The organism is Secundilactobacillus muriivasis (assembly GCF_054785195.1).
The window spans coordinates 1-56,109 of sequence record NZ_BAABMI010000039.1 but is presented as its reverse complement, the minus strand read 5'-3'; the positions used below and the strand labels follow the sequence as shown (position 1 = coordinate 56,109).

Genomic DNA, 56,109 nt, shown 5'->3' with positions numbered 1-56,109 from the left:
GAAAACGTAAAATTCCCATCAAGCACTTGAATCATGTGTTTGATGGGGATTTTGGAGTTTCTGGTGAATAATTCAGGTTCAATTATTTTTACATTTTTTTGACTTCTGTAATAATTTAAATATAAATATAGACACTATTCAGCCTTTTAGAACTACTATTTAGCACACGTAGAGCTATATCACAACCTCTAAAAGCCGAACAGGTGTCGCATAAAACTCCAATCGGAATTCTATACGACACCCATTCAACTTTACGTATTTATTATATTATTCTCCGTAATTCCTTATACAGGTCATAATTAAATCGCTTGTCAAAAATAATAGTTAACTTGTTATACTATCACTAAAGTTAAAGATTGAACCACGCTTAGTTTGAGCATAATCGTACTGATCAAGTGAGTAAACGGCTTGTTGAGTTGACAGTTGACGATCATAGGTCATCGCTGATGTCCAATCAAAACTACCGGTATCCGTTCCTTCAATAACCTGATATGCGAGTAGCGCATTAATTGAATCATCACTTACATCTTGACCACAAGCTGACAGTCCCGCAATTAACATTGCATCGCTCGATGAATTAACGTCTGCAGTATCATTGAATGGATCTTTAAAATTACCGTCTGACTGTAAAGCAGCATTTCCATTAAAATCATCACCTGTAATTGCATCAGTTGCTGTCTGTACTGCATTAGTAATCTGTTTGTCAGCATCATACGTCGTACTACCCATATACGTTGCCAACGCCTGCAAAGCTTGGCCCGTGGTATCAAGCGTATACCCATATTGATCAGTCCAATAGCCATTATCCGCACTCTGCATGCCTAACAGTTTAGTGATCATAATCTGAATATCAGCCGTTTGAACACCACCAACGCCGCTAGTCGATGCGGCCGTTGCGGCGAGTAGGCCATACGTTACAGCGTAAACGTCGGCATCCGATGCAATCCCCATTGTAACTGCTTCTTGAACCAAATTTTGCCCATTAACGCTGGTTGGATCCGCTGCAATCGCGATCATGCCTATTGAATCCCGTGCATAGTCCGTTGCTTGATGTGTCGCATTTGGATCCGCATAGTTCGCTTCAATATTAGTTTGAATCTGCGTCTTCTGTGCATCCGTAATACCAGTCGAACTCCGAACCAATGCTAAGGCATCCCAACCGGTCAGTTTTTCAGCCGCAACTTGTGTGTTAATCCAGTTAACCCCTTAGGTAATTGCAGTCGCATAGTCGTTAGCTTCAACAACTTGGTTGATAGATTTAACAGAAGTTGTGAATACCGCCTTATCACTATTAAGGTTAGTTACTTTCACATTTTTCGCCACCGCTGTTGTTTCGGTTGGGGCGTTATCTTTGGCCTGTGCCTGAGAATTGCCTACTACTGTGAAACCGAAGATACTCGAGAATAGCAAGAAACTATACATCATTTTGCGGGTTGAGTTGTTGGTCGTCTTTGCGTTAGTCATTGGAATTACCTCTTTCTATTGGTTGGCAGAAGTGTCAGTCAATTGAGTTACTGAGGGGGAATTCGCGACACATTAGTCGTGCCTATTCCCGAGCAGTACTTGATAAAGTACTACTCTTAATCTTTTTGATTATGTTGCTAGATGATCATTTAAAATGGTGTGTATTTTTTTGCCAGTCTCAACTTGATAAACTGACTTGCGTTATAACCTGTGACCCTCCATAGTAACCATCACCCATTCTTTATAAAATTTAATCTATTGCTTGAATCATCGACTATTATTTAGCCAAGTATAGGTATGAAAAGTTGATGGTTAACGGATAATCAATCTCTTGATAAGTTCTCCACAACTACTTAGGAATCACTCACCTAATTACCAGCGTTTTGCCATTCATTTCTTTTTCTTATCTATGAAATTAATATTACATTATAATTATGAAATGATTATGAAGAAAATAAGAATTTTTCGTACACTTGCTATTTTATGTAGAATTAAGATTCATTAATCATATTAAGTTTGATTTAATACATATCACACCTAATTGTCACTACATCTTTGTTGCTGTTTTTAGTATAGTTGCTCAATCTAACATCACATCTACGGCCAATTTTCTTAAAATTACAATGCCATCGATCAAAAAGACCGCCTAGCTCAACCCGAGCTAGACGGCCTTTTTTAACTTTAATAACTAATAATTTCTATCCCGTTACGATTCCTTAAACCCCTGCGCATCCAACTGCTCCTGCACGCCCATCAAGCCGTACTTGTACTTAAACCGCTCGATGATTCGATACCAGGAGTTGTAGAAGAAGAAGAGGAGCACCCCTGTCGTAATCCCGTGGATCAGGTCGAAGTAGAAGCTGGCCACGTAGGCGGCGATGAAGGTTTTGATGGTCAGTGGTTGAATGTAGACCAGCACGTACCAGAGGTCCATGATCCAGCCAAATAGGAAGCCATAGGCGACACCGATACCCGCTAAAATGTAGCGGTTGTGTGCCCAGTCAAAGTTTCTCAACATGCCGGCAGTCACGCCCATCATGCCCCAGGCAAACATCTGCCATGGCGTCCATGGCCCCTGTCCTAAGAACAGGTTGGAAACGATGGCAGCGGTAGAGCCCACGATGAAACCGGACTCCTTCCCCAACGTCAGCGCGGTCATGATGACGATGAAGCTGGTTGGCTTCACGTCTGGGAACGGTGCCATCGCCACCCGGCCCAGTGCGGCCATAGTAGCTAACACGGCAATGAAGACGATTTCGCGGGCTTCTGACCGGCGAGTTTCGAAGTGCCAGTAAAACGGCAGCATACTTGCCACTAGGCACATGATACTAATGATGACATAGTGCTGGTCACCGTTAAAGAAGGTGATCCACACCAGACTCAACACCATGACGGCTAGCGCAATCAGGTAGCCGCCCTTACTTTTGAGTTGCGCAATCATTGCGCCACCTCCCCGCGGTCGATCACTTCTGGCAACTGGTACCGTAACATCCTGTTGGTCGTGGTGGTGTAGAAGAAGTTCTCCGCAAAGAACGCGTGGGGTTCTTCTTGCGACACGATCTTGCCGTCAAACAACAGCGCACACTGGTTGGCAAACTTGGCGCTAAAGGCCATATCGTGGCTTACCATGATGATGGTCAAGCCCTGCTTGGTCTGCAGGTTCTTCAAGATGTTGCCCAGCTTCGTTCGCCGAATCGGATCCAGTCCCTTAGTTGGTTCGTCCAGTAACAACAGTTTCGGTTGCGACAGTAACAACATGCCCAACGCGATCAACTGCTGTTCACCACCACTCGCATCGTGCGGGTTTTGATCCGCCACGTGGGTGATGGTCATCTGTTCCAGCATATCCTTAGCCGCCGCTTCCGGATCAGCCAACCCAAGCTGCTTGCCCCGTTCCACGTACTCTTCCATGACGGAATCGTAGGCAAAATACTCGGATGGCGTTTGCGACAGGTAGCAGACCTGCTTGTAAAACTCGGTCTTATCCCAAGATTTGACCCGCTTACCCAACAGCTTCGAGGAACCCCGACGCGCTGGCAACAGGCCCATAATGACCTTCAACAGGGTCGTTTTCCCAGTCCCGTTTTTGCCGATGATGGCTAACCAGTCGTTTTCGTTCACCGAGAGGTTGAGGTCATCCAGAATGTAGTAGCCGTTCTTATCGTACTCAAACGACACGTGTGACACCTTCGCCGCCAGCTTCTTCGAGGCATTTGGCGGGGTGTTATCCAATCGCTCCTGCTTGAAGCCGATTTGGTTTTGTTGCAGCACGTCTCGGCCCTTCACCACCGTGAGCGGCAACTGTTTCAGGTCGAGTTTGGTGGTCAGTTGGTTATTTAAAAAGACGTACGGCACATCCGGCACGAACGCGCGTAGCTTAGGTTGTTCCCAGAGTTGTGACAGCACCGTGCTGACGTCACCCGTGTAGGCAATTTCGCCGTTATCCACTATCCAGAGTTTGTTGGACAACGGTAACACATCATCTAACACGTGTTCGTTCATGACGATGGCGATTCCCAGTTCATCGTGGATTCGCTTCAAGAGCGACACGAATTCCTTGGTGGCGATTGGATCCAGTTGTGCCGTTGGTTCGTCCAACAGCAACAGCTTGGGCCGTAAAATCAGGACGGCAGCTAAGTTGACCAGTTGCTTTTGACCACCAGACAGGTTCTGCACGTTGGCGTACAGGATGTCTTGCAAGCCCAGAAAGCTCACCAGTTCGGCAATCCGCTTTTGAATGTCGTTCGGCGCCATTCCCACGTTTTCCAATGAGAAGGCCAGCTCTTGCAGGACGTTATCCATCACCAGTTGATCTTCCGGACTTTGGAACACCATGCCGATATTTTGGGCACTCTCCGCCGCCGTCATTTCGGATATCGGTTTGCCTTCAAACAAGATCTCACCGGTGCGTTTACCAACGGGCCACAATTCGGGCTTCAATTGCCGTAACAGCGTTGTTTTGCCACTCCCGGAACTACCGGCAACCGTGATGAAATCGCTGCTGTCGACACTCAGATCCACGTGGTTCAGGCTCTTATGGTCCGCAAGCGCATATTCAAAGTTTAAATCTACAGTTTTAATAAGTTCCACCACAGCCACTCCCAAGCTTCTAAAATTAACGGAAAGCTTACTAGTAACACGACACCTAGTAAGACTAATAGTCCCTGTCCGTTCAAGGCCATCGTCCCTAACGATGGGTAGACGACGAGGCGTCCCACACCCTTTGATGCTTCGTAAAAGCAGATTACTGTCAGTGGCAGGTACCAGCACAGCGACAGAATGTCACGCTGGGTAAACCGGTACCGTTGGAAGCTGGTCCGCTTGGTGCTGGCATACCCCCGCGAACTCATTGAATCTGCGGTCTGTAGTGCGTTATTAAACGAACTCACCAGCAGCACTTCCATCAGCTTCATCACACCGATGCTACGTTGCCGAAAGTTCCCGTGCCCCACTTCGATGCCCCGTAACGATTGGGCTTGGGTGATGCCCCGAAACCGTCGTAGGAACAGCGGCACAAAGCGCAACGTGATCATCGTGAGCAACGTCAATTTCGGTGAAATGCGTGAGAACAGGTACATGAATTTTTGACTCGTTAAACACTTATTATAGGAAAGAAAAATCAGTAACACGATCAGTAACGACAGCGCCATCAGCACGCCGTAAACCACCGCTTCAACGGTGATTAAGATCCCGCCAAACGACCAGATCACGTGTGCGCCACGACTATTGATCAGCGGGTTCATCACCATGATGAAGGCAACCATGAAGATACTACCTTCAAGCATCATCGTCACCTGCTTTTTAGCCCCTGACAGTACGTCAACGCCAATCACAATGGCCAGTTCGACCAACAGGAAAATCGGGTGTAGGAAGATCATTGAACACGCGATCACCACAATATAATAGGTAAAGATCACCCAAGGATTCAGTTGTTCAAACACCAACTTCGGCCGGCTATCCTGCCGTGTTCGCCTCACATCTCGGTGAACATCCATATCTGCCATCTCCAGTTTATAAGATATAAACAAACAAGTGTCACCACTCGCGCGCAAAATCCACGCTACGGTCACACTTGTTCGTCAGTTACAATTAGAATTTAAAAATTGAACCCTTGTGCAACTTGTATGCCCGGTACTGTTCCAGTGCGTAGGTTGATTGTTGCGTTGCCATGTGTAAGGCGCCGGTGTTGCTGTTGAGTAACCAACGGAACTGGCCGGTCGACTTCTGGAACTTGATCAAGCGGTTAACTGCTTTCGTGCCTGGGTTAACCCCAGCGGCTGATAACCCCGCAATGGCCATGGCGTTAGAATCCGCGTTGGCCTTCTTCGTAAAGGCAGTGGATAAGACGAAGTCACCCGTACTCTTCTTGTAGGCCTTGCTTGTCAACGCGCTTTCAGCCTTCTTGATGGCCGTTTTGACACCGGTGTAACTGGTATGTTCGCTCAAGGCGATCAGTGCCATCCCGGTAATATCAACGTCACTCGCTGAACCATTCAAAGCCCAGCCACCCTGTGAGTTTTGGGCTTTCACAATTTGGGAAATCAACGTCTTCACGGTCTTATTGGCGGTACTGCCGTAGTTCTTGGTACTCAAGGCAATCGCGCCCCAAATCTTGGCGTTGATACCAGAGTTCGATTTCGGTGCCGTTTTGATGATGCCTGATACCAAGTTGACGCCTTGATACTTCGTTGGGTTGGCGCCAATTGAAACGGCGCCCATCAACGTCCGTTCGTAGTCAACGGCGGCGTAGTGTCCGCCAAGGTGCTTGAATTGTAAGGCCAGTTCCTTGGTGAAGACTTTCTTGGCCGCAGAACTCATGCCCTTAGGTGACCGCTTAACGGCGAAGGCATCCCAAGCGTCCAGTTGATCCTTAGGCGTCTTAGTCTTAATGTAGCTTGCCCCTTTGTTGATGGCCGTCGTGTAAGACGTTGCGGCCTTAGCACTCGTCTGCGTTGCAGTTGAAATGGCGAAGGCCCCACCAAGAGCTAACGCTGTAATCCCTAACACTTTTGCAACTAATTGCTTTCCCTTCATCATCACAGTACTCCTTGTATTAACTTAATTTGTGTCGCTTTATCTTTGACCAGAAACGGGGGCGTGCCGGTCTTTCCCAAGGTTAGCGGTGTAGACCCATTGAATCTTGTCGCCGTTCTTCACTTTGTACTTACCAGCTGAGTACCCTGGGAACTTGTTGTTGACTTCGTAAAGCCAACCACTACCAGAACCTTTGTCAAATTCAAATAAACCGGCGATGCCTCGGATATAAACACTGTTGCCGGTACCTTGGTAAGCAACCGCGATGTGCTTGGCCTTCGCAACTCGGGTCAAGACGGTGCTGACCTTATCGCCGCTGTGGATGGTAACGTTGCTTTGAGACATCAGCACTTTGTTACCTTCCTTGATTGGCCCCCGGACAACGATCGAACAAACTGCCCGGTGCGAAGCCGTTGCAGTTGCTGCACTGGCTGACCGGTGCGTCTTGGCGGTCGTGTTGGTTGTGGCTGACTTGCTGCCAGTCGTTTGGGTTGACCCGTTACTCTTGGTGCCGGTCGTGGTACCACTCTTACCACTGCCTAGCTTTGAAATCGATTCGTTGCTAGCAGAATCAGCCGTGGCGTTACCACTTGTAGACTTCGTGCCGGTCGACTCGCTCTGCGCCGCGGCCTTTTGCTCAGACGATGACGCTGCCGAACTGCTTGCACTCGACGAACTGCTCTTGTCCGCCTTCTTTTGCGTTGTCGTATAGGTGTTATCCGCGTTAGTCGTTGCCGATTGGTGTAACGTCTTGTACCCCGCAAACCCCAATCCAAAAATCACAACTAAACTCAATACAAGCGCAATAATGCGTTTCTTTGACATGAAATAGACTCCCCTTTACATCAAGTTTCAAGCGCTTTTTCACCACTCAGTATACCATCTTCGTTGAGATGAACCTGAGCGTCCGTTGATTCAAACAATGGTTAAATCCTGTGTTACTGACCCAATTGATTGAGCGATAATCCCCGTCAATTGGGCATTATCGTCCCCTCCCAAATTAAAGCGTTTACATAATTGTATTAAGCCTCAATTGTGAATACAATAACTTTCGGTCATCTTACACAATAGTTTCATGAAAAGTTTTGAAACGATAAAAAAGCACTGGTGAATCTGCCGCCACCTCGAAAAAGTGGCGATTTTAACCTCAGATTCCGGTTTAACACCCTAGTTGGTCTACTCAACTCACGTCAATTTAGCATTAATTCACACGAAATTAGTAATATTATATCCTGTGCCGTGTTCATGTACAACAATTTCCGTTTTTTCTTGTCTTATTTCGTGGCAAGAATGAGAGAATTGTGCGGTGCTGTTGACGTTCGTTGACAGTGTGCGGTGTTCATGGCGTTAGGCTTCATCAGTGCGTTAATCATGGATCGTATTGTGGGGACACCCGGCCGGCGAAAAAATTGGACGCTGGAACGCCATGGGCACGATGCTGAGCCGAAAGCCCACGTCTCAGCATACGGCCTTACACTAGGGTGACAAAAGACGCCACCCAAGTGTAATTTCATGACTGAGCATCCATTTTTTCGCCGGCCTCCTGTTTGTGCGTTGTCGGCAGCGATTACCGCACTCCCGAAAATCTATCATGAAGGGCTAAACTGTCGTACGCTAACAACTGCGAACATCTCAGCGAGTACTGACCGATAACGTTACTACATTGATCCAACAGTACGCTCAAACGCGTTGAATCAACATTAGTCGTTGAGATACTGCAGCAAGTGGTTCAGCTAAGCAACTGAGATGCGCTACGATAATACCAAATTGCGCCAGTGTAAGATGGAGGTGGGCGGCTAGGTTCCTGCTGTGTCGCGATGATTGGTGGTTGTTGGTGTTCTTCCAACAACCACCAATCATCGGGGACGTCATTCAAGACTCGCGCGGGCTTTGGCGAGGCTTGAATGCGAGACCTGAGACCGCCCTTTGGCTCAGGTCGGTCCCCATAGCTGGAACCTAGCCGCCCACCGGAATCGACAGTTTACGCACAAAAAAAGCACCCAGCCACAACGTGCTAGATGCTTCCATCATCATATCAATAGCGTAAAAGCGATAACCAACTCAGTCGTCAGCAACGTCATCATCCGTCACTGGTCGCGTACTCTTACGGACCATCAGCTTGGTGCCAACAACGATTTTCAGCGGCACGTCACGGCCGCTTTCCAACCGGCGCTGCATCATATTGACCGCGCTGACGCCCATTTGTTCGGTGTCGACGTGGACGGCGCTGAGTTCTGGATAGACGTATTTAGCAACCGACGTGTCGTTAAAGCTAAACAGGCTGACCCGTTCTGGGACGGCGATGTTGGCTTCACCCAGTGCTTTCAAGGCCCCAATAGCCATGGGGTCGTTGCTGACGAAGAAGGCGTGTGGCAAATCGTCGCCCAAGTCTGCAATCACCTGCTTCATGACGTCATAGCCAGATTGGTTCGTGTAGTTGCCTTGGAAGGCCAAGTGATCATCATACTTCCCGCGTTCGGTCATCACGCGCTTAAACGCTCTGAACCGTGGATCTTGAATCTTCAACTTGTGGTCGGTGGTGTACTCGGAACCGTAAATAATCCCCACTTGATCACTTTGCTTCAACAGGTAGTCCACCACTTGGCGAACGGGCGGCTTAAACTCGGTCACGACGCTGTCAAAGCCCTGTTCGATACCGCTCCAGTCAACGAAAATCAGGTTGTTGGTCAAGCTGCTCAGTTCTTGGACTTGGTCCTCACTATATTTGCCAACCGCGATAATGCCGTCGACGTCCTTGCCAATTTCTGACACCTGGTTTTGGAAAACCGGCGTGGTTTGAATCTGGAGTTCCTGACTACGCTTTTCGATCCCCATTCGAATCGCCATGTAGTACAGGTCGTCCAGTTCCTTGGTTTCGGAGTACCATTGGACCACCGCCAACCGGTACGTATCCGGTGACTTGGGCACCCGTTTGGACTTCGTGTAGTTCAATTCTTCGGCAACTTCAAAGATCCGTTGCCGGGTGTCGTCGCTGACCGATAACGTGGTGTCGTAGTTCAAGACCCGCGACACCGTTGATAGCGAAACCCCTGCCTTTTGCGCAATATCCTTTAACGTTGTTTTCATGGGACAACCCTCCCTCCCCAATTAATTTGTCTAAAAACACGTCAATCCGAACGTCGATTCACACTGCGAATCACCGTCCGGATCTTGTTGACGTGGTTGAATGCTTAACTAACCAAGTTGTGCAATAAACTTGTCGAATGCGGCTTGGCCTTCAGCGTTGCGCTTGAAGACGCCGGCATCCTGTAAGACCCGTGCGAAGACGGTCCCGATGGCTTGATTAATGATACCTTCTGCATTGGCTTCCGTAAAGGTGTTATTAGCCTTTAATTCATCCGCCCATGCTTTGTGGTAGTCGGCCATTTCGTTTGGTTGATCCAGGACGTATTTTTTAACATCCTGCATCTCAGTCAGCAACCGAGCGGGTAAAATGGCCCGGCCCATGACTTCGATTAAGCCAATGTTTTCCTTCTTGATGTGTTGCACATCCTGATGGGGATGGAAAATGCCGTCAGGATACTGTTCAGACGTTTGGTTATCCCGTAACACAACGTCCAAAACGAAGTCGTCACCCTTGCGGTAGGCAATTGGCGTGACGGTGTGATGGCGTTCACCGTTGGTGTAGGCGCGAACGTCCACGCTTTCGTCATCGTAACCCTGCCAGTTGTTGGCAATCAGGGTTGCGGCGTTGATCAATGATTCCGGTGCCTTACTGGTCAACCGGATCGTTGACATTGGCCACTTCACAATCCCAGCGGTCACGTCATCAAAACCAGCTGGCAAGCTGACTTCACGGTCGATTGGCGCCTTCATCATTGGGAACTGGTGCCGGCCGCCTTGGTAGTGGTCTTGCGCCAGCATTGACCCACCAACGATTGGTAAATCAGCGTTACTGCCGACAAAGTAGTGTGGGAAGGTCCGCACGATCTCCAGTAAGTTGCTGAAGGTGTGTTGGTTGATCACCATTGGCCGGTGTTCTTGTAGTAAGAAGATGGCGTGTTCGCTAAAGTAAGCGTATGGCGAGTACTGGAAGCCCCAAGGTTCACCACCCAGGGTCATCCGGATCACCCGGTGATTGGAACGGGCTGGGTAGCCTAAGCGACCCAAGTAGCCTTCGTTTTCAATCGCCAACTGGCTTAACGGATACGTGTTCGCCTTTTGGTTCCGAGCTGCCGCGATGGCTTTGGGATCCTTTTCGGGCTTTGATAAGTTGATGGTAATTTCCAAATCACCGAAGTCGGTTGGGGTATCAAAGCCGATGTTTTTGGCGATCGCCCGGGTTTTAATGTAGTCGTTTTTCCGGCTCAAATCATAGAAGTAGTTCGTCGCTGCTTCTGGTGAGTCGTTATATTGATTCCAAAATTGTTGGTTGACCTTGGCAGGCGTTGGCGTCATTAAATCCGTCAATTGCGCTTCCAAGATATCCTTGTCAGACTGACCGTCCTCGATCTTACCGTTCTTCACGGCCGTTTCGAGCAACGCGTCAACAACGTCCAAGAGGTCATCGCTCTTGGCGGCCACTGCTTCACCGTCGCCAACTAGGCCTAAAACTTTGTTGGTGACGTAGATGCGGTCTAATGGTTCGTAAGTGCCAGACGCGATAATCGCGTCGACGAAAGCCTTAACTGTGTCACTCATACTTAGGCTTCCCCCCGATCGTTGTAACCCTTTGGATGGGTTTGCTTCCAGTTCCAAGCCGTCTTGATGATTTCCTTGACGTCATCGTACTGTGGCTTCCAGCCTAAGACTTCACGCGCCTTATCACTAGCGGCGATCAAGGTACTTGGATCACCTGCCCGACGTGGGGCATCCTCAGCAGGGATTGGTTGGCCAGTTGCTTCACGGGCAGCTTCCAAGATTTCCTTGTTAGAGAAACCGGTTGAAGACCCCAAGTTAAAGGCGTTGGAATCGTTGCCCTTCTTCAGGTATTCAAAGGCTAAGATGTGGGCATCTGCTAAGTCAACAACGTGGACGTAATCGCGCACGTTAGTCCCATCCTTAGTTGGGTAGTCGGTCCCGAAGATCTTCAAGCCGTCGCGTTCGCCAGCGGCAACTTGTAAGATAATTGGGATCAAGTGGGTTTCTGGGTGGTGATCTTCACCAATTGACCCATCGGCCTTAGCACCGGCAACGTTGAAGTAACGTAAGGCGACAAACTTGATGCCGTAAGCGACGTCGGACCAGTGCATGATCTTTTCCATGGCCAACTTACTTTCACCATATGGGTTGGTTGGAATCTGAGGATCAGTTTCCTTAATTGGAATCTGCTTTGGTTCGCCGTAAGTTGCAGCGGTTGAACTGAAGATGATCCGCTTGATGTCGTGGTCCTTCATGGCCTTCAACAAGGTGATCATGCCACCGGTGTTGTTGTCGAAGTATTTAAGTGGATTACTCATCGATTCTGGCACGATGGAGAACGCAGCGAAGTGAATGATCCCTTCAATGTTTTCTTCCTTGCCAAATACTTCGTCTAAGAACGCGCGGTCGCGAATATCCCCTTGGTAAAAACGTGCCTTGGGATTTACTGAAGCGCGGTGACCCGTGATCAAATTATCGATCACTGCCACGTCATAACCCTTTTCAACTAACCGATCAACTGTGTGGGAACCAATGTAGCCCGCCCCGCCTAAAACAACAACTGTCATCAATCATTACCTCCTAAAAATTCTCTTCATACCAATATTAAGTTTAGTGCATTTTAAATCACTTGAATAGCCTCGCCTAAAGAAAAACGCGCCGCAAGTTAGGTTGCGTTGCGTTTTTCAAGTGGTCATTACAGTGTCTGATCATCGTTTCCCACCGCCTATTCGTGGATGGCGATCACCGACAACTGAGGTTGACTAAGCTTTCAATTCCTTAGGGCCGTCAGCAATGTTAGCCACGTAGAAGCTGGCTTCATAGCCGATTTCCTTCTTGTAGACGTCACCGACGTTCTTGATGAAGTCGTCGACGTTAGCCTTGTTGACGATGGCGATGGCACAGCCACCGAAACCGGCACCAGTCATCCGGGCACCTAAGACCCCTGGTTGCGCCCAAGCCGTTTCAGCTAAGGTATCCAGTTCCTTACCAGTAACTTCGTAGTCGAAGTGCAGTGATTCGTGAGAAGCGTTAACTAACTTGCCGAATTCTTCCAGCTTGCCTTCCGTCAACGCCTTCTTGGCCCGTAACGTCCGTTGGTTTTCAATGACCGCGTGACGAGCGCGTTTGATCAAGGTGCCATCGTTAACAAGGTAAGCAGCCTTATCGAAGTCCTCTTGGGAAAGGTCACCCAAGGTCTTCACGTCAACGCCACCCTTTTGGATGCGTGCCAAAGCTTCTTCACATTCGGCCCGACGTTCGTTGTACTTCGAATCCGTCAATTCCCGACGCTTGTTAGTGTTCATGATGACCACCACGTTGTCGCCAAGTTCAACGGGTACGTATTCATAGTTCAACGTGTTCGTATCAAGCAACACGGCGTGATCCTTCTTGCCCATGCCGATGGCGAATTGATCCATGATCCCGGTGTTCAAGCCCAAGTAGTCGTTTTCAACAGCTTGGCCGTTCTTAACCAAAGTCAATTGATCAACGCCCCAGTTAAATTCAGCGTTTAAGATGTTACCAATCAATAATTCGATTGACGCTGATGATGATAAGCCAGAAGCATCTGGTAAATCACCGTGAACGAATAAGTCAAACCCGTGATCCACGGTGTGGCCTTGTTTGGCCATTTCGTACATCACGCCACGAACGAACTTGGCCCAAGAATCGTTAGCATCGTAGTCCAAGTTGTCGATTGGGAATTCCAAGATACCCTTATCAGCCAAGTTAGCAGAGTAAGCGCGGACCTTGCCGTCTTCACGAGCGGCATACACGCCGTAAGTCCCCATACTGATGGCACATGGAAACACGTTCCCACCATTGTAATCCGTATGTTCACCGATCAAGTTGATCCGACCTGGTGAGAAGTAGACCCGGTCACCCTTGTAACCAAATGCTGCGTTGAATTCGTCCATTAAACTTTGATAGTTCATTTTTATCCGCGCCTCCGTTTTTTACTAAAACTTTTACTAAAGCTAGGATACGGCAAAATGTGGTTGCTGTCAACCATTGATTGTAATCGGTTACATTGTTGTGTTGGGTTACGTTTGTGTCCAGCGTAAGTGTGCGGAGCGAGGCGGTCAGAAGGCGGCGTGTAACGGTCTCTAAGGTAAACTACCGGGTTTTGGTAGTTTGGCTTAGAGACCGTTACACATAGCCTTTTGCCTCGCGCAGCACCATTCGGCGCGGTGGCCAGAAGGCGCGTGGTTGACAAGTTTCTACAACTTCAGGAACCCTGAAAATAACAGTTTAAGTGGCGCCGAATTTTGTAGCCTGAAAGCGCCGGTTTTCATGCGGCTTTGGCGAGCGAAGCGATGACAAACAGCCAACACCCAAATCACACTCAACACTTACGCCAGACACAAACGTAAACAAAAAGCCGACCACAATCGCAGTCGGCTTTTCGGGATTCAGTTAGTCTTGAACCCAGTCGTTCAAGGCTTGTTCGAAGTCCGTTAGCTTTTGAGTAGCAGCGGCTTCGGTGTCGGCGTTGGTGCCGATGTAGAACTTGATCTTTGGTTCGGTACCGGAAGGGCGAACGGCGATCCAGGTGCCGTCTGCCAACCAGTATTTTAAGACGTTTGATTCTGGCAGCGTCAATTTTTCGGTGGTGCCATCCGCATGGGTGGCCGTTTGAGTTTGGTAATCATCAACGGTTTCAACTTGAACTCCGGCAAAGGCCGTTGGGCGGTTGTCGCGGAGACTCTTCATGATGGCTGCCATCTTTTCAGCGCCATCAACGCCGCCAAATTCCTTGGCCGTGGTCTTTTCCTTGAAGTAGCCGTATTCCTTGTACAACTGTTGAATCCCATCATACAGGGTCAAACCTTGTTGCTTGTAATCGGCCGCAACTTCTGCCAACAGGATGGTTGATTGAATCGCATCCTTGTCGCGGACGAATGGGTTGATCAGGTAGCCAAAGCTTTCTTCAAAGCCAAACAGGAAGGTGTGGTCGTGGTTTTCTTCGGCCAGTTTGATTTGTTCGGCAATGTATTTGAACCCAGTCAACACGTTGTTCATCTGAGCGCCATAGTGTTCGGCGATTTTCGTTGCCAATTCGGTTGAGACAATCGACTTCACAACCAAGCCGTCAGCTGGTAATTGGTTGGCGTCTTGCTTGGCTTTTAAGATGTAGTTCAACAGCACTGAAGCGATTTGGTTCCCGGTCATCAGCGTATAGTCACCGTTTGGCATCCGCACGGCAGCACCCAACCGGTCAGCGTCAGGGTCGGTAGCGACTAATAAATCAGCGCCCTGTTCTTTGCCCAACTTGATGGCCATGTTAAAAGCTTCTGGGAATTCTGGGTTCGGGTGTTCAACCGTTGGAAATTCAGGGTCGGCGATGGCTTGTTCCTTCACCATGGTGAAGTTAGCGTAACCGGCATCCTTCAAAGCACGGTAGCCAATGACCCGGCCAGTCCCGTGAAGCGGCGTGTAGATCAACTTCATGTCCTTGCCGACTTCGTCAATCAACTTCGGGTTAACTGAAACAGCCTTAACGCCGGCCAAGTAGTCTTCGTCCAAGTCTTCACCAACGATGTGGAGGAGGCCTTGTTGCCGCAATTTCGGTTCAGCCACCGTGGCAACCGTAAATAAGTTGTCGATTGAGCGCACGTAACCGGTGATTTGATCTGCAGCAACGGGTGGCATTTGACCGCCGTCTGGGCCGTAGATCTTAAAGCCGTTGTACTGCTTAGGGTTATGACTAGCCGTGATCATGATGCCGGCGTAGGTGTGTAAATGCCGAACAGCGAATGACAGTTCTGGCGTTGGCCGAATATCATCGAACACGTAGCTTGGAATGTTGTGAGCACCCAAAACTTGAGCGGCGTGGTGGGCAAATTCCCGTGATTGGTAACGAGAGTCAAAGCTGATTGCTACCCCACGTTGCTTGTCGTCATCGGATAAGGTGTCCATAAAGCGGGCTAAACCTTCCGTAGCTGAACCGACAGTGTACAGGTTCATTTGACCGATCCCGGGGCCAATCAAACCGCGCATGCCGGCGGTCCCAAAGGCCATTGGTTTCGTAAAGGCGTTTTCTAAGGCGGCGTCATCGCCAGCCATTTCAGCTAATTCAGCCGCGATCTGCGGGTTTAAATCCTTATAATTTTTCCATACTTGATAGTTATCTTTCCAGGTCATTGATTGCACTCCTCTTAATTCAGTTAAAGTGTTATTCATTCAGTATGATTCCGTTTTCAGTATAACGCAAGTTCAAATTAAATGGTAAAATTTTTACTAAATGTTTCATCGAAAATTCTGTGAAATCAGATGGACTCGGGCGATAACACACTTCATTTATTGCTTGCAGGACTTATCTACCGCCCGTTTTCAACTCGCGAAGCACCTTGTGAATCGTTGCCCCGTTTCCGCCCCTAGCGAACGCCCTTCAAAAACGGTACACTGAGGGTAATCAATTATCATAAGGAGTCTTTAACATGTCGGTTAAACCCTTTGATCTGAGTCAGCTGGTTGTGACTCAATCGCTAAAAAAGCAAAAGAAAATGGGCAAGCAGCTTCGTGACGCCTTCTCCTTTGACGACCTTGGCACGTTTACGCCAATCGACCGGGATCCTAATTACTTGATGGATCAGGTGCGCTCGATTCTAATTCCGGAACTGCTGCCTGAACGCACCCAACGGATGAGCCAATCCATCTTCTCCTTCTTCCGAGGCACCGCCGAATTAATGGAGTATGACCTCATTCGGCAGCCTAATTCACCGATCCACGCGGTCATCTGTGGTGACGCCCACATTGGTAACTTCGGCTTCTTCGGCTCGCCCGAACGCCACCTGTTATTTGACCTGAACGATTTCGATGAAACGGGCATCAACCCGTTTGAATGGGACGTGAAACGGCTGACGGTCAGCACCTTATTAGCCGGTCAGGAGTCCCAATTCGACCCAGAAAAACTAACCGCCCTCTTACCAGAACTGGGGGCTACCTATCGCGAAAGTTTACGTGCTATGTTTGAACGAACCACGTTAAACCGCTTCTACCCCGTGAACAACGTCGAAACCGTGCTGGCCACGATTCCAGCCCAGAGTCTGCACTCTGAAAAACTTCAAAAGTTACTGAACAAGGCTGGCAAGCGTGATTCCGAACAGGTGGTTCGCAAGTTTACCGAAACGGATGACGACGGTAACTGTCGTTTTAAGGAAAATGCGCCCAGAACCCGTCACGTGAACGATAACGTCACCAAGCATTTACAACGCTACCTTTCCAAGTACCGCCAGACCTTGCAGCCTGACGTTAATCTGTTGCTATCGCAGTTTGAAATCACCGACATCGTTCGACATAGTGTTGGCGTTGGCAGCTTTGGCTCGCTTTGCTACTTAGTGTTGCTCACCAGTTTCGACGGTAGCCATCTCGTGCTTCAAATCAAGGAAGCCCTGCCCACCCGACAACTCGCTGAGCAACTCCCCGAAGAAGATGCCCAGTTCGAACAAAACGAAGGTAAGCGGATCGTTAACTGCCAAAAAATTCTGCAATCGGCTTCTGATCCGTTCCTTGGGTACTTTGCAACGCCTACGAAGAGTTTCTACGTTCGCCAATTCCGGGATATGAAGGCCTCCGTTGACCTTGCTGAACTTGATTGGGACCAGTTTGAAGCCTACGCTAAAACTTGTGCGTGGGTCTTAGGCATCGGGCATGCCCAAAGTCCAACGGCGGGGTTGATCCTCGGTTACGTTGGCCACTCTGACCGATTTGACCAAGCCGTTGCCAAATGGTCGCAGTCGTACGTTACGCAAGTTGCGGCTGATTATCAGTCATTTCAGGAATATCGGTTATAGTTGTCAAAAAAAGGTTGCCGTCATATCATCTACGCGATGATGTGACGACAACCTTTATTATTTATTAGTCAGTTAACGTGCCAACAACTGGCAATTTTGCTAAAACGCTCTTTTGATGCGGGGCCTTCTTGATCACTTCAGAAAGGTCGTTCCCTGCCATTTGGCCGTGGTGTTTGCCACCCTGCCAAGCTGGAACATCCGTTAAATCATAAACCGTTCCATCGATAGCCACGTAAGCTTTACGCCCGTCTTGTCCATCGTATTGTTTCAATTCTTCTTTAGTAAATGTCTTTGCCATATCAACCGCATCCTTTCAAGTTATTAATTCAGTTTACCATTTATTAACTGATAAATGAAATAATAAACCCTGACTTTACCGGAATTTAAGCAAATAAAAAACGGAGGTCATTTCCCCCGCTTTTTGTTTGATTAGCGTGTCCCAGCCGTCATCTGTTTAACAGAATCGCCTTGCTTCAAGGTTACTTGATGTTGACCATTGCGTGATCCATAGTAAGCTGCGTTCTTTTCAGTCATCGGTTGGTTGGCTGTGTCGTGCCACTGGTAAGCAGCCGCCGTCTTCGGTTGGAGAATGCCCAAGCCGATAATCACTGCGGCGCCAGCAATGACGAGTCCTAATTGTTGTGCCTTCAATGTTGTTGCCCCCTCTAATGGTAATGTCAGGTGGCGCTTAACCACGTTGACTGCTATAGCGTACCTGAGATGAAGGGGATTTGCACTGAATATGCATTTATTTTTTTGGAGAGAGTGCGGAAGGAGGCGGTTAGAGAGCAGTGTGCAAGTCAACTAACGTGAAAGCGCCCGGGTCTGGCGGTTTTACGTTAGTTGACTTGCATGCAGCTCTCTGCCTCCTGGAGCACGTTTAGGCTACGTAATAGTAGTGAGCATGCCCGGAATTGGCAGTCTTACGTTAACGTTAGCTAACTTACACGCAAGTCCCTGCCTCTCGGAACACGTTTAGGCTAGGTAAAAGTAACGAGCAGAACAGGCCCAATCCTAAGGAAAGCAGCGTTCTCTCGAAACACGTTTAGGCTACGCAATAGTCGTGAACGAACACGTTTAGACTAAATAACCGTCTCCAACTACCCCACCAACCACTTCGCCAACTTCGGCTGCCGCTCCTGCAACCACTTCGCTAACCGCGTATTACTCAACCAGTGATGGAATGATGGCGACAGCTTCTTCAAACTATAAATCGCCAAGATCAAAAACGGAATTCCTGGAATAACTGGCAAAATAGCGCCAACGATGGCCCCCACAAACCCAGTAACGGTCAGGAACGACCAGATAATTTTCATCAATAATGCTTGCACGGGCAACCACCCTTTTCGTTTGATTTTGGACTAGTATAGTTGGTTTGGGGATTCGGGGCAAGGTATTTGAGTGATGTTTAGATTCTCTTAATGTATCGGTTATGTGGTATAAGAAACAAAAGAAATGGACAAGTTGGCATTGAGTCAACTTGTCCATTTCTTAGTTTTAGCGTGGGTGCAGCGTTTCTGCCATAAAGCGCAAAAACCAAAGTGCTTTTTTACATCAGAGTGGTACTGGCGACGCTCATTGCTGTTACTTTGTTTTCGGCGCCATTTAAGCTTTAGTTTGCGCTAATCGTTAATCCGGCGAAGCCTGCTGACGTTACCACATTTATTAGCCTGCGCCGAAATGAGCTCCACAAAACTGAGAGTTGCATATAAGGGCGTCCCCGATAGACTGGCCAAAAACCAGCCAGTCTATCGGGAACGCCCTTATACTCCACTCTCAAAGCGTTTTGTTCCGCTCTCTATGAATTCATCAACACATCCAACAACTCTTGTGCTGACTCATTCAAACTGTCCTTCGACTTGTCCGTACCCAAGTGGGTGTAGACTTCGCCGACATAGACGCCTTGGTCGAATAAACGATCGAAGACCTTGTCGATGATTGGACGCGTTTTTTCTTCTTCTTGCACTGGCCCGAATGGGTTAGCGAAGAAGGTGGTGCTCATGCCGACTTCATCAGTCGTGCCCAAAGCAAACCGCTTGCCTTCAATGAAGGTTGCCTTTGCTTCGTCTTTGTTATCAAATTGGTGGATCCCAATTTCTTTATCGTAGTTGTTTGCGTAAACCCACATGTCGATGCCGTGGTGCGCAATCACGCGACGGTAAGAATCGGCTGGGATGATAACCCGGGCGTTCTTACGGTCAGGGTTCAAGTAAACCCCACGGTCCATGTTGTTGAAGGCCACGGCAGAACTTAAGTCATCCAACCGCACGAAGGCCCCAATTTCAGTCCCTTGCGCATAGAGATCGTCATCCGTTAAGGTGAAGCTCCCCATATCATCAAAGATGGTTTCAAGACTCAAAATCTTATCGTCCGCAATTTCTTGCAAGGCTTCCAAAGATTCAGACTTCCCGGCACCTGAATCACCGAAGAAGACCACGTTCTTGTTCTTGCCGTTTGAGAACTTGATCCGAACCATTGAACCATGGATTGGTAAGCGGTTCTCGTAGATCATGTGTAAGTTGTGTAACGTCAAGCACATCTTCTTCATGTAACCGAAGTATGTGGTCTTGTCGTTGTATGGCACTTCACCGACCCAGATATCGTTTTCGGTATCGTGGTAGTAGTGGCTCACGCCGCCTTCAGTTTCTTGAAGCCCGAAGAGCAAGATCAAGTCTGGCTTGTGGCCAGCAACGTCCTTAGCATCGGCAACTTCAAACAAGTTGGCAAGTGAGATCCCACTAACGAAGTAATCGCGGTGGAAGTAGATGTATGCTAAACTTTCACCGATCTTAGCTGGGAAACAGTACCATTCGCTTTGAGCGCCATGGAACTTGTTGATTGGGTTATCAGGAACCGCCGTAAAGGTCCCTTCCCGCTTGTTACTTGGGGTCGTCATCATCATTGGTGGCCGTAGCATCAACGTATCTAAGAAGCGGATTGGCTTCAATGCTTCGTAACCACTTGGAATTGGCCAATCGTGTGATTGAGTCAAGACGCAAGCAGATGTCCCAGCACTCACTTGACGATAGGTTTTGTTGCGAGAGCCTTGGAGTTTCTCTTCAATCGTCCGGTAAGTTTTGATCACCAATTCATTAAATTGGTTATCCATCTGCATAAAGGTGTTGGTCGTGGCGTCGCTACCATGAACGTTCAACACACCGATTCGAAGGTATGAACGGTAGTAAGAGTAAAGTTCTTCGATACTGTCGAGGATTTCTTCACGGTTGTATTTATCAAATGCATCGTCGCGGTTTAACAATACCGCACGGATGGTATCCAAATAGGTTTTAGGGTCGGTATCCTCGAAGTAATTCTTGGTACTTTCCTCATCATGTCTTCTATGCTCTAAAAATAAACGAACAACTTCGGCGAGTTCTTTACTGTTAATTAAAGTAAAGATGTCGGAGATGTACTTGTTGCTGTAGTTTAAAACTGCAACATCTCTGGCTGGATTCATATATAACGCAGCCGTTTCAACTTTGCTTGACTCAGTCATAAGGTCGTAATTCTCCTTCCAAGGTCTTTTCAAATTGCCTTATTCCTATTGTAGCCTATTTAAACCCGAACGAAAACTAAAAATGAGATTATAATAAAATATTCCTGATACCAATGGTGACTTGTTTTCATAAAAAATCCAAATTAAAGCAAGCTATACATCGCGGTTTCATCGTATTTATAGCGGTTACATCTTTTAAAATCCCCAGTAAAGATTCCTTTATGAGAGAACTATCATTTTTCTTGCATAACAAAATAATCTTTCGCACCCCCAAACTAACTGGCGTATAATTTTAGAAAAAGAGGGGATGTGGTTGCGTTGCTTGGACTAAGACGGAAAACTAACCGATACATTGACATGGTAGAACGTTTAAGTGGCCAGTCACACGTTATCGTCATTCGGGTTCTGAGCCAAGTGACGATTGATTACGTGCACTGGCAGATCAATAATGTGACGTTCGCCAACGCCAACCAATTCGTCGTTGCCATGGTGATCATGGTGCAAAAAAATACTAAGGACCGCCACTGGCAGCCGACCACTGCGGTGCTTGAAGAGATTCGGGCGGGTCTGACGCGCTAGGCTTCAGTCAGCCATCTATATATCGTTAGAGCTATTATGATGAGCTTACATAAAAAGACAACCGTTCCTGCTAAACGCAGATTGGTTGTCTTTTTCGTTGTTCAAAAATTAAGTGATCAAGCCGCCATCGCCACTCGGTGTTCCTTCAAACTCAGCGCTAACCCTAACCCAATCAGCTCCAATATGAAGAACACGATAAATACCAAGTGGAACCCCGCCAAACTAGCGGTCCCACCATGCAGCGATAACAGTAGCGTGGCCACGGCAACGCCGGTTGACCCCAACAGTTGCCGCATCGTGGTGATCACCGCTGTCCCATGAGACAACTGTTGCTTCGGTAAGGCATCCGCGCCCAGCGTCACCGCCGGCATCATCACGAAGGCGTTGCCCCCTTCGATCAACATCGCAATCGGCATCATGCCCCAGAGTGCCACGGTTCCAGGAATCAGTACCAAGATTCCCCAGCCGACTAGGATCATCGTCATGCCAATCAACAGCACGCGCTTAAAGCCGAGTCGATCCGCTAACTTCCCGGTCAAGGGATTTAGTACACTCAAGAACACCGCGCCTGGGACCAGCGCCATCCCCGAGATAAACGGACTAACACCTAACACGAGTTGGTAATAGAGTGGGAAGACAATCGTCACCACGATCAAGGCGATGTACGACAGACCAGTCAACCAAACGGCGGCGTTGAATTGCGGCACCGCAAATACCCGCAGGTCCAGCAATGGTTCTGACAAATGCAGTTGCCGATACCCAAACCAAATCAGCGCTAAGATACTGATCACACTGATCGTCCCAACGACTGACCAGTTCACGCCCGCTTTGCCGATCTCGTTAATGCCATACAGCACGCCAACGAACCCGACCAGCAAAATCACTGAGAGCCCGTCCAGCTTGGATGGCGTACTTGGCAACACGTTGATGATCGTCCGTAACGCCAGTAAAACAACCAGCGTGATGACGATCATGAACACGATAAACAGGCCTTGCCAGCTAGTAAAGCGCAAGACAATGCCAGAGATGATCGGGCCAACTGCTAACGCCGAGCCCATCACCAAACCGGCTAAGCCCATCACGCTACCCCGATTTTCCTCAGGCGTGATTGCCAACAGCACCGTTTGATACGATGGGAATAACACCCCGACACCGATAGCTTCCAGCGCCCGCCCTAACAGGACTAACGGAAAATTCGGCGCCAAAATAATCAGCAAGGTCCCCACATCAAACATCACTAACACACTCAAGAAGAGTGGTTTAAAACCGAGATTGCCCAACAACCACGGACTGACCGGCATCATCACGCACATGATCAGCATGAACCCAGTCGTTAACCACTGAACCGTTGACGCTGAGATATTAAAGTACCGCATCAGCGTGGGATAGGCCGTCGATAGCGCTGATTGGCTGATTGACATCGTAAAAGTGCCCATTAACAGGGTCGCGACAAACCAAGTTCGTGCCCGACCACTTAACTGCTTCGTTTCCATTCTTTCTCTCGCCCCTTCCAAATTCGTTATAGCACTTTGGCAGGCGCCGGGCAATTTTCAGACTCCGAGTGAACTGAATTCCTAACACTTCGGTTAATTACCACCGATTTCCGTGCACCCACCGGTATTATTTGCTATAATGTTGGTCAACATTAGTCAAACCAATTTTAGAAACGGAGCGATGCGAATGACCTCACCAATTTTTGCGTTATTTGACCCCACGTACTTCCTCGTCATCATCGGCCTGCTACTCTCGATGGCCGCGTCAGCGTATGTGAATAGTACGTTTGCCAAATACGACCGGGTGCGCGCCCAAAGTGGTGCCACCGGGACCAGCGCAGCCCAATACATCCTGCAACAGTCACTGATCAACGACGTGGGTGTGCGGGAAATTGATGGTAACTTAACTGATAACTACAACGGCCAGACTAAGATTTTAAGTTTGTCACAGGCCACGGCCAATTCAACCTCCGTAGCCGCCATCGGCGTAGCTGCTCACGAATGCGGTCACGCGGTCCAAGACGCCAACAACTACGGCCCCATGCGGTTGAGATCAGCCATCGTGCCCCTCGCCAACATTGGCTCCACCGCCTCCTTCCCACTCATTTTGATTGGGGTGTTTATGGGGATGAACCAGACGTTGATCCACTTGGGCATTTTGTTGTTCTCGTTTGCGTTACTGTTCCAATTGGTGACCTTACCCGTTGAATTTAACGCCTCTCGTCGAGCACTGTCGATTCTAAGTGACGGCGGCTTACTGACGCCACAAGAAGTGCCAATGGTGCGCAAAGTGTTGACCGCTGCAGCTTTGACCTATGTCGCCGCAGCGCTCTCAACCTTCCTCCAATTGTTACGGCTTTTGATCCTCTTTGGCGGCAATCGTGACGACAATTAAACCGAATTGCCTTATAATGGGAACTAAAGCATAAAAAGCAGGTGGAGAAGATGGACCTTGTATCATATTTAAAAGACCAAATCGACTTTTTAACTGAACAATTTAACCAAGCCGAATCTGATAAGGATATTACGATGAAGTACATTGTGGAATCCCGGTTAGATGAGGCGAAGAAGATCCAAAAAGCCATTGATGATGGTGAGATTACGAGCCTGAATTAGAGTGTGGAACAAAACGGGTTGAAAGCGGAGCCTAAGTTACTCCCGACAGAAAGGCGTGGTTTTCGGCTTTGTGTTGGGAGTAGCTTAGGTGCAGCTTTCAGTTTTGTGGAACACGTTTCGGCTTGAGGACAGGAAAGTGCAGAGTGTGGAACAGGGCGGTTAGAGACTGGAGCCTAAGGTACTCCGACCAGAAACCCCGGGCTTTGGGGTTTGTGGTTGGAGTGCCTTAGGTGCAAGTCTCTGCCCTGCGGAACACGTTTCGGCTCGAGGACAGGAAAGCACCGTTCAGAATATACCATCAATAAAGCGCAGTACTCAGGATTGGGTGCTGCGCTTTATTTGTATGATGCAGTCAAGGCCTCAAGATTGCACTTGCTAAGCCCATGTTTTATAGTAGCGTTGGTAATGTGCGTTGCTATTATCTAGTGGAAACGCGCTCAGCAAGGCAGAGTGCTGCAGGTAAGGCGACATTGGCAAAACCGCCAGACCCGGGCACTTTCGCCAATGTCGCCTTACCCTCCGCACTCTAACCGCCTTGCTTCACGCTCTCTCTAGCAGAACCCATCAAAAAGGTGTACATTAGTAGAGAAGCCAAATTAAAAGGAGTCAGAAATTTGATTACATTAAAATCAGCACGTGAAATTGATATGATGCGCAAGTCTGGCGCAATTCTTGCCGGCGTCCACAAGGGCCTACGCGACATCATCAAGCCTGGGATTTCATCTTGGGACATCGAAAAATTCGCAAACAAGTATATTGAAGAACACGGCGCTAAAGCCGAAGAAAAGGGTTTTGAAGGCTACAAATACGCGACCTGTGTCAGCGTTAACGATGAAGTGGCTCACGCTACTCCTCGTAAGGACTTGCTCCTTAAAAACGGCGATATCGTAGCCGTTGACTTAGTCGTTAACTTGGACGGCTTTATGAGTGATTCTTGCTGGACCTACGCGGTTGGCGAAATCTCTGCTGAAAAGCAACACCTGATGGACGTGACCTTAAAGGCCCTCTATCTCGGGATCGACCAAGCCGTTGTCGGCAACCGGATCGGTGACATTGGCGCTGCTATCCAACACTACGTTGAAGACGAAAACCACATGGGTGACGTTCGCGAACTCATTGGCCACGGCATTCAACCAACCATGCACGAAGAACCAAACGTCCCTCACTACGGCGAAGCTGGTAAGGGCTTGCGTCTTCGCGAGGGCATGACCATCACCATCGAACCCATGGTCAACTTGGGCACTTGGCAGATCGTTTCCAAGCCAATTCCTGGCGACTCATGGCAGTACTATGCCTCAGCTGATGGCTCACCATCGGCTCAGTACGAACACACCTTGGTCATCACTAAGGACGGTCCTAAGATTTTGACCTCTCAAGATGATGAAATGGATGCCAAATACCTTTAATTTTTGAATCTAAAAACGGTTCTGATACCCCTACTTTTGTGGGCGTTATCAGAACCGTTTTTATTTTCACTTCTATTCATTCGGTGCACAAACGCCTGGTACCACTACCGTTTTCGAATTGCCAATCAAAATTGACAGATAACGGTGCGCTTCGGCTAAAGTCGTCGGTTCATCCTGCAAAAAGATCCACTCAATCAGATTAAGCAACGTCGCACTGCACTGCGTCACCAAAAGCTCTGACGGAATGTTAAGTTGCAGATCGCCAAATACCTGCCGAAAAATCGTCCGGACGGTCTGCTTGAGGTAGTTGGTAAAACTAGCAATCAACGTTTCATCAACCTCGTTATGCTGCAAAATTGCGGTCATTTGGCGGTGATGATGAGCGAAGAACCGATACAATCGGTCAAAATAGGTCACCAAAATCTCGTCTGGCGATAACTTGGGCGCTTCCCCCACCCGAATTTCAGTGGCTAACAAGTACCAGCAATAGTTCACGAGGTCGTACTTATCATCAAAGTAGTTATAAAACGTGGCCCGCGGATAGTCACTGCGTTGGCAGAGTTCATTGACACTGATCGCCTCAAACGACTTCAGTTCCAGCAGCTCAAACATCGCACTTGAAAACGCTCGAAGCGTGCGTTGTGCCCCCTTCGTTGGCCGCTTACTCAAATCATACTTCACCATGTTCACCTCATTTTTGCAATTTAGCTGATCTGTCTAAACTTTGGCAGGTCGGCGTTTTTGTGAATTGTATTTCACTTGCCCCGAGTTTATCATGCACTTATTAGTTAGACAAGTGTCTAAATTTAATCACTTGCCAATGAGAGGGGAAGTTACATGCAAGTCTTCATCAAGAAACACGGCCTCGCAGCCCTAGTGTGGTTAGCACTGATCATCGCTGCGTTGGTCGCCATGCCAAACGTTAGCCGACTCGTTCGCGATAAGGGTCAGGTGACCCTGCCTTCATCCGTTCAAAGCGAAGTCGCGCAAACGATCGACCGCAAATCCGTCAATAATCGTGGCGTTCGGTCACTGATCGTCGTTTTCAACAAGCAATATGGTCAGCTCACGTCCAAGGACCAACAACGCATCACGCACAGCATCCGTCAAATTAAAAAGGACGCTAACCTAGATATTCTAAGTATGACCAGCGCCAGCGATAACGCGGCCGCTAAAAAACAGCTAAGTGCCAAGGATGGCACCACTCAACTGGCGATGATCAGTTTGTCCGATAGTGCTAAAGTGCATCGGCAAGCGCAACAGCTTCGCCAGCATTTGCACATCAGCGGGCTTCGGACCTACGTTACGGGGAGTGCGTTGTTAAATGACGACTTTTCCACCACGACGCAAGCCGGGCTAAAGAAAACGGAAATCATCGCGGCCGTCTTCATCTTCATCGTCTTGATACTCGTATTCCGTTCGTTACTAGTCCCCATCATTTCCCTACTGACGGTCGCCATCGCCTACCTCGTGTCATCGAGTCTGGTGATGAATCTCGCTCAACAGTTTGATTTTCCAATCTCTAACTTTACCCAGATTTTCATGGTCGTTGTCCTCTTCGGAATTGGGACCGACTACAATATCTTGCTGTATAACCGGTTCAAAGAGGAACTCGCTAACGGCCTTAGCGCGGATAACGCCACCAAAGTCGCCCGCAAGCACGCGGGCCGCACCATTGGTTACAGCGGCATCTCCGTGTTCATCGGCTTTGCGGTCCTCGCCCTCGCCAAATTCTCGTTCTACCAGTCCGCAGTGGGCGTTGCGGTGGGCGTCATCGTCTTGCTAGCCGTTCTATTAACCTTAAACCCGTTCTTCATGGCGCTCCTCGGTCAAACCATGTTTTGGCCCAGCCGAAACCTCGACACTCATGGCACTAACCCTATCTGGCGCTGGCTATCTCACTCAGCCATGACCCACACGATAACCACGGTGATCCTGATGCTCTTCGCCATCACCCCACTATTACTGTTCAGCCAGCAAAAGCTCAACTTTAATAGTGCGGACGAGTTGCCAAATACCGTTGAATCAAAAGCCGGCTACAACCTGATTCAAAAACACTATCCAGCCGGGATGTCTGGTCCTTCGACCCTCTACATTGAGGCTGACAAGTCACTGAACAACCAACGTGACCTGGGCACCATCGATGACTTAACGAACTATCTAAAAGCTGAACCGGGCGTCAAACAAGTTAGTTCAGTCACCCAACCCGGTGGAAGTCGCATCAGTCAACTGTATTTAAACCACCAATTGGGCCAATTGGTGACCGGATTAACTCAGGCTAATAAAGGACTGACGCAAGTTGAAAGTGGGTTGAGTAAAGCCAACACGCAACTAGCCAGTGCAACTAGTGGCAATCAAACCACTCAACTGTCGCAATTAACTACCGGCACTAGTCAACTCCAAAGCGGTGCCCAGCAACTGAGTCAAGGCGTCGCTGCTTACACGGCTGGCGTCTCAAAACTGACGAGCGGTTCTAGTCAACTCGCTAGTGGTACCAGCACGCTTAGTCAAAGTGTGGGCAAGTTAACTGCCGGTAGTCAGCAATTAACAAGTGGACTCAATCAACTGCAAACGCAAACTAGCCAAATTTCCGCTCTCGCATCCGGGACCAGCCAGCTTGCTGGTAGTTCGGCTCAACTCACTAACGGCTTAGGGCAGTTAAACCAAGCCGTCTCACCATTTAACAGTGGTTTAGCAACTTTAAACAGTGGCGCACAACAGTTATCATCTCAAAGCGCCACGTTGGTTAACGGCGCTCAATCAGTCGCTAGCGGCAGTACGCAGGTCAACGCTGGTGTCAAACAGCTCCAAACTAAATTAACCGCCATGCAAGCACAGACGAAGCAACTTCAAAGTGGCTTGACCAGTGCTAACCAAGCGCTGGCTAAAATCGGTGGTGGTACGACCAGCGTCAAACGGTATTTAGCCGAATTGCAGTCCTCTTATATCGGTGACCAATTCTATATTCCCAAAGCCACGCTTGCTGGTGCTAGTTTTAAACCCGCTCTGAACGCCTTCATGGCCGATAACGATCACATCACGACGCTGACGATCGTCTTAAACAGCGATCCTAGCACGACTCAATCGGCGCATCGCATCCAAACCATCACCAACGACGTGCACGCCAAGTTAAAGCATTCCTCACTGGCTAACGCGACCGTCGCAATTGGTGGGCAGACTTCTCAGACTGCTGATTTGGAATCATTGTCTAACAGTGACTTTATCCGGACCGCCATCATCATGCTGGTCGGCATCGGCATCGCGCTGATTTTCGTGACCCGTTCACTGATTCAACCGTTAACCATTATCGGCACGTTAATGGCGACCTACGTCAGTGCCCTTACGCTGACCCGATTACTGTCAAATGTGATTTTAGGTCAAGCATTGCTAACCTGGAACACACCGTTCTTCAGCTTTATTATGTTGGTTGCACTGGGTGTGGACTACAGCATCTTCTTAATGATGCGCTACCGAGATGACGCTACTAAAATACCGGATGTGCGCAAACGAATCATCAACGCTAGTGCCATCATTGGGACAGTCGTCATTTCAGCCGCAATCATCCTCGGTGGCACCTTTGCCGCACTGATGCCATCTGGCGTCCTGACGCTCATTCAAGTCGCCATGACCGTGATTATCGGCCTGATCATTCTCGTCATCCTACTACCGCTTACGATGTCGATCATGGTCAAATGGACGTATCCGTACGTGCACGATAAACTTTACGAGCAGGAACAAGCAACTCACGATAACTAGATTTGAATCATAAAAGGCGCGTCACTCACCACAATTCTTGGTGAATGACGCGCCTTTTTATGTTCTAGTTTAGCCAGCCATTGGTTGTCAGATCCATATCTCGCTTCCGCATCCCCGAAACGTACGGATTGCCAGCCACGTAGAATCGGTACGGTGCTTCCGTCCAATCGCCGCGCTTGCTGACGCCGACTCGGGCCGAAGTGACGATTTCTTTGGGCTGACGACCATGTTCAAGGTCAATTGAAAGTGGTCCAGCGTTGACCATGGTCAGGTTCAAATCTTTGCTTTGAATCCCCAACGCCTGCATCAACTTCCCCGGACCATTGCTGATGTCGCTGCCCGTTTTGCCATGCCGGTTTTCGGTCATCAGGTCGATGCCATCAACCGGTTCCAAGCCCCTAACCAGGATACCTTGCGGATTGTCCTTTTCCTGCACCGCAACATCAAACATGTACTGCCCGCGAAGTGTATAAATGTAAATCGTTCCCGGCTCGCCGTACAACGCTTCATTAGCCGGCGTTCGGCGACCATTAAAGGCGTGGGCGGTTGAATCTTCCTGACCTAAATACGCTTCGACCTCCACGATAATGCCACTCAGTAACCCCTGTGGTGATTGGTAACTTAGCCGTTTACCCAAAATTGCTTTGGTGATATCAGCCGTCGGACGACCACTAAAAAATGTCTTCAATTCATCCGTTTTCACGGTTATCAGTTCCTTTCTAGTCTCACTATGTGTTATCTTATCATTTGAGAAGGTGAATGAACATGACGTTAAAAATTGAACGCATTTACACCAAACCGGCTGATATGGACGGTTTTCGAATTTTAGTGGACCGGGTTTGGCCCCGAGGCATTTCAAAAGAAAAGGCCGCGCTTGATGAGTGGTTTAAAACGATTGCGCCGACCAAGGAACTGCGGCAGTGGTTTGGTCACGAACCAGCGAAGTATCCGGAATTTAAAACCCGTTATGAAGCGGAATTGGACGCTAATCCTGATTTAAACAAGTTCATTGACTTGGTCACGACGCAGGCAAAGAACGGTAACGTGATTTTACTGTACGGCGCTAAGGATGAAACGCATAATCAAGCAGTTGTGCTTAAAGACTATCTGGAACGCCACTAATTCAAAAATGGTAGCCCTCATGGGACTACCATTTTTAATGCGACTATCTCACCACAATAACCGAAACTGGCGCCTTCTTAGCCAATCTTAGGCTAACCGCGCCCGCCACCCGGTGCGCCGAAAATTCAGTATCGGCACCGCAAACCACGAGGTCGGGATCAAAGTCGGGCAACAGCTCATCTAAGATAACGTCGTCCACGTCGCCACCCTCGTTGACGTAACCGCTCACGTGTTGTGCGCCAGCTTCCCGTGCCGTGGCCACGTACCGGTCAACAACCGCCTGAACGGCATCGCGCTTCTCCTGCAACTTCGCTGGAATCAGCGAATCGTAAATGTTAATATCGTGATTTTCAACCACCGAGCAGATGCCCAGTTGAATCTGATAATCTAGCGCCAACGTTAACGCATACCGAAACGCGCGTTGCGTCGATGTGCTATCATCAGCATCAACGGTTAATAACACCCGGCGAAAAATCAAAGGTCGAAAAGCCGGTGTCTCTGACATGTTTAGTTCCTCCCAATTGTAACAGCACTTATTTTTAACAAATCTAACAGATTTCAAACTGTATTTCAAATAACTCGCAACCGGTTTCGTTAAATCGTCATCCGGCTCACGAAAGGATCGATTCCATTGTACCAACCAAGCGGCAAGCCTACCATTCTCGGGGACTGCCTTCTACTGACCGTTTCAATTCTCATCAACGCTTTCGGTAACGCCCTCACCGTCTCCCTCAACCTGGGGAGCGCGCTGTGGACAGCTTCGGCGGTGAATCTGGCGCACCTGTTTGCCATGAATCTGGGTAACATGCTGCTAATTGAAGGGGTGGCGGTGATTTTAGCTAACGCGCTATTACTACGGCAATTTGACTGGCACCGAATGTTAGGCAACTTCTTGTTTATGGTGCCGTTTAGCTACCTCGTTAGCGGCATTACCCAACTCTTGCTTCATCTGGGTATCACCCAGTTACCCATCGCAGCAGCCGTCATTGTCGATATTATCGGCGTGATGTTGATCAGCTGTGGCATCTCAATCTACCAGCGGGTCAACCTTATCTTGCATCCAAATGACGACTTAATGCAAATCATTCGGTTCCGTTTTTACACGGTAACGCCATCGTGGCCTCGTTAGTCGCCTACCTGACGCCACTGACAATTATCTGCATCACCTTTGCGATTCAGCATCAAGTTTGGGCAGTCAACGTGGGGACGTTTGTGGCGTTGATTTTCCAAGGGAGTTTTATTGCGCTGAGTGACCGGTTCGTGTTTGGCCGTTTGCGGCATCAACGGTTATAACCTTTAACACAATGTGGCCTCACAACTGCCCACAAAAAGCGCCACGGATTCGATGTTCAAGAATCCGTGGCGCTTTTACATTGAGTAAAATTCAGTCTCGGTTAAAATTCAAACTGATCCACCACCGTGAACGACACGTTCGCATTGGCCTTGATCAACTTCGCTACCGGACAGTAGTCCTTAGCTTCGTTCACCAGTTGCTCTGCCAATTCACGTTCGACACCGGTCATGAGAATCTGCACCCGAACGACAAATTGATACCCTTTGTCATCCTTCAATTGATCCACACCGGTATGCACCACGCTCTTATGTGGCAGATTATGCGCCCGTTCCACTAATTCAATGGTGGCGTTAAAACAGGTGCTGATGGCAAGCCCCGTTAACTGTTCCGGGTTTACTCCCGGTGATTTCACTAACGAGCTGCTGACCCCCAACGCCAGCGCCTCGTTCCCCCGTACGAAACTAATCCCACTCAAACCTTTTTCATTAACGACTTCAGTATGATATAACGATCCAGCAATTGCCATGATGGATCCCCCCTTCGTTTAAGTGACCACAGTTTAGCATGCCGTTTCCAAGTTTCAAAACAACTTAACTCGCGGCTTTTCGGCTCGATTGACCGGCGAAAAATAGGCGCTTAAAAGAAGGGTTTCATTATCGCAATGATGGGCAATAACTACTAGGACAACTTAGGTGAATTGACCGGCCACTCAGGCGTTTTTCCTGAGAGAACTTCGTCAATCATCCGAGCGGCCCCCATTGCCATGTTCCGACCAGCCTCAACGGTATTCGATCCCGTATGTGGTGTTAAAAAGACGTTGTCGAGTTGGAAAAATTCACTATCTCGTGGTAACGGTTCAACGTCAAAGACATCCAAGGCAGCACCAGCGATCTCGTGGTTCTTCAGCGCCGAAATCAAAGCCGCCTCATCAACGATCGACCCCCGCGCAAGGTTGACCAAGTAGGCCGATGGCTTCATGAGTTTCAATTCAGCTTCGCCAATCAAATGCTCGGTTGCTGGTACCGCAGCGATATTGATGCTGACGTAATCGGACTCAGTCAGCAGAGTTTCTAAATCAACGTATTTGCCGTACTCAGTCTCTCGATGCGTCCGGTTATACAACAGCACGTTCACGCCAAAGCCACTCAACATCTTAGCTAACGCCTGACCAATGTTACCATAACCAATGATGCCGACCGTTGCGCCGTTCAGTTCGTGACCCATAATGGTCTTCGCACCGGTCGTGTCGTTGGCCTGCATCTTAGCCGCAATCGTTACCGACTGTTTGGCTAACAATAAGATATCAGTAATCGCTGATTCAGCAACGCTGACGGCATTCGCCCCGGGCGTGTTCGTTACCCAAACGCCCTGTGAGGCAGCGTACTCCGCATCAATGCTGTCATAGCCAACACCGTAACGGGCCAACACTTTTAAGTTAGGGAGCTTAGCGTACAAGCTGTTGGGGAAAGGCGCCACAAACATCATAATGCCAGCAACGTCCGGTGCCGTCGCCAAGATGCTGGCTTCGGTGGGATTCTTAACGGTTAACACCTCGTACCCTTTCTTGGTTAAATAGTGATCCGTTTGCGCATCCGCAATTTCAGGGATAATTACCTTTGTCATCTCAGCTACTTCCTTTCAGTTCTCATGCCTAAGCGTTTATTTTTAAGTTTAGTCTAGCACGTTCAACTCGATAATTCAGCGAATTTGTTAAGTTAAAGCATTCCGTTGGTGGTGTCTGATTGTTATTGTCGTTTGTGTCAAGCGTAAGTGTTGGGTGCGATTTGGGTGTCGGCTGTTTGTCATCGCTTCGCTCGCCAAAGCCGCATGAAAAACGGCGCTCTCAGGCTACAAAATTCGGCGCCACTTAAACTGTTATTTCCAGGGTTCCTGAAGTTGTAAGAACTTGTCAACCACGCGCTTTCTGTCCACCACGCCGAATGGTGCTGCGCGAGACTGAGAGCTGCATGCAAGGCGACATCGGTAAACCCGCCAGGCCCGGGCGCCTTCACCGATGTCGCCTTGCACACTGCTCTCAACCCGTCTCGCTCCGCACACTTACGCTGGACACAAGCGACAACAAAAAAACGAACCCCATCGCACTCACGATGACATTCGTTTCAGTCCCTTATTCAATTACCACGAACCGTTACCGTATTCCGACCCGCATTTTTCGAATGGTATAATCGTTGATCAGCCCGCTTATAGATGTCCATGTAGTTCTGATCATAGTCTTGAATCAGCGCCTCGCCAACGGAGACGGTAATGCTAAACTGCTCGCCCTGTCGCGTGCTGAATTGAAGCTCACTCAATTCCTCGCGCAGGTGGTTGGCCACTTGTTCGGCGTGCTCGGATTCCGGATTAACATCAAACAAGATGCAGCAGAACTCTTCGCCACCCGTCCGGTAGGTTTTCGACGTCCCGTTAATCTCGCGCATCAACCCATTAAACCGAACCGCGACCCGCTCTAGTACGGTGTTGCCCATTGGGTGGCCGTACTGGTCGTTGATTCGTTTGAAGTGGTCAATGTCAAAGGTGTATAACGCGTACATTGATTCCGTTTGGTGAAAATGCTCGTACGCCGTTCCCAGGTCCTCGTTGAAGACCCGAAAGTTATTGAGTTTCGTTAACGTATCCGTGCTGGCTTCCCGCAGTAGTAACGCTTGTCGAATCCGTTGTTGCAACATTCGGTACTGAATCTGCCAGAGGATCATGAAGATGATGATGGTCGTTACAATTTCCCACGGCCAACCAACGTCGATGCCCTCTAACGATTCAAAATTAGCCCAGTAAAACGGAATCGTGAAGATTGCACAGGCCGAATAGTACAGGTACCATCGTTTGATCAACACGTCACCGAGTTGCTGTAAGCCATACATCAACAGCAAACTGGCAACATACGGTGGTAGCCAATTTGGAACCCCTGGCAACCACCAGTACCAAATCAATAACGTCACCGCCAACGTCCAAAAGAGCCGCTTGGATTTGGAAAAATACAGCGCGTAAATCAGCACGCCAACCTGAAAACTAATGTAGGTCCAGCCAAAGCCGTGAGGGCTATGTTCCTGCAGGATTCGCAACTCAGAGGCAAAGTGAAACAGTGCCAAAAAGACGACTGTCAGACTAATCTGATATACGCCACGCCAGCGCCGATTCCGCTCAGACGTAAACTTGGCGTCCCGGGTCCAAGTGTAAAGTAGTGCATAACCGGTAATCAGTAGGCAGTTGATAATAAAGGTGACCATTTGGTTTTCCCAATAGAGCATTGAACGCCCTCCTTACCTTTAAACTGGTCACGTGACTCACATGACCGTTTCAACTTTCAGTTCCGCCCATAGAACTGACCCCGTTCCAAAGTGAAAAGCTTGTTTTCACCGTGTTCCCCGTTAACTTGAAAATAACTGAAATATGTACGTTAATTCTGTGACACTATGCTTACTATAACATATATTACATTCTTTTTTTCGGCACATTCGCCGTCTTATGGCCAAAATATTTAGTAACACCCACCGGTAACCGGCAATTATTCATAATTGGTACTCGTGCCATTCTAATTCCATCAACGCATAAGTCTGAAAACGTGCTATCCTGTTACAAAAGGGAGTTGATACACGAATGACAACAGAACGTGAGAAAATGACCGCTGGCGAACCTTACCAACAATTTGATAAGGAACTGATCGACCGCCGCGTCTACATTCGGCAACAATTAGAAGAGATCAACCATATTACAGATAACAAGAACCGTAACAACCGTTTCAAGGACTTACTAGCCGATACTGGCGACGACTTCTTCGTGGAAAGCGACTTTAAGTTTGATTACGGCTTCAACATTCATATCGGTGACCACTTCTATGGCAACTACGATATGACCTTCCTAGACACCTGCCCCATCACGATTGGCAGTCACTGCTACTTTGGCCCCAACATCGGTCTCTACACCCCGGTTCACCCGCTTGATCCTAAGCAACGCAACGCTGACGTTGAACTTGGCAAACCCATTACCATCGGCGATAGTGCTTGGTTGGGCGGCCGTGTGACCATCCTGCCTGGAGTGACACTAGGCGACAACGTTGTGGTGGGTGCCGGCTCCGTTGTGACCAAATCATTCGGCGATAACGTTGTGATTGCCGGGAATCCGGCTCGAATCATCAAAGAGGTACCTGTTTCCGACTAACAACCTCACTTATAGTTAGCCTCATTTTCAGCTAAATTATAATTGTTCTAAATTAATTAGGGGCCATTTGGATTTTTTCCAGATGGCCCCTAAAGCTTATTATCATACCGGTTTAGACCACCCTTCTCAGAATACGAAATCGCTTATATGTCATCGAAATTTTACTTATTAATTTTAAGCGGTATAATAAAACTTGTAAATTCAATCGGGCTTTTTTGGAAGCGACAATTTGTTACAGAAAGCACTGTTGCAGGCAGTCTAGGACGATCTCAGCAGTTTTTTTGCGTACAATATTGCAACTTGATTGAAAATACGCTGGATTTTATGAAACACACCTAATAAAATTTCAGTAAGAGAGATTATAATAGGAGGATTATTATTTTAAGAAGCAAGTTAATCAACAAGTGGGTCTTCGTACCGACTGTCGGCTTGTTTTTGCTGGCAACGTTGGTCTTAATGGTTGGGGGTAGCGCCTTACAAGCACCACTCTCCCAAGTATTAAGTTGGATGAACCTCAAGTTAGGATGGCTGTACCTTGGCATTTACATCGTCAACTTCGTCTTCTTGATTGGATTGGCATTTAGCCGCTACGGTAAAATTAAAATTGGAAAACCGGATGACAAGCCAATTTACAGTGGTTTCAAGTGGGGCGCAATGGTCTTCGCAACTGCGATCGATGCCAGCATTATGATGCTGTCGATCACCGATCCGTTGCAGGTCATTCAAAACCCACCTTTCCACTTCAAGGCCTATTCACATGCCGCTTACCTATCTGCAACCATGATGGGCCAGTTCAACTGGGGCCCCATGGCCTGGATGATGTTTGCGCCCGCTGCCGTTTTGATTGGGTACCTGATGTACCGCAAAGGGCAACCGGTTCAAAAGTTAAGCGACGGGATCGCCATGTTAGACGGTGACAAGCACCAAAGCATCAAGAAGTTCTTTGGTGGTTTGATCAACGTCTTGGTCGTTATCGGGATCATCGGTGGCGTTGGCTCTTCCATTGGGTTGGAAGTCCCAATCACCGCCAAGGCATTTTCAAGTGCAACCGGGGTCAAATACGGGTTGCCACTCGAAATCGGTCTGTTTATCATCTTGTTTATCCTGTTCGCAGTGACGGTCTTTAAAGGCCTGAACGGTGGGATCGACAAGCTCAGCATGGCCCACATCTGGCTAGCCATCGGTTTTCTGGTCTTAATTCTATTCTTTGGACCCACCCGCTACATCATTGGTAACGAAGCGCAAAGTTTGGGCATGTTAGTTCAAAAATTCGTGCCAATTGCGACCAACGTCACCCCTAGCGCCACTCAGCAGGATACCATCTTCTACTGGGGCTGGTGGTTGTCCTACATGCCTGTTATGGGCTTGTTCATCGCTAAAATCTCCCGTGGGAAAACCATTCGTCAGATGTTGATGGGCATGTTGCTCTACGGGTTCACGGGTTGCGCACTGTTTTACGCCGTCATGGGTGGTTACGCCCTTTGGTTGCAACAAAACGGGGTCATCAACCTGGTTCATATTTTAAACACTCAGGGTCAAGCCGCCGTTATCGCAACGGTTATCGGCACCCTACCAATGAAGCAGATCATGACGTTGCTCTACTGTGTCTCTTGCTTCATCTTCTTGGCCACCACCATTTCTGGTTCGGCCTACATTCTATCATCGTTTACCAGCACGCCGCTCAAACAGCGTGAACCAACCCGCTTTAACCGGATGTCTTGGGTGATCGTCTTCATGATTTTCGCCTTCTCACTGGTTCTTGTCGGTGGGTTCCAAGTGCTTCAAACGATTTCCGTTTTAGCTGGTTTCCCACTGATTGGTGTCTGTGTCGTCATTCTCATGTCGATCCACCGCTTAGTCAAGCACGACCACGAACTGGTCTTCACGCCAACCCCCGCGTCCGTCACCGAACGCCCGGCAACCGTGGAACGCAAATCAGCTATTCATGGTAAACTGATCCTTTCCCCAACGCATTCAGCATCTTAATATGTGCGTTGCGTATACACTTAAACCGTCATCAGCGATTTTGCTGGTGACGGTTTTTTTATTGTCGTTTGTGTCCAGCGTAAGTGTTTTTCTGTTTAGTTTGTGAAATTCAGTGATTCTGGTTTTGTATAGTGGAAGGATGCCGCGGGAGGCTCCGGCGCTATGCGGGGACTGGAACGCAGTGGCGGGCCTACGAGCTAGGAACGGAAGAAGACCACTTCCGTGCCGGATCTCTCCGGACCCGCGTATGACTAAGGCACTCGCACCCCGAACCCCACGGGGCACGACTGCCCAAGTCATACCGACACTGCTGAGCCCCGCGCGCCTCCGCCTCCCGCTACGTAGTGCGCTGTCGATAATCAAAACTGCCAGATGTCACATTCTGAAGTTGACGAAACTGCGTGACGAAAAATTTAGATGGTACCTCAACAACTGCGGAAACGATTGTGGTCAATGTACAGTAACCGCAATAAGTCAACGATTGTACTCATACTATTGCGTGTCACGTTTGGCGAAACAAATCGTTGTAATTTCGTAGTCAAACATGCAGTTAAACACTTGAGATGCTCTGCAATAGCGCCGAATTGCGCAATGTGAGATGCAGGTAGTCAACTAGGTGGATGCTGTGTCGCGATAATTGGTGGTTGTTGACGAACTTCCAACAACCGCCAATTATCGGGGACGAATTGAAGACTCGCACGATTTTTGGCGAGGTTTCAATTCGAGGGCTGAGACCGCCTTTTGGCTCAGGCCGGCCCCACAGCAGGAACCTAGTTGACTACCGGAATCGACAGTTCAAGCAAATCACCGCACTTCACAAACTAAACAGAAGAATGCTTACACTGGACACAAGCGACAGCTATGCAATAATGCACCGACTTCAGATATTCGAAGCCAGAATGCTTTCATCGGGTTTTCAAACTGACTACACTGGAAGGTGTTAGACAACTTTCAGAAAGAGGCGATTGCATTTTGAAACTAGCACTGACAATTTTTGTGCTGAATGCGGTGTATATTACGTTGAATACGTTTCGAACGATGTTGGTGGTCCGGCGTCAGCGATTGTGGGCGCCGTTGCTGGCCGTTCTTGAGGAATTAGTCTACGTGATCGCGTTGGCGATTGCGTTGAAGAATATTGATTCACCCGTTAACGTGGCGGCCTACACGATTGGCTTTGGGATCGGCATTTACCTTGGCATCCTGATTGAAGATCACGTGGCGATGGGCTACGTTAACTTTCAGGTGACGTTAAACATTGATAATGATGATCCAAAATACGAACACAATAAACAGCTGCCCGAGATGATTCGCAATCACGGTTACGGGGTCACTGAAACTTGGGGCTACGGGCGCAATGGTTCGCGCTTGATTCTCAACATTTTAGCACCCAGAAAGGCTGATCACCGATTAATGTCGCTGATTAAGGAACTCTCTCCCGACGCCTTTATTATGGTCAACGAACCCACCCAGATGTCCGGTGGCTTCTGGAGTAAGGAAGTTGATTCACGGTTTAAGAAGCATCATGGGTAATCAAAACGCGGTTCCAGAAACTCTCTGATTGAGGATTTCTGGAACCGCGTTTTTAATTCACTTATTTTGAAAAATGTTCAACCACTTTTTCTCGTGGATGAGCGGTTAACCACTGACCAACTTTTTCAGATAGTTCAGCAACTAACGGCCCCATAGCACGCATCTGTTCAGGTTTAATATAATTGACATGAACCCCGCTCACGATGATGGCGTTACTTTGCAAAATCGGCTTCAACTGCTTGGCCATCCGTTCGGTCAACACACCCTCTTGATGGTGGTGACCCGGTCGACTGGGTAAGGCAATCGTCTGCGGCTCAGTGGTTGGACTGACCGTGGTAACAACGCCGTAGTGCGCAACATCGCCACCGATCAGTTGAATCAACACATCTTGATTCTGACGTTCAACAACGGCCTGCAAGTGAACGCCAGCCTGACTGGCTTCAAACGTTTCGCTCATCCGCGATCACGATCCTTCAAGGCCGCCTTAGCTTGGTTCAATCCCTGCCAGCGACCACCAAAGTCGTTGGCGATGTGCAAATGATCCAGTAACTTCATCGTGTTGTGGTTGATGAGATCATCGATTGTTTCCGGATTATTATAGAAGGCTGGAATCGGCGGAATGATCTCCACGCCCATTTTGGACAGCTTCAACATATTTTCCAGATGAATCTGGTTAAACGGCGATTCCCGTGGCACCAGCAACAGTGGCCGGCGTTCCTTCAAAGTCACATCAGCAGCCCGACCAATCAACGTATCGCCGAGGCCGGTGGCAATCGACGCTACCGTTTTCATACTGGCTGGCACGATCACCATGCCATCATGCATAAACGAACCGCTGGCAATCGTCGCGCCCATATCACGCTCATCGTAAACCACGTCGGCAAGTTGGTTGACCTGCTTCAAGGTGTATCCGGTATGTTCAACGGCCAAGTTTTCCTTGGCCCACTTACTCATCACTAAGTGCGTTTCCACATCCGGCGTTGCTTTAAGCGCCTCCAACAAGCGTAACCCGTAGATGGTGCCTGACGCACCCGTGATGCCAACAACGATTCGTTTCACACAATGACTTCCCTTCTTATTTCAAATAGTCTTGCCAGTTTGGCATTTCTTTAAATGGTGCCCGTTCAAACTTATCCTTCATATCAAATGGCACGGTACCGTCAAGCACAAGTTTGGAACTCATCCCCCGAATCCGAATCCGCGCTGGATCGTATTCTGGTAATTCGGATGGATCCAGTGGGTGGTTACGCATCCCTTCGAGTACCATGATGTCGCGACTTGCTTGGAACCGGGTGTTGATGGTCCACATCACGTCGTTCCAATCAAAGATATCCACATCATCATCCACTAAGATCACCGTCTTGAGTTCCTTAAAGGCTGAAAAGGCGAGGATCGCAACTTGACGTTGAATCCCTTCATCCGCTTCATCTTCCTTGTGGATCTGCATGATGGTCATTAACTTACCACCGCCAGCAGGAGCGTTGTAGACGTTCAGCACCTTGCCCGGAATAGCGCGGTCAACCAAGCTCAAAATTGAGGCTTCGGTTGGAATCCCAGCCATCGACACGTGTTCTTCCGATGGGCCAATGGTCGTTTGGACGATTGGGTTATCCTTCCGATGGGTCACTGCCTTGATTTTGACCACGTTAACGGCTGGATTAGCGGGACCATCGTAACCAGGAAATTCTGGCATGGCGTAGCCGGTGTTCGTGTTAATGTCCTCTTGCATGTGGGTATTTGGTAAAATCTCGGCTTCAATGATCCATTCAGAACGCGCGATACCCAGTTGGTTGACCGTTGTTCCTTGAACGAGTTGAACCGGTTCGTTCCGCAGCGCGCCGGCTACTTGCAATTCGTTGTAGCCAAGTGGTGTGGTCGGTGGCTCGAAGGTAGCGCCAATCGCAATGGCGGGATCTAACCCGATATTGATGGTAATTGGCATCGGCTTGTCCAGAGCTTCATACTGTTTCAAGAAGGCGCCTAAATGCCGACCACCGGGCATGATGTACATGCCGATCGTATCGCGGTCTTCCAGCACCATCCGGTGAATCGTCACGTCGCTTTGCTTGTTGTCAGGACTTGATCCGTAAACCACACCCATGGTGATGTATGGTCCAGCATCTTGTTCCGTGTTGGTTGGCGCGGCTAGAATTTTGCGAATATCAAAGTCCGGGTCACTAGCCTTCAAGACAACTTCTTGGGCTGGTGCTTCCTCGTGACTCACCGTAACGGGTTGCACGGGATGGTTCACGGCGTCGTTTAATAAGTGACCCAGTGTCTTGTAGTCGTGATGTAAAATCATCCCGACCCGCTTACGTGACGCCATGGCACCAATCAACACCCGACTTCCGGGGAACCCCTTGACGTTGTTAAACATCATGGCAGGTCCCTCTTGGGTTGGCCGCATCACCGTACCGCCAGCGACGATATAGCGATAAACCCCTGCTAAATCAGCGTTAGGATCAATTTCCTTATCCGTTTCATGATACTGGCCGGGTTCATTTTTCAACTCTGCCAACACTTTTCGTAAATCATATGGTTGTTCTGTTGTCATGTCGTCATCCTCCGTTCGTTTCGATAAGTCTATTATGCGAGTTTTATACCCAAGAAACAATTCGCTTATTCAGTTTAATTATTCCAAGATGGAATAGATCACTGTTCCTGATGAACGACAAAGTCCCAGAATAAATCACTGGCCGGTGTCCGGTGGGTTTTTAATCGTAAGAACGCCAGATGGCTGAGGCGTTCCGGCGTTAACGGTACCGTGGTCACTGCTGGATAATCGCTCAGGTCAAGCGACCGGGCCATCATAATCGATACGCCCATGCCCTGGTTGATCATCCCCAAGATGAGGTCGATCCGTTGCCCACGATAGAGTTCCTTTGGGGTGACGCCAGCGGTATTTAATAGCGCCATCACGGGGCGATACAAGTTAGTGACTTCATTTAAGAAGAGAAACGACTGGTCCTTTAACTGGGTCACCGTTAACGTTGGTTCGTTCGCTAACGGGTTGGCTTTCGGTAACACCACCACGAACCGGTCCGTTTCACCAATCAAGGTGTCGTAGGCGGTTTGCTCGATTTCGAATAGCCGGGTGAACACAATGTCGCTCGTGCCATCCGCCAACGATGGCAGTAACGTATCCGTTTCCGCTTCCGAAAAATGCAGGTCCACTTCCGGGTGCTGTTGTGCAAATGCCGACATGAGGTTAAACGCCCGGTACCGCGAAATGGACGGAATACTACGAATCGTCAGCGTCATGCTGCGGGTCTGCATTTCTCGCCTCAGCGCTGCTGTCAGTTGCGCTTGCGTCGCCACCATTTTTTGCGCATACGGTAGGACTAGCTTTCCCGCCCACGTCAGTTCGATTTGGCGGTGGGAGCGATCCACTAGCGTTGTATCGAGTTCTTTTTCTAGGGCTAAAATTTGCTTAGATACCGTCGCCTGCGTTGTAAACAGTCGGGCTGCCGTTTGGGTATAGTTCAACGTTTCCGCAAGGTCGACAAAGGTGTTTAACTTCGTCACGTCCATTTTTCGGATTCTCCTAACCTATTCCGTTTTTGCATAGTTTAACACAAAAAAACGCCACCCGTTCGTAAATACTCCGACTCTGGGTGACGCTGATTACTAAGCTAATCTTCTAATTTCAATTCTAACGCTTCCGCCAACGTCCGACTAAAATTGATCCCGCGCTTCTTGGCAAGCTCCGCGAGATCCATCGGCACCGTCACGTTTTTGCGAACGGTTCGGTTATCCGCTCGTCGCCGTGCTCGTTTCATATCAACGCCAACTAAACTCACAACGGCGTCAGGATGTTCAACCTGAACAACCTTGGGATCCGTTGCCTGAGGATAGCGCCGTCGATCAAGCAGAGCAATCGCTAACGCATCCGGTGCGTTTTTGAACGCCGCCGTCAACGTTTCACCCTGAGTGAACGTATCCGGAACATCGGGGAACGTGACCGTGTAGTTACCATCGTGATGCTGATCATCAAAAATTGCGGGATAAACAACGTAATCTGGTAGTGCCATGGCATTCAGCCGGTGTGCGGTTTAATGTTGGGGTAATGCGTGGGTGACACCGACTGCCTCCTCTCTTAATACCGGTCATCATACCGGAAAAGCGATTGGCGTGCTGGTGTCACGACTTCGTTTAAGCCATTTCGGACTTCATCATTACTTTGTCCCGTAACCGAAGTTCAGCTCGGCGTTGTTCGATTGCAAGTTCAATTTGATCACATTGTTCAATAAAATCCCGTTTAGAATCAGGATTTTGAGTAAGCTGATAGGCTAAAAAATCATCAAATTTCGTGATTGACATGGTGAACCCTCTCAAAATAATTAATTGTGTGCAAGTTATTATGCCATAAACTACCGGCAATATGCAATCAAAAAATGAAAGGAAATCAAATCATTTTTCAGATTAATTTTCTAATTTGAAATCAGTTGAAAGTTTCGACTCATACGCCTCAGTTCAATGCCAGTCAAAAGCGCTTTTCCCGCACAGTTATCGCAACTCAATCCTTAAACAAGTCCAACTGTTCCAGTGCTTTTTGAATATCCGCTACCGAATGATCGATATTGGTGTGGCGGGTATCCGGCTTTGACACTGGTCGCGCTGTCGTTTTTGAGCGAGTTGGTTGGGCTGGTTTAGCTGGCGTTGTTGCTTTAGCTGGCGCCACGGGCTTGTTAGCACGCTTCACCTTTGGCTTAGTCGTAACCCGTGGCTTTCGCGCTACGACGGGGTGATCTGCAACCATCCGATCCATCGTCTTATTCAACAGTTCATCAACAAACACGTTGCCGACATTGGTTGCGTGCCCCTTGGTCCAAGCAAATTCAAGCTGGGTAAACTTCGGTAACAGCTGATCAACCTTCTGCCACAACTCAGCATTGGCTAACTCACCAGCTGCGCGTTTCCATCCCCGCTTCTTCCAGCCCTTCAGCCAACCTTTGGTAACGGCGTTCAAGACGTACTGAGAATCTAAAACCAATTGAATTTTAGCGTGTTGCTGGCGACGTTTGATCAACATTTCCAGTGCCCGCATAAAGGCCATGATTTCCATCCGGTTATTCGTTGCGCCCCACTCACCATCAGAATCACTGATAATCTCGTTGGGTAACTCTAACCGGTAAGCCCAGGCTGCCTTATCCGAATCACGAACGTGGCCCCCGTTGACGTTGCCGGTGTTACGAGAGCCACCATCCGTATAACCGATAATCTCTGGCTTCCCGGAAAAAGTCTGGTGTCCTTCCGTTCGAGTCGTCGTTTGTGATGCTGTTTTGGTTTTACTCGACCGACTCGTTGACTTCGCGCTACCACTCATAAACGCCTCAGCTTCACTACGCGTTTTGAACCCTTTATAGATGGCCCCCGGAAAGCCGTTGACCTGTGCTTTAGTCGTTTCCCAATCGGTATAAATGCCTGGTTGTGATCCCTTTCGTACTGCGTAAAATTTGCCCAAATCGATCCCTCCGCTGGATTCAATATTTATTTTGTTATATTTTAGAAAAAACTTATTACGTTAACAATAAATTCGATACACATCAATTCTAATTTAGGTGAGAATATGCTAAAGTTAAAGGTATGAGTAAACAGTCTAAATAAACCCGCATCCTACCAGATTCGACGTCCAAAGAGGAGGAATTTGATGTCTGAAATCCGCGCCCAACTGATCACAATCGACCAAGCCCGTTCCCTATTAAAGGAACAACACAACCAAGCAAATGAACTTTTTCCTGAATTAACGTTAACCGGTCAATTTATCCTACCAGATTACCGCCTAACTCGTAAACGGGAAGCGTTCAAGATTCGCAAACATATTTTCTTGAAGAAGCACTACAAGTCCTACGTTGCGTTTGACTCCGAAAACGGCCAAACCCTCTGGATGCACAACTTCTCAAGCCTGAGCCAAGCCTTGTTCTGGCTAGAAACCGGCTTAAAGCCTGGCGATTCCGATACTTCAATGTCGTTCAAAGATTGGCAAACCCAACACGCCGATGCGATTGACAGCTTAAAGGACCAACTTCGCGAGATTCACAAGCAACGACTGGCGAAGAAGAAGGCTTCGGAAGCACATCATCCAAAGAAAAAGAGCGCAGAGTGTGGAGAAAAACGGGTTGAAAGCGGAGCGTAAGCCCTAACCGACAGAAAGTCGGGGGTTTCGACTTTGTGTTGGTTAGGGCTTACGTGCAGCTTTCAGTTTTTCGGAACACGTTTCGGCGTGGTTGCCTAAAAGTGGTTAGACAGCCAACCTCCACCATATCCAAATTCCCCATAGTCCCCAAGCCAACACCGAGCCGAAACAAACGCGGCCTCAATGCACGTCGCCCACACCACTCGCTAACATTTCTGTACTTTGATGGGTCTTACTTGGAAGTCCTTATACATATAAGCAAAAGCACTCGCCGCTTCCAAACCCAGGAAACCACGAGTGCTTTTATCTTCTAAAAACTAACTAAATTTGATTCCGTTTTTAATTAGCTCCACCGCTGATGCTGTGGTTTATCCAGATACAACTGCACTTCCTGCGGCTGCGTCTTCACAATCACCCGACCGTGGTGAATCGAGTACAACACTTCTGCCCGTTCGTTCAAGGCATCGTAGAAGTTACTCCGGTTCAACAGGATACAGTTGGCTTCCTTGCCTTCTTCAATTCCGTAGTGATCCATCACGTGCATCGCTTTGGCGCCATTGTAAGTCACAAAGCGATAAGCGTTCATAATCTGATCGTAGCCCATGGTTTGCGCCACGTGAATCCCCAAGTGCAACGGATCTAGCATGTTACCGTCACCCATTGGGTACCAAGGATCCTTGATGTCATCTTCACCAAAGGCAATGTTGATCTCGGCTTCGTTGAGTTCCTTTACCCGGGTCATGCCCCGACGCTTCGGATAGGTGTCAAACCGGCCGCCTAAGAAGGTGTTGACCAGTGGGTTGGCGATCATGTTGATCTCAGACATCTTCAACAGCCGGAATAATTTGTAGGCGTAAGCATCGTTGTAAGAGCCTAGCGCCGTGGTATGGCTGGCTGTCACCTGATCGTGCATCCCAGTCTCGTAAGCCAACGTTGCCAGTGTTTCAAGTCCCCGAGCCGCTGGGTCATCGATTTCATCACAGTGAACGTCGATCAACCGACCGTATTTTTCGGCTAAATCACTGACAAAATGCAGTGATTCCACCCCGTACTCGCGGTTAAATTCAAAGTGGGGAATCCCACCAATCGCGTCAACGCCCATTTCGGCCGCTTGGGTCATCAATTCCTTACCGTGCGGGAACGACAGAATGCCTTCTTGTGGAAAGGCCACCAACTGCAGTTCCATGAAGTCCTTCACTTCTTCACGGACTTCTAGTAGTGCTTTCAACGCGGTCAAACTAGGATCCGTCACGTCAACGTGCGAGCGAACGAACTGGGTCCCGTGGCTAGCTTGCTTCTTCAGCGCCTTAATTGCCCGATGTTTGACATCTTCAATGGACAACTTTTGCTTGCGAGCCGACCAGATGCGAATGCCATCAAACAGTGTTCCCGACTGATTCCACTCTGGATCACCAGCGGTCAACGTTGAATCCAAGTGAACGTGAGGGTCCACAAATGGCGGTAGCAAGAGCTTTCCCCGACCATCGATGATGCCTTCGTTTTCCCGAGCGGTTAAGTGATCTTCAATCGCCACAAATTTGCCAGCTTCAATTCGAACGTCTTTAAGCGTCGCCTCATTTTCAATTGATACCTGTTGTATGAGCATGTGCGGCCTCCATAGGTTTAAGTTTAAATATTATGAACTTATTATAACACAGCTAACCCGCATGGTTTCAACGTTCTTAGGCTAGTTTTTCGCTGACTTGTCAACGACTGATTCTCCGTACAGAAACCGTTATCTTTGCTATAATTAACCTAACGTCAGGCAACCAATCAAGTCGATTGGCTATTGCCGGCAAGGAGGTCGCAACTTGATTCAATTTCATCGTCACCCGCTATCCCTACCCAAAACCTTAACGTTGGGCTTTTTAATGATTATTCTGATTGGCACCGTGTTGCTGAGTTTGCCGGTCGCCACCCGCGGCGCTCACGCAACGTCGGTGTTGGATGCGTTATTCACCGCAACTAGTGCGACTTGTGTGACTGGCTTGACGCTGGTCAACACCGCGCTGCACTGGTCGGCATTTGGCCAAACCGTGATCCTCTTCTTAATGGAGATCGGCGGTTTGGGCTTCATGACCTTTACCGTCATGTTGTTCTTGTTCATGCGGCGCCGAATGCGGTTATCCACCCGACTTTTAGCCCAAGAATCCTTAAATCTCGAGAACCTCTCCCAACTTAACGTCATCAAATTAATTTTACTGCTCTCATTGATCATTCAAGTCGCTGGTGCTGGACTCCTATTTATCGATTTCTACCCCCGGTTTGGCTTGGCAAAGGGGCTCTGGTTTAGCGTCTTTCACGCCGTTTCCGCGTTTTGTAACGCTGGCTTTGACCTATTTGGCAACAGTCTTGAAGGGTTTGCCAATGACACCTACCTGCTAAGCATCATGGCCATCCTGATCATCGCCGGGTCATTCGGCTTTCTGGTCTGGCAAGATTTATTACTGTATCCTTGGCGTCACCGGTTGTCACTGCATACCAAACTGGCACTCACAACTGGTACCGTGCTAATGGGTATCTCGGTGCTCGTCTACCTGTTAACGGAAGAAAACCTCGCTCAACTCGCCCCCAAACTTTCTGTCGGGCAACGCTTCATGAACACCCTGTTTATGGCCATCACGCCGCGAACCGCCGGGCTGATCACCCTGCCGTATAACCAGCTTTCCATTGCGGGGATCGCCTTCACCATGTTTTTGATGTTCGTTGGTGGGACGCCTGGTTCGACGGCCGGCGGGATCAAGACCACCACGGTTGGTTTACTGACGATTCAAAGTATCGCGACGTTGCGTGGTCGCCGGGACGCCACCTTTGGCCACCGGCGCTTTACGCAGGACAACGTCTTTCGCGCATTGACCCTGATTTTTGTGGCGTTGATTATTCTGGCAGGTGCCACTTTGATTCTGTGTGCCACTCAACCGCTGCCTAAAAGTAGTAGTCTCGAAACCGTCACGTTCGAGGTCCTGGCAGCATTTGGGACTACCGGTATCTCGTTAGGGTTGACCCCGCACCTGACCTTTCTTGGCAAAATCATCATTATGTTCCTAATGTTTATCGGCCGGGTCGGTCTTTACACCGTCATGTTTTCAATTTTAAATGCGGACCGGAAACAACGCGGTTACCGCTATCCAGAGGAGAGTGTGCTCATTGGCTAAAGGACGTCAAAAGGAAAACTACGCCGTCATCGGACTGGGCCAGTTCGGCGCGGCCATCTGTCAGTCACTCGTTGAAGCGAACCAGGAAGTGCTGGCAATCGATATCAACGAAGAAACGGTGAACGATTTCACCAACCTGGTCACCCGAGCGGTCATCGCAGACGCCTCGGACGAAGAAACTTTGAAGGACCTCGCCATCGGCAGTTTTGACCACGTCTTCATCTCCATCGGTCAAAACATTCAAGCCAGCATCATGGCAACGTTGCTGGCTAAGGAGCTTGGCGCCAAAGACGTTATCTGCAAGGCTGAAAACGAAAGCCATGCCCGCGTCTTGGAAAAAATCGGTGCCGACCAAATCGTGCGCCCCGAACGCGACATGGCCCGCCGGATCGTCTTTCATCAATTACAACCCAACATCGTTAACTACCTGATTTTAAACGATAACGTCACTCTGGCCGAAGTCAAAGTGGACAACCCTGAATTTGTGGGCAAGACCCTGATCGAACTTGAAGTCCGCAATCGTTACCACGTTAACGTGATTGCGATTACTTCGGACGGGCACGTTAACATTTCACCGCAGGCTAGCGATGTGATCGAGCTCAATGATTTGATTTCTGTTGTTGGCGATACGAATGATGTTGATCGATTTAACAGAGACGCAAACATGGGCTAGTGCTGTCGTTTGTGTCTAGCGTAAGTGTTGGGTGCGCTTTGGGTGTTGGCTGTTTGTCGTCGCTTCGCTCGCCAAAGCCGCATGAAAACCGGCGCTCTCAGGCTACAAAATTCGGCGTCACTTTGGCTGTTATTTCCAGGGTTCCTGAAGTTGTAGGAATTTGTCAACCACGCGCTTTCTAGCCACCACGCCGAATGGTGCTGCACGAGACTGAGAGCTGCATGCAAGGCAACATCGGTAAACCCGCCAGGACCGGGCGCCTTCACCGATGTTACCTTGCACACTGCTCTCAACCCGTCTCGCTCCGCAAACTATCGCTGGACACAAACGACAGCAAAAAAGACTCGCAAAAAAACTGCGAGTCTTTTTATTTACCTAATGTTCTCTCAGCGCCTCAACCAAATCAGCATCCGGCGTTACCGTGATCGTCTGAAACTTCCCGTGAACGTTCACTAAGCCAGCTTTAGCGCCTTTCGGTTTGCTCAGTTGCCGAACGCGCAGCACGTCAACCGGCACCCGGTCTAGCTTGCGACCCTTACTATAGTAGGCCGTCAAAACAGCCGCTTCCTGCAAGTCCTGATCACTAGGATGATCACTGTGAATCACCACGTGGGAACCTGGCAATTCCGATACGTGCATCCAGTAGAAGTTGGGATTAGCCGTTAAACTCAGGTGGTCATTTTGCTGATCACTCTTGCCAACTTCAACCAGCACACCGTCAGTAGTGTAGAACCGCCGTGGGTGTGCAGGCTCTGGTTTCTTAGATGAGTGCAGGACCTTGGTTTTAATGGCCCCTTCGTCAATCAGTTGTTGTTTGACCTGTTCCACCTGCTGGACATCCGCCATATCGAGGGTTTCTTGCCGCTCAACTTGTTGTGCAAGTGCCTGTTTAGCCGCCGTCAGATTCTCCTGAACCGTTGCCAGACCCCGCTTAGCCCGCCGGTACTCGTGAAAGTAGTCCTCAGCATTCGCCATCAACGATTTTGACCGATCAATGTAAATGCCAATTTCAAAGCCCTCATGTCGGTAATCCGGTAGCTTAACGTAGCCAAGGTCAGCTGGAATCTGGCTGGCATAAGTTTTAAGTAGCGTTCCCTTCACTTGTAATGCTTCGTAATCGCCGACCTTTTGAACAGCCTTCTCAAGTGCTTCAATTTGTTTGCGTGTGTGGTGGAGTTGCCGCTCGATCGCCCGTTGGACGGTGGCGGCCTCTTCAGTTACGTTTTCCGTTAACATCTTAATTATTCAGTCCTTCTTAATGCGTGTTTCCATTGTACCGCATTTCCCCGTTTCTAGGCTTTAAGTTCCCTAATCTGTTTGGTGATGGCCTGATATTCGGCTTCCAGCTCTGGTGTGCTATTCGTCGCCAAGCGGTTGATCAACGCGGTTTGCTTGAGTTCCAACTGTAAGAGTTCCGCTGGATCTCGTTTAGTCGGTTGTTTCACCTGAACGGCTGGGTTGCGTAACGACTTATCCACAATTTGGAGTGACTTGTCCACAACCTGGCGCACAAACCAGCGGTCATGGGAAACGAGAATCAACGTGCCTTCGTAATCGCGTAACATTTGACTCAACGCGTTAATCGATTCGATATCCAAGAAGTTGGTGGGTTCGTCAAGAATCAGGCCATTGACATCGCTCAACATCAGCTTCGCCAATGATACCCGCACCCGTTCACCGCCGCTTAACACGTTCACTGGTTTCTGCCAAGTGTTGGCCGCAAACCCTAGCCGTGCCAAAATCAATCGCACCGTTTCGTCACTTTGGACGCTGGTGGCCGTAACGTTCGCTAAAATCGACGCCTCACCAGTCAGGTTGGCCAAGTTTTGTTGGAAATACCCCAGTTTCGCCAACGGTGACCACTTCACAGCAGGATCTTCAGTATCCAGTAAGTGGGTCAGCAAACTGGTCTTGCCGGCCATATTCGGTCCCGTGATAGCCAGATGGTCGCCCGCCTTAACCTTCAGCGAAACATCCGATAGCAACGTTCGCTCACCGCGAGTCAGCGTCAGGTGGCTGACTGATAACACCGTGTTGCCCTTCAACTGGGTAGCATTTGGAATCGCCATCTTGATAGGTTTCTCAAACTTTGGTCGGCTTACCACATCCATCTGATCTAAGCGACTCTCCGTTGATTTGGCAACCTGATGCAGTTTCTTACTCATCTTTTCAAAGTACGGCGTCATGGCATGAATCTCGGAAGTACCCTTCTTACTCTTTGGCACCCGGGTTGCCCGTTCGGCACGCTGGCGCTGTTTTTCAATCGTTTGTTTTAAGCGTTTTTCTTCCGCAACGTACTGGCGATATTGATCAGCCTGTTGCTGGGTTTGTTGTGCCTTTTGCGTTTCGTAATCGTGGTAATTCCCCGAATAAACGTGGATCGTTTCATCGCTTAACTCCCAGATGGTCGTGGTCATGTGATCCAAAAAGTCCCGGTCATGGGAGATCACGATCAACGCCCCCCGGTACCGTTTGAGCCGTTTTTCCAACCATTCGATACTGGCAACGTCTAAGTTCGCCGTTGGTTCGTCCAACAGTAAGATATCCGGATTTTGCGCGAAGGCTTGGTTCAAATACTGCCGAACCTGCTCACCACCACTCAATTCTGCAGTGGGTTTTAATTGCGGCACCAGCCAAAGCCGAGCTGCTGGTTGAATCGCATCCTCCGTTAAAAGCTGGTTAAATAGCGTGGTCTTCCCCGCGCCGTTGTGGCCCACTAACCCGATTCGGTCGTGTGGCGCCACCGTTAATTTAGAAATCTGATACAGGGTCCGAGCCCCGATTGTTTTAGTCAATGAAGTTAGTTGATAATTGGACATTACAGTCACTCCTTTAAAGGTTTTTGAGTTGGCGTAAACCTTTAATAGCGCATAAAAAAGCCCCCTATTCGCAAATAGGCGGCAGACTGGTCCAATTTACGGAACCGGGCGTGTCTTAGTCACCTATTCGAAACCCGCTTAAACGATAGACTCCACCCCTGAGGTTGAGTTCGTTTAAGCTGTACGTTCGACGTTAGGCGACTGTCTTCATTGGACACATACCGATTCCTCTCCTGATTAATTATTGGTACTATAACGAATTTTGATTAGGTTGTCAACAACGGACCAAAACTTCTTTGCGTTAGCGAAACTTCTCGTCCATCTGAAATTCTTCTTCGATCTGCAGTGCTTCGTACTCGGTTTCTTCCTCCGATTCACCAGAGCGGTTCAACGCGACTACCCCAAGAACTAATAGTGCTAGCCCTGCAATTTGGCCAATCGACAGCGTTTCGTGAAACACCATCACACCAAGTAAGGCGGTCAAAACGGTGCCGGCACCGGTCCAGACGCCATAGGCCACGCTCAACGGCACCACCCGAATCGTGTAGGACAGGCAGTAGAGCATAATCAAATACAAGCCGATGCTCGCCAGCGTCCACCAAAGTTGCGTAAATCCTGCAGATAACTTCAACGATAACGTCCCTAAAATTTCACTGACGATGGCCACCGCCAGCGCAACGTAATACTTTGCCATCAGCTTCACCTCACAGTAGATTCAACATGACCGTGCCCAACATAATGCACACCACGCCGACCACTTTGGTTCGGCTAAAGCGCTCCTTGAAAAACAGGATCCCAATGATCGTGGTAAATAACGTGCCAATTGCGCCCCATAACGCATACGCCACGCCTAAATCTAACCACTTCAGCGATTTTGAAAACAAGAAGAGGGTGATGGTGTACCCCACAACTAACAGACACGTGGGCCACATTCGGTGAAACCCATCCGCCTCCTTCAAAAGCGAACTACTTACAATTTCAAACACGATTGCCGCAGCTAAAAACGCATACCCCAACATCTCTGCTCACCACCAATAAATTAGTTTTCAGTTCCATTCTAACGCACTTTATTTTCGCCGAATATTGCAATTTCGGGTCATTTCACCACTGACTTGGGTTCCACATTCGACCATCGAGTTCGCCCGATGCTAAGTCGATTCGGCGTTGTTGCTCTTTGGCCAATGCCGCTAAGGCCGTCAATAACGCGCGGTCTTGAAAATGCGGTTCTTGGGTCGCCAGTTTTTGAAGCTCGTTTGCCGTCCAATTATCCGCCATGGTTAAAAGTCCTCCGTATCCTGCATCATTTTCACCGTTGCTTGAAGCTCCGCTAGTTGATCCCGGTTAGCGGTCAGTTGATCTAACAGTAATGATGCTTGGGTTTGCTGTTCCGCCGGTAAAGTCGTGAGGTAGGTTTCAAAACGGGATAATAGCCATGCTTCTTCGTCCTTAAAATGACCAAGTGATTCTTGCGTCAAATACCGTTGGTACCGCACCAACAACTGCATTTTCTCCGTTTCGGACTGGTAACCAAACTGATCCACAACTAACGTGGGTAAGAAGGTCATTCCTAACTTGTGTGCCAACGCTTGAAACGGAATGGTTAGCTGAGAGATTGAGACATTTTCTGGTTGACCTGCCGCATAGTGGCGTTCGGGCGTCCCTAACGAAATCACTAACCCAAGTTCTTTTCCTACCAGCGCACCATCGACTGCTTGATCCGCAAAATGGCGAGTTAGTACTGCATCTTCCCAAATTTTTAAATTAGCCGGCGCACTATACCAGTACAATGGAAACTGGAAAATGATCCGGTCTGCTTGCCGTAAGCTGGTTTGCTCCGCCGTAATATCTAGCTCATTAGTTTTTGGTACCGGATGCCACATAACTTTTTCTAATGGTTTCGCCGCCTGCCGTAAAAACTGCTGGGTACTTGAATCCTCAAGTTGCGGGTGGGCAACGATTACAAGGGTTTCCATGGGGCCAATCTCCTTCCATCGATGTATTTTTGACCATTCTAGCACAGTTTGATTTTAATCGGTGATAGTTAAACTCACCCACTCGATGAAATCTATCAATAATTATTATTGAAAATATAATCATAATAATTAGTTTAAGTAAATGTAACTAAATTGAAAATACGACTGAATTGTGCAATAAATAACTTACTTAATGTCAGTATAGTCGCTTGATTAAGCGCTTTCAAGGCCGTATACTGGAGTTATTCTTGTTGTTGGAAAGGGAGTTTATTTTCATGAAAGCACGGCACTTAGGTTGGGTTAAATTATTTGGTTTGGTATTAGTATTTGGTCTTATTTTAACGGGGTGTGGCTCGAAATCGTCTTCATCAGCCACTAAAAAGCCCCTCGTCGTTGCGACATCTGGGACACTATACCCGACATCGTATCACGATGAGAAGACGAATAAGTTAACTGGTTTTGATATCCAAATCGTCAAAGCCGTTGGTAAGAAACTAGGCCGCAAAGTAACCTTTAAGGAAATGAACGTTGATGGTCAATTAACGGCGGTTAAGACTGGTAAGGCTGACATGGCCGCCAATGATTTCGGTATTTCGCCCGCTCGTAAGAAGGAATTCACCCTCTCCACGCCTTACAAGCACTCCTTTAACAGTATCATGGTTCGGTCAAAGGATGACTCTGGCATTCACTCATGGGCTGACATCAAAGGCAAGCGGTCTGCCGGTGAAGCTGGGACAAGTTACCAAGCGCTTGCTAAGCAACTCGGCGCCAAGTTAGTCAACTACGATAACGTGTCAAATGACGTTTACCTTAAGGACGTTAAGAACGGCAAAACTGATATGATTATGAATGACTACTACCTGCAAAAATTAGCCTTAGCTGCTACGCCACACAGTGGGTTGAAGTTGTTGAGCAACATGTACTTCACCACTAACGAAGATGGCTCTGGTGTCGGGATCCTCATGAAGCACGGTAACACCAAGTTGGAGAAACAAGTTAACAAGGCCCTTGCCGAACTTAAGAAGGACGGCACTTTAAAGAAGATCTCTGAAAAGTTCTATGGCGCCGATGTTTCCAAACAACCAAATGTCAAAATTTCGAAAAACTTCACCGTTAAACGGTAGATCAGGCGATTAGATGTCGATTTTAAAATTTCTATCGATTCCCAATTTTTTTAACGCGCCACTGGCGTTCTCGTCGATTCCTCAGATTTTGACTGGGTTCCCCATGTCACTGGGGTTAACGGCGATCAGTTTTATCTTAGCCATGATTTTGGGGCTGTTCTTGACCCTCGCCCAGTTGAGTCACTTTCGCCCGCTCCACTGGGCGGCTCGGGCGTTTATCTCGGCGATGCGGGGCATTCCGATGCTGGTTATTTTATTTATTATCTACTTTGGCTTTAATACCGAGGCCCTGCCAGCAGCCACGATTGCATTCACCATCAACTGTAGCGCCTTCATCTCCGAAGTATTTCGGTCATCGTTTCTCGCCGTTGACCGTGGTCAGTGGGAAGCCGCCTACTCTGTTGGGATGAGTTATTCGCAGGTCGTGCGGGCCATCGTGTTTCCACAAGCGTTTCGAATTGCGATTCCAGCGCTGGGGAACATCTTACTGGACCTGTTTAAGAGCACGTCGCTGGCTGCCATGATCACGGTTAGCGAAATGTTCATGCAGGCCAAAATCGTTGCTGGTGCGCATCAGGATTACATGTCGATCTACATCATGATTGCAGCCATCTACTGGTTCTTCTGTTGGTTACTGACAATTGGCCAGACTGCGTTGGAAAATTACTTAACGCCGGCTGAATCGTAATGGTTTGTGAAAGTGACTGAATCTCAAAAAGATTCGGTCACTTTTTTACTGTCGCTTGTGTCCAGCGACAGTGTGCGGAGCTTGTGAAATTTGACTTCGTTGGCGCGTTAATTCTGGATGATATTGTGGGCACAACCGGTCGGTCAGAAAATTTGGGCTGGAACGCCGTGGGCACGATTCTGAGCCGGAAA

At 48.6% G+C, this 56,109-nt stretch carries 54 protein-coding genes; 17 read left to right on the top strand and 37 right to left on the bottom strand.

The features are described 5' to 3' along the window. Positions 1–324: 324 nt before the first annotated feature. From ACYVR3_RS10595 to ACYVR3_RS10540, 12 genes are all read right to left on the bottom strand, one after another. Positions 325–1,143: a hypothetical protein gene (locus tag ACYVR3_RS10595; RefSeq protein WP_461244228.1), complete on the bottom strand. Its 819-nt coding sequence runs from the start codon at positions 1,141–1,143 to the stop codon at positions 325–327. Positions 1,144–1,206: 63 nt separating this feature from the next. Beyond that, on the bottom strand, positions 1,207–1,464 hold the full coding sequence (locus ACYVR3_RS10590; protein ID WP_461244227.1) for a hypothetical protein: 258 nt from the start codon (positions 1,462–1,464) through the stop codon (positions 1,207–1,209). Positions 1,465–2,170: 706 nt separating this feature from the next. Continuing rightward, positions 2,171–2,905, bottom strand: a complete 735-nt coding sequence (locus ACYVR3_RS10585; protein WP_057152135.1) for an ECF transporter S component — start codon at positions 2,903–2,905, stop codon at positions 2,171–2,173. Beyond that, on the bottom strand, positions 2,902–4,554 hold the full coding sequence (locus tag ACYVR3_RS10580; protein ID WP_461244226.1) for an ABC transporter ATP-binding protein: 1,653 nt from the start codon (positions 4,552–4,554) through the stop codon (positions 2,902–2,904). The genes ACYVR3_RS10585 and ACYVR3_RS10580 overlap by 4 nt, the downstream gene beginning before the upstream one ends. Beyond that, on the bottom strand, positions 4,533–5,459 hold the full coding sequence (locus tag ACYVR3_RS10575) for an energy-coupling factor transporter transmembrane component T (RefSeq protein ID WP_461244225.1): 927 nt from the start codon (positions 5,457–5,459) through the stop codon (positions 4,533–4,535). Before ACYVR3_RS10575 ends, ACYVR3_RS10580 begins: the two co-directional genes overlap by 22 nt. 94 nt (positions 5,460–5,553) lie before the next feature. After that, the gene (locus ACYVR3_RS10570) at positions 5,554–6,501 is read right to left on the bottom strand and encodes a prenyltransferase/squalene oxidase repeat-containing protein (RefSeq protein ID WP_461244224.1); all 948 of its coding nucleotides are present in this window, start codon (positions 6,499–6,501) and stop codon (positions 5,554–5,556) included. A gap of 36 nt (positions 6,502–6,537) precedes the next feature. Next, positions 6,538–7,323: a DUF4430 domain-containing protein gene (locus ACYVR3_RS10565; RefSeq protein ID WP_461244223.1), complete on the bottom strand. Its 786-nt coding sequence runs from the start codon at positions 7,321–7,323 to the stop codon at positions 6,538–6,540. Between the two features lie 1,236 nt (positions 7,324–8,559). Continuing rightward, positions 8,560–9,585 (bottom strand): LacI family DNA-binding transcriptional regulator, encoded by a 1,026-nt coding sequence (locus ACYVR3_RS10560; protein WP_057152137.1) that lies wholly within the window; start codon positions 9,583–9,585, stop codon positions 8,560–8,562. A gap of 108 nt (positions 9,586–9,693) precedes the next feature. Then, positions 9,694–11,160: a UDP-glucose--hexose-1-phosphate uridylyltransferase gene (locus tag ACYVR3_RS10555; protein ID WP_461244222.1), complete on the bottom strand. Its 1,467-nt coding sequence runs from the start codon at positions 11,158–11,160 to the stop codon at positions 9,694–9,696. Between the two features lie 2 nt (positions 11,161–11,162). Next, complete coding sequence (gene galE / locus ACYVR3_RS10550; protein ID WP_054737114.1) at positions 11,163–12,167, bottom strand: UDP-glucose 4-epimerase GalE; 1,005 nt, start codon at positions 12,165–12,167, stop codon at positions 11,163–11,165. A 195-nt stretch (positions 12,168–12,362) separates the two neighbouring features. Next, the gene (locus tag ACYVR3_RS10545) at positions 12,363–13,535 is read right to left on the bottom strand and encodes a galactokinase (RefSeq protein WP_461244221.1); all 1,173 of its coding nucleotides are present in this window, start codon (positions 13,533–13,535) and stop codon (positions 12,363–12,365) included. Positions 13,536–14,016: 481 nt separating this feature from the next. Beyond that, positions 14,017–15,744: a phospho-sugar mutase gene (locus tag ACYVR3_RS10540; RefSeq protein WP_461244220.1), complete on the bottom strand. Its 1,728-nt coding sequence runs from the start codon at positions 15,742–15,744 to the stop codon at positions 14,017–14,019. A gap of 296 nt (positions 15,745–16,040) precedes the next feature. Here ACYVR3_RS10540 and ACYVR3_RS10535 point away from each other — a divergent pair, with 296 nt between their 5' ends. Then, entirely contained in the window at positions 16,041–17,396 is a 1,356-nt protein-coding gene (locus tag ACYVR3_RS10535; RefSeq protein WP_461244219.1) for a DUF2252 domain-containing protein, read from the top strand. Between the two features lie 64 nt (positions 17,397–17,460). Here the strand turns inward: ACYVR3_RS10535 and ACYVR3_RS10530 are convergent, their stop codons facing one another. The 4 genes from ACYVR3_RS10530 to ACYVR3_RS10515 form a co-directional block, all read right to left on the bottom strand. Beyond that, positions 17,461–17,694 carry a cytochrome b5 domain-containing protein gene (locus ACYVR3_RS10530; RefSeq protein WP_461244218.1) on the bottom strand — a complete coding sequence of 78 codons (234 nt, stop codon included), beginning with the start codon at positions 17,692–17,694 and terminating at the stop codon, positions 17,461–17,463. 131 nt (positions 17,695–17,825) lie between these two features. After that, positions 17,826–18,047, bottom strand: a complete 222-nt coding sequence (locus ACYVR3_RS10525; protein WP_461244217.1) for a hypothetical protein — start codon at positions 18,045–18,047, stop codon at positions 17,826–17,828. Between the two features lie 449 nt (positions 18,048–18,496). Continuing rightward, positions 18,497–18,727: a DUF454 family protein gene (locus ACYVR3_RS10520; protein ID WP_461244216.1), complete on the bottom strand. Its 231-nt coding sequence runs from the start codon at positions 18,725–18,727 to the stop codon at positions 18,497–18,499. A 467-nt stretch (positions 18,728–19,194) separates the two neighbouring features. Then, entirely contained in the window at positions 19,195–20,892 is a 1,698-nt protein-coding gene (locus tag ACYVR3_RS10515; protein WP_461244215.1) for a phosphoenolpyruvate carboxykinase, read from the bottom strand. Positions 20,893–21,210: 318 nt separating this feature from the next. Between ACYVR3_RS10515 and ACYVR3_RS10510 the strand changes: the two genes are divergently transcribed. Then, positions 21,211–21,471, top strand: a complete 261-nt coding sequence (locus ACYVR3_RS10510; RefSeq protein ID WP_461244214.1) for a hypothetical protein — start codon at positions 21,211–21,213, stop codon at positions 21,469–21,471. A gap of 116 nt (positions 21,472–21,587) precedes the next feature. Here ACYVR3_RS10510 and ACYVR3_RS10505 read toward each other — a convergent pair whose 3' ends face one another. Beyond that, positions 21,588–22,964 (bottom strand): MFS transporter, encoded by a 1,377-nt coding sequence (locus tag ACYVR3_RS10505; RefSeq protein WP_461244213.1) that lies wholly within the window; start codon positions 22,962–22,964, stop codon positions 21,588–21,590. A gap of 187 nt (positions 22,965–23,151) precedes the next feature. Between ACYVR3_RS10505 and ACYVR3_RS10500 the strand changes: the two genes are divergently transcribed. The 3 genes from ACYVR3_RS10500 to map all read left to right on the top strand — a co-directional run bounded on the left by ACYVR3_RS10500 (position 23,152) and on the right by map (position 25,486). After that, positions 23,152–23,859, top strand: a complete 708-nt coding sequence (locus ACYVR3_RS10500) for a zinc metallopeptidase (protein ID WP_054737120.1) — start codon at positions 23,152–23,154, stop codon at positions 23,857–23,859. 50 nt (positions 23,860–23,909) lie between these two features. Beyond that, the gene (locus ACYVR3_RS10495; protein ID WP_162838528.1) at positions 23,910–24,080 is read left to right on the top strand and encodes a hypothetical protein; all 171 of its coding nucleotides are present in this window, start codon (positions 23,910–23,912) and stop codon (positions 24,078–24,080) included. Between the two features lie 614 nt (positions 24,081–24,694). After that, positions 24,695–25,486 carry a type I methionyl aminopeptidase gene (gene map, locus ACYVR3_RS10490; RefSeq protein ID WP_057152142.1) on the top strand — a complete coding sequence of 264 codons (792 nt, stop codon included), beginning with the start codon at positions 24,695–24,697 and terminating at the stop codon, positions 25,484–25,486. Positions 25,487–25,558: 72 nt separating this feature from the next. Here the strand turns inward: map and ACYVR3_RS10485 are convergent, their stop codons facing one another. Continuing rightward, positions 25,559–26,170: a TetR/AcrR family transcriptional regulator gene (locus tag ACYVR3_RS10485; protein ID WP_461244212.1), complete on the bottom strand. Its 612-nt coding sequence runs from the start codon at positions 26,168–26,170 to the stop codon at positions 25,559–25,561. A 153-nt stretch (positions 26,171–26,323) separates the two neighbouring features. On the opposite strand from ACYVR3_RS10485, the gene ACYVR3_RS10480 reads away from it, so the two are divergent. Continuing rightward, on the top strand, positions 26,324–29,242 hold the full coding sequence (locus tag ACYVR3_RS10480) for an MMPL family transporter (RefSeq protein ID WP_461244211.1): 2,919 nt from the start codon (positions 26,324–26,326) through the stop codon (positions 29,240–29,242). A gap of 64 nt (positions 29,243–29,306) precedes the next feature. On the opposite strand, the gene ACYVR3_RS10475 is transcribed toward ACYVR3_RS10480, so the two are convergent. Then, the gene (locus ACYVR3_RS10475) at positions 29,307–29,945 is read right to left on the bottom strand and encodes a DNA-3-methyladenine glycosylase (RefSeq protein WP_461244210.1); all 639 of its coding nucleotides are present in this window, start codon (positions 29,943–29,945) and stop codon (positions 29,307–29,309) included. A 62-nt stretch (positions 29,946–30,007) separates the two neighbouring features. Between ACYVR3_RS10475 and ACYVR3_RS10470 the strand changes: the two genes are divergently transcribed. After that, positions 30,008–30,364 (top strand): DUF488 domain-containing protein, encoded by a 357-nt coding sequence (locus tag ACYVR3_RS10470; RefSeq protein WP_054737411.1) that lies wholly within the window; start codon positions 30,008–30,010, stop codon positions 30,362–30,364. A gap of 43 nt (positions 30,365–30,407) precedes the next feature. Here ACYVR3_RS10470 and ACYVR3_RS10465 read toward each other — a convergent pair whose 3' ends face one another. Beyond that, positions 30,408–30,869 (bottom strand): universal stress protein, encoded by a 462-nt coding sequence (locus ACYVR3_RS10465; RefSeq protein ID WP_054737412.1) that lies wholly within the window; start codon positions 30,867–30,869, stop codon positions 30,408–30,410. A 126-nt stretch (positions 30,870–30,995) separates the two neighbouring features. Between ACYVR3_RS10465 and ACYVR3_RS10460 the strand changes: the two genes are divergently transcribed. Together ACYVR3_RS10460 and ACYVR3_RS10455 are read left to right on the top strand one after the other, a co-directional pair. Next, entirely contained in the window at positions 30,996–31,493 is a 498-nt protein-coding gene (locus tag ACYVR3_RS10460) for a hypothetical protein (protein ID WP_461244209.1), read from the top strand. Then, positions 31,481–31,657 carry a hypothetical protein gene (locus ACYVR3_RS10455; RefSeq protein WP_461244208.1) on the top strand — a complete coding sequence of 59 codons (177 nt, stop codon included), beginning with the start codon at positions 31,481–31,483 and terminating at the stop codon, positions 31,655–31,657. The genes ACYVR3_RS10460 and ACYVR3_RS10455 overlap by 13 nt, the downstream gene beginning before the upstream one ends. 101 nt (positions 31,658–31,758) lie before the next feature. On the opposite strand, the gene ACYVR3_RS10450 is transcribed toward ACYVR3_RS10455, so the two are convergent. The 3 genes from ACYVR3_RS10450 to ACYVR3_RS10440 form a co-directional block, all read right to left on the bottom strand. Beyond that, the gene (locus ACYVR3_RS10450; protein ID WP_461244207.1) at positions 31,759–32,184 is read right to left on the bottom strand and encodes an OsmC family protein; all 426 of its coding nucleotides are present in this window, start codon (positions 32,182–32,184) and stop codon (positions 31,759–31,761) included. A 152-nt stretch (positions 32,185–32,336) separates the two neighbouring features. Beyond that, on the bottom strand, positions 32,337–33,281 hold the full coding sequence (locus ACYVR3_RS10445; protein WP_461244206.1) for a phosphoglycerate dehydrogenase: 945 nt from the start codon (positions 33,279–33,281) through the stop codon (positions 32,337–32,339). Positions 33,282–33,790: 509 nt separating this feature from the next. Next, positions 33,791–34,924: a GGDEF domain-containing protein gene (locus ACYVR3_RS10440; RefSeq protein WP_461244205.1), complete on the bottom strand. Its 1,134-nt coding sequence runs from the start codon at positions 34,922–34,924 to the stop codon at positions 33,791–33,793. A 349-nt stretch (positions 34,925–35,273) separates the two neighbouring features. Here ACYVR3_RS10440 and ACYVR3_RS10435 point away from each other — a divergent pair, with 349 nt between their 5' ends. The 3 genes from ACYVR3_RS10435 (at position 35,274) to ACYVR3_RS10425 (ending at position 39,350) form a co-directional block, all read left to right on the top strand. Beyond that, positions 35,274–35,834 (top strand): sugar O-acetyltransferase, encoded by a 561-nt coding sequence (locus ACYVR3_RS10435; RefSeq protein WP_461244204.1) that lies wholly within the window; start codon positions 35,274–35,276, stop codon positions 35,832–35,834. Positions 35,835–36,206: 372 nt separating this feature from the next. After that, entirely contained in the window at positions 36,207–37,820 is a 1,614-nt protein-coding gene (locus tag ACYVR3_RS10430) for a BCCT family transporter (RefSeq protein ID WP_344705189.1), read from the top strand. 972 nt (positions 37,821–38,792) lie between these two features. Continuing rightward, positions 38,793–39,350 carry a DUF2179 domain-containing protein gene (locus ACYVR3_RS10425; protein ID WP_461244203.1) on the top strand — a complete coding sequence of 186 codons (558 nt, stop codon included), beginning with the start codon at positions 38,793–38,795 and terminating at the stop codon, positions 39,348–39,350. 61 nt (positions 39,351–39,411) lie between these two features. Here ACYVR3_RS10425 and lpdD read toward each other — a convergent pair whose 3' ends face one another. The 7 genes from lpdD to ACYVR3_RS10390 form a co-directional block, all read right to left on the bottom strand. Next, positions 39,412–39,807 carry a prenylated flavin chaperone LpdD gene (gene lpdD / locus ACYVR3_RS10420; RefSeq protein ID WP_461244202.1) on the bottom strand — a complete coding sequence of 132 codons (396 nt, stop codon included), beginning with the start codon at positions 39,805–39,807 and terminating at the stop codon, positions 39,412–39,414. Then, positions 39,804–40,409 carry a UbiX family flavin prenyltransferase gene (locus ACYVR3_RS10415; protein ID WP_054736465.1) on the bottom strand — a complete coding sequence of 202 codons (606 nt, stop codon included), beginning with the start codon at positions 40,407–40,409 and terminating at the stop codon, positions 39,804–39,806. Before ACYVR3_RS10415 ends, lpdD begins: the two co-directional genes overlap by 4 nt. A 16-nt stretch (positions 40,410–40,425) precedes the next feature. After that, positions 40,426–41,904, bottom strand: a complete 1,479-nt coding sequence (locus tag ACYVR3_RS10410) for a UbiD family decarboxylase (RefSeq protein WP_461244201.1) — start codon at positions 41,902–41,904, stop codon at positions 40,426–40,428. Between the two features lie 98 nt (positions 41,905–42,002). Next, a complete protein-coding gene (locus ACYVR3_RS10405) occupies positions 42,003–42,881 on the bottom strand; it encodes a LysR family transcriptional regulator (RefSeq protein ID WP_461244200.1) in 879 nt (292 codons plus the stop codon). Positions 42,882–42,982: 101 nt separating this feature from the next. Next, complete coding sequence (locus ACYVR3_RS10400) at positions 42,983–43,381, bottom strand: type II toxin-antitoxin system HicB family antitoxin (RefSeq protein WP_461244199.1); 399 nt, start codon at positions 43,379–43,381, stop codon at positions 42,983–42,985. 121 nt (positions 43,382–43,502) lie between these two features. Beyond that, entirely contained in the window at positions 43,503–43,670 is a 168-nt protein-coding gene (locus tag ACYVR3_RS10395) for a hypothetical protein (protein WP_461244198.1), read from the bottom strand. Between the two features lie 196 nt (positions 43,671–43,866). Continuing rightward, entirely contained in the window at positions 43,867–44,814 is a 948-nt protein-coding gene (locus tag ACYVR3_RS10390) for a ribonuclease H family protein (protein WP_461244197.1), read from the bottom strand. A 186-nt stretch (positions 44,815–45,000) separates the two neighbouring features. Between ACYVR3_RS10390 and ACYVR3_RS10385 the strand changes: the two genes are divergently transcribed. After that, positions 45,001–45,486: a hypothetical protein gene (locus ACYVR3_RS10385; protein ID WP_461244196.1), complete on the top strand. Its 486-nt coding sequence runs from the start codon at positions 45,001–45,003 to the stop codon at positions 45,484–45,486. Between the two features lie 343 nt (positions 45,487–45,829). Here the strand turns inward: ACYVR3_RS10385 and codA are convergent, their stop codons facing one another. Next, positions 45,830–47,092 carry a cytosine deaminase gene (gene codA, locus ACYVR3_RS10380; protein WP_461244195.1) on the bottom strand — a complete coding sequence of 421 codons (1,263 nt, stop codon included), beginning with the start codon at positions 47,090–47,092 and terminating at the stop codon, positions 45,830–45,832. A gap of 265 nt (positions 47,093–47,357) precedes the next feature. Here codA and ACYVR3_RS10375 point away from each other — a divergent pair, with 265 nt between their 5' ends. Together ACYVR3_RS10375 and ACYVR3_RS10370 are read left to right on the top strand one after the other, a co-directional pair. Continuing rightward, complete coding sequence (locus tag ACYVR3_RS10375) at positions 47,358–48,641, top strand: TrkH family potassium uptake protein (RefSeq protein WP_461244229.1); 1,284 nt, start codon at positions 47,358–47,360, stop codon at positions 48,639–48,641. Further along, positions 48,634–49,314: a potassium channel family protein gene (locus ACYVR3_RS10370; RefSeq protein WP_054736482.1), complete on the top strand. Its 681-nt coding sequence runs from the start codon at positions 48,634–48,636 to the stop codon at positions 49,312–49,314. The genes ACYVR3_RS10375 and ACYVR3_RS10370 overlap by 8 nt, the downstream gene beginning before the upstream one ends. Positions 49,315–49,689: 375 nt before the next feature. Here ACYVR3_RS10370 and ACYVR3_RS10365 read toward each other — a convergent pair whose 3' ends face one another. The 6 genes from ACYVR3_RS10365 to ACYVR3_RS10340 form a co-directional block, all read right to left on the bottom strand. After that, complete coding sequence (locus tag ACYVR3_RS10365; protein ID WP_461244194.1) at positions 49,690–50,550, bottom strand: NFACT RNA binding domain-containing protein; 861 nt, start codon at positions 50,548–50,550, stop codon at positions 49,690–49,692. Positions 50,551–50,606: 56 nt separating this feature from the next. After that, positions 50,607–52,133 (bottom strand): ribosomal protection-like ABC-F family protein, encoded by a 1,527-nt coding sequence (abc-f, locus tag ACYVR3_RS10360; RefSeq protein WP_461244193.1) that lies wholly within the window; start codon positions 52,131–52,133, stop codon positions 50,607–50,609. A 301-nt stretch (positions 52,134–52,434) separates the two neighbouring features. Further along, positions 52,435–52,827 carry a DMT family transporter gene (locus tag ACYVR3_RS10355; protein WP_461244192.1) on the bottom strand — a complete coding sequence of 131 codons (393 nt, stop codon included), beginning with the start codon at positions 52,825–52,827 and terminating at the stop codon, positions 52,435–52,437. 10 nt (positions 52,828–52,837) lie between these two features. Beyond that, positions 52,838–53,152, bottom strand: coding sequence for a DMT family transporter (locus ACYVR3_RS10350; protein ID WP_461244191.1), 315 nt, complete (start codon positions 53,150–53,152; stop codon positions 52,838–52,840). Positions 53,153–53,234: 82 nt separating this feature from the next. Further along, positions 53,235–53,408: a hypothetical protein gene (locus ACYVR3_RS10345; protein ID WP_461244190.1), complete on the bottom strand. Its 174-nt coding sequence runs from the start codon at positions 53,406–53,408 to the stop codon at positions 53,235–53,237. Between the two features lie 2 nt (positions 53,409–53,410). After that, positions 53,411–54,106 (bottom strand): NAD(P)H-dependent oxidoreductase, encoded by a 696-nt coding sequence (locus ACYVR3_RS10340; RefSeq protein ID WP_461244189.1) that lies wholly within the window; start codon positions 54,104–54,106, stop codon positions 53,411–53,413. 275 nt (positions 54,107–54,381) lie between these two features. Here ACYVR3_RS10340 and ACYVR3_RS10335 point away from each other — a divergent pair, with 275 nt between their 5' ends. Together ACYVR3_RS10335 and ACYVR3_RS10330 are read left to right on the top strand one after the other, a co-directional pair. After that, positions 54,382–55,230 carry a transporter substrate-binding domain-containing protein gene (locus ACYVR3_RS10335; protein WP_461244188.1) on the top strand — a complete coding sequence of 283 codons (849 nt, stop codon included), beginning with the start codon at positions 54,382–54,384 and terminating at the stop codon, positions 55,228–55,230. A gap of 13 nt (positions 55,231–55,243) precedes the next feature. After that, on the top strand, positions 55,244–55,918 hold the full coding sequence (locus tag ACYVR3_RS10330; RefSeq protein ID WP_054736488.1) for an amino acid ABC transporter permease: 675 nt from the start codon (positions 55,244–55,246) through the stop codon (positions 55,916–55,918). The last annotated feature ends 191 nt before the right edge of the window (positions 55,919–56,109 follow it).

What these genes read in the sequence shown, in the direction of transcription:
- ACYVR3_RS10590 (WP_461244227.1), bottom strand. Translation starts at nt 1,464, where the DNA reads ATGACTAACGCAAAGACGACCAACAACTCAACCCGCAAAATGATGTAT.
- ACYVR3_RS10585 (WP_057152135.1), bottom strand. Translation starts at nt 2,905, where the DNA reads ATGATTGCGCAACTCAAAAGTAAGGGCGGCTACCTGATTGCGCTAGCC.
- ACYVR3_RS10575 (WP_461244225.1), bottom strand. Translation starts at nt 5,459, where the DNA reads ATGGATGTTCACCGAGATGTGAGGCGAACACGGCAGGATAGCCGGCCG.
- ACYVR3_RS10570 (WP_461244224.1), bottom strand. Translation starts at nt 6,501, where the DNA reads ATGATGAAGGGAAAGCAATTAGTTGCAAAAGTGTTAGGGATTACAGCG.
- ACYVR3_RS10565 (WP_461244223.1), bottom strand. Translation starts at nt 7,323, where the DNA reads ATGTCAAAGAAACGCATTATTGCGCTTGTATTGAGTTTAGTTGTGATT.
- ACYVR3_RS10560 (WP_057152137.1), bottom strand. Translation starts at nt 9,585, where the DNA reads ATGAAAACAACGTTAAAGGATATTGCGCAAAAGGCAGGGGTTTCGCTA.
- ACYVR3_RS10555 (WP_461244222.1), bottom strand. Translation starts at nt 11,160, where the DNA reads ATGAGTGACACAGTTAAGGCTTTCGTCGACGCGATTATCGCGTCTGGC.
- galE (WP_054737114.1), bottom strand. Translation starts at nt 12,167, where the DNA reads ATGACAGTTGTTGTTTTAGGCGGGGCGGGCTACATTGGTTCCCACACA.
- ACYVR3_RS10545 (WP_461244221.1), bottom strand. Translation starts at nt 13,535, where the DNA reads ATGAACTATCAAAGTTTAATGGACGAATTCAACGCAGCATTTGGTTAC.
- ACYVR3_RS10540 (WP_461244220.1), bottom strand. Translation starts at nt 15,744, where the DNA reads ATGACCTGGAAAGATAACTATCAAGTATGGAAAAATTATAAGGATTTA.
- ACYVR3_RS10535 (WP_461244219.1), top strand. Translation starts at nt 16,041, where the DNA reads ATGTCGGTTAAACCCTTTGATCTGAGTCAGCTGGTTGTGACTCAATCG.
- ACYVR3_RS10530 (WP_461244218.1), bottom strand. Translation starts at nt 17,694, where the DNA reads ATGGCAAAGACATTTACTAAAGAAGAATTGAAACAATACGATGGACAA.
- ACYVR3_RS10515 (WP_461244215.1), bottom strand. Translation starts at nt 20,892, where the DNA reads ATGACTGAGTCAAGCAAAGTTGAAACGGCTGCGTTATATATGAATCCA.
- ACYVR3_RS10505 (WP_461244213.1), bottom strand. Translation starts at nt 22,964, where the DNA reads ATGGAAACGAAGCAGTTAAGTGGTCGGGCACGAACTTGGTTTGTCGCG.
- ACYVR3_RS10500 (WP_054737120.1), top strand. Translation starts at nt 23,152, where the DNA reads ATGACCTCACCAATTTTTGCGTTATTTGACCCCACGTACTTCCTCGTC.
- ACYVR3_RS10495 (WP_162838528.1), top strand. Translation starts at nt 23,910, where the DNA reads ATGGACCTTGTATCATATTTAAAAGACCAAATCGACTTTTTAACTGAA.
- ACYVR3_RS10485 (WP_461244212.1), bottom strand. Translation starts at nt 26,170, where the DNA reads ATGGTGAAGTATGATTTGAGTAAGCGGCCAACGAAGGGGGCACAACGC.
- ACYVR3_RS10480 (WP_461244211.1), top strand. Translation starts at nt 26,324, where the DNA reads ATGCAAGTCTTCATCAAGAAACACGGCCTCGCAGCCCTAGTGTGGTTA.
- ACYVR3_RS10470 (WP_054737411.1), top strand. Translation starts at nt 30,008, where the DNA reads ATGACGTTAAAAATTGAACGCATTTACACCAAACCGGCTGATATGGAC.
- ACYVR3_RS10465 (WP_054737412.1), bottom strand. Translation starts at nt 30,869, where the DNA reads ATGTCAGAGACACCGGCTTTTCGACCTTTGATTTTTCGCCGGGTGTTA.
- ACYVR3_RS10450 (WP_461244207.1), bottom strand. Translation starts at nt 32,184, where the DNA reads ATGGCAATTGCTGGATCGTTATATCATACTGAAGTCGTTAATGAAAAA.
- ACYVR3_RS10445 (WP_461244206.1), bottom strand. Translation starts at nt 33,281, where the DNA reads ATGACAAAGGTAATTATCCCTGAAATTGCGGATGCGCAAACGGATCAC.
- ACYVR3_RS10440 (WP_461244205.1), bottom strand. Translation starts at nt 34,924, where the DNA reads ATGCTCTATTGGGAAAACCAAATGGTCACCTTTATTATCAACTGCCTA.
- ACYVR3_RS10435 (WP_461244204.1), top strand. Translation starts at nt 35,274, where the DNA reads ATGACAACAGAACGTGAGAAAATGACCGCTGGCGAACCTTACCAACAA.
- lpdD (WP_461244202.1), bottom strand. Translation starts at nt 39,807, where the DNA reads ATGAGCGAAACGTTTGAAGCCAGTCAGGCTGGCGTTCACTTGCAGGCC.
- ACYVR3_RS10410 (WP_461244201.1), bottom strand. Translation starts at nt 41,904, where the DNA reads ATGACAACAGAACAACCATATGATTTACGAAAAGTGTTGGCAGAGTTG.
- ACYVR3_RS10405 (WP_461244200.1), bottom strand. Translation starts at nt 42,881, where the DNA reads ATGGACGTGACGAAGTTAAACACCTTTGTCGACCTTGCGGAAACGTTG.
- ACYVR3_RS10400 (WP_461244199.1), bottom strand. Translation starts at nt 43,381, where the DNA reads ATGGCACTACCAGATTACGTTGTTTATCCCGCAATTTTTGATGATCAG.
- ACYVR3_RS10395 (WP_461244198.1), bottom strand. Translation starts at nt 43,670, where the DNA reads ATGTCAATCACGAAATTTGATGATTTTTTAGCCTATCAGCTTACTCAA.
- ACYVR3_RS10385 (WP_461244196.1), top strand. Translation starts at nt 45,001, where the DNA reads ATGTCTGAAATCCGCGCCCAACTGATCACAATCGACCAAGCCCGTTCC.
- codA (WP_461244195.1), bottom strand. Translation starts at nt 47,092, where the DNA reads ATGCTCATACAACAGGTATCAATTGAAAATGAGGCGACGCTTAAAGAC.
- ACYVR3_RS10375 (WP_461244229.1), top strand. Translation starts at nt 47,358, where the DNA reads ATGATTATTCTGATTGGCACCGTGTTGCTGAGTTTGCCGGTCGCCACC.
- ACYVR3_RS10365 (WP_461244194.1), bottom strand. Translation starts at nt 50,550, where the DNA reads ATGTTAACGGAAAACGTAACTGAAGAGGCCGCCACCGTCCAACGGGCG.
- abc-f (WP_461244193.1), bottom strand. Translation starts at nt 52,133, where the DNA reads ATGTCCAATTATCAACTAACTTCATTGACTAAAACAATCGGGGCTCGG.
- ACYVR3_RS10355 (WP_461244192.1), bottom strand. Translation starts at nt 52,827, where the DNA reads ATGGCAAAGTATTACGTTGCGCTGGCGGTGGCCATCGTCAGTGAAATT.
- ACYVR3_RS10350 (WP_461244191.1), bottom strand. Translation starts at nt 53,152, where the DNA reads ATGTTGGGGTATGCGTTTTTAGCTGCGGCAATCGTGTTTGAAATTGTA.
- ACYVR3_RS10345 (WP_461244190.1), bottom strand. Translation starts at nt 53,408, where the DNA reads ATGGCGGATAATTGGACGGCAAACGAGCTTCAAAAACTGGCGACCCAA.
- ACYVR3_RS10340 (WP_461244189.1), bottom strand. Translation starts at nt 54,106, where the DNA reads ATGGAAACCCTTGTAATCGTTGCCCACCCGCAACTTGAGGATTCAAGT.
- ACYVR3_RS10335 (WP_461244188.1), top strand. Translation starts at nt 54,382, where the DNA reads ATGAAAGCACGGCACTTAGGTTGGGTTAAATTATTTGGTTTGGTATTA.
- ACYVR3_RS10330 (WP_054736488.1), top strand. Translation starts at nt 55,244, where the DNA reads ATGTCGATTTTAAAATTTCTATCGATTCCCAATTTTTTTAACGCGCCA.